Annotated in this window: 51 protein-coding genes (2 of these 51 cut by a window edge); 35 read left to right on the top strand and 16 right to left on the bottom strand. The window is 46.9% G+C overall.

The annotated features are described in order from the left end of the window. On the bottom strand, nucleotides 1–647 hold the start of the coding sequence (locus MKX34_RS31020) for an MATE family efflux transporter (protein WP_038573751.1). Its footprint begins 745 nt before the window's first position; only the first 647 of its 1392 coding nucleotides appear in the window; it begins with the start codon at nucleotides 645–647; its stop codon lies off the left edge, out of view. Between the two features lie 263 nt (nucleotides 648–910). On the opposite strand from MKX34_RS31020, the gene hxlA reads away from it, so the two are divergent. The 3 genes from hxlA (at nucleotide 911) to MKX34_RS31005 (ending at nucleotide 2570) form a co-directional block, all read left to right on the top strand. Beyond that, on the top strand, nucleotides 911–1543 hold the full coding sequence (gene hxlA / locus MKX34_RS31015; RefSeq protein ID WP_036682127.1) for a 3-hexulose-6-phosphate synthase: 633 nt from the start codon (nucleotides 911–913) through the stop codon (nucleotides 1541–1543). A gap of 7 nt (nucleotides 1544–1550) precedes the next feature. Then, a complete protein-coding gene (gene hxlB / locus MKX34_RS31010) occupies nucleotides 1551–2108 on the top strand; it encodes a 6-phospho-3-hexuloisomerase (RefSeq protein WP_038573747.1) in 558 nt (185 codons plus the stop codon). A gap of 84 nt (nucleotides 2109–2192) precedes the next feature. Further along, nucleotides 2193–2570: a helix-turn-helix domain-containing protein gene (locus tag MKX34_RS31005; protein ID WP_036682121.1), complete on the top strand. Its 378-nt coding sequence runs from the start codon at nucleotides 2193–2195 to the stop codon at nucleotides 2568–2570. Nucleotides 2571–2664: 94 nt separating this feature from the next. Here the strand turns inward: MKX34_RS31005 and pepT are convergent, their stop codons facing one another. From pepT to MKX34_RS30985, 4 genes are all read right to left on the bottom strand, one after another. Further along, a complete protein-coding gene (gene pepT / locus MKX34_RS31000) occupies nucleotides 2665–3897 on the bottom strand; it encodes a peptidase T (protein WP_076099720.1) in 1233 nt (410 codons plus the stop codon). A 95-nt stretch (nucleotides 3898–3992) separates the two neighbouring features. Beyond that, nucleotides 3993–4646 (bottom strand): sortase, encoded by a 654-nt coding sequence (locus tag MKX34_RS30995; protein WP_051491225.1) that lies wholly within the window; start codon nucleotides 4644–4646, stop codon nucleotides 3993–3995. A 36-nt stretch (nucleotides 4647–4682) separates the two neighbouring features. After that, nucleotides 4683–5714 carry a hypothetical protein gene (locus MKX34_RS30990; RefSeq protein ID WP_038573745.1) on the bottom strand — a complete coding sequence of 344 codons (1032 nt, stop codon included), beginning with the start codon at nucleotides 5712–5714 and terminating at the stop codon, nucleotides 4683–4685. Nucleotides 5715–6191: 477 nt separating this feature from the next. Next, complete coding sequence (locus MKX34_RS30985) at nucleotides 6192–7205, bottom strand: LLM class flavin-dependent oxidoreductase (RefSeq protein WP_080742657.1); 1014 nt, start codon at nucleotides 7203–7205, stop codon at nucleotides 6192–6194. Nucleotides 7206–7463: 258 nt separating this feature from the next. Here MKX34_RS30985 and MKX34_RS30980 point away from each other — a divergent pair, with 258 nt between their 5' ends. The 5 genes from MKX34_RS30980 (at nucleotide 7464) to pgmB (ending at nucleotide 15630) form a co-directional block, all read left to right on the top strand. Further along, nucleotides 7464–8468 (top strand): LacI family DNA-binding transcriptional regulator, encoded by a 1005-nt coding sequence (locus MKX34_RS30980; RefSeq protein WP_036682112.1) that lies wholly within the window; start codon nucleotides 7464–7466, stop codon nucleotides 8466–8468. 335 nt (nucleotides 8469–8803) lie between these two features. Further along, on the top strand, nucleotides 8804–10225 hold the full coding sequence (locus MKX34_RS30975; RefSeq protein ID WP_076297015.1) for an ABC transporter substrate-binding protein: 1422 nt from the start codon (nucleotides 8804–8806) through the stop codon (nucleotides 10223–10225). Between the two features lie 173 nt (nucleotides 10226–10398). Further along, nucleotides 10399–11487: a sugar ABC transporter permease gene (locus MKX34_RS30970; RefSeq protein WP_036682450.1), complete on the top strand. Its 1089-nt coding sequence runs from the start codon at nucleotides 10399–10401 to the stop codon at nucleotides 11485–11487. Further along, on the top strand, nucleotides 11487–12578 hold the full coding sequence (locus MKX34_RS30965; protein ID WP_038573741.1) for a carbohydrate ABC transporter permease: 1092 nt from the start codon (nucleotides 11487–11489) through the stop codon (nucleotides 12576–12578). The genes MKX34_RS30970 and MKX34_RS30965 overlap by 1 nt, the downstream gene beginning before the upstream one ends. A gap of 46 nt (nucleotides 12579–12624) precedes the next feature. Next, nucleotides 12625–15630 (top strand): beta-phosphoglucomutase, encoded by a 3006-nt coding sequence (gene pgmB / locus MKX34_RS30960; RefSeq protein ID WP_081383980.1) that lies wholly within the window; start codon nucleotides 12625–12627, stop codon nucleotides 15628–15630. Between the two features lie 51 nt (nucleotides 15631–15681). On the opposite strand, the gene MKX34_RS30955 is transcribed toward pgmB, so the two are convergent. The 3 genes from MKX34_RS30955 to MKX34_RS30945 are packed head-to-tail and all read right to left on the bottom strand — an operon-like array spanning nucleotide 15682 to nucleotide 18998. Next, entirely contained in the window at nucleotides 15682–17073 is a 1392-nt protein-coding gene (locus MKX34_RS30955; RefSeq protein WP_076105067.1) for an aldehyde dehydrogenase, read from the bottom strand. Nucleotides 17074–17115: 42 nt separating this feature from the next. Next, nucleotides 17116–18090, bottom strand: a complete 975-nt coding sequence (locus MKX34_RS30950) for an aldo/keto reductase (RefSeq protein WP_076297016.1) — start codon at nucleotides 18088–18090, stop codon at nucleotides 17116–17118. 35 nt (nucleotides 18091–18125) lie between these two features. Further along, the gene (locus MKX34_RS30945) at nucleotides 18126–18998 is read right to left on the bottom strand and encodes a LysR family transcriptional regulator (RefSeq protein ID WP_036682448.1); all 873 of its coding nucleotides are present in this window, start codon (nucleotides 18996–18998) and stop codon (nucleotides 18126–18128) included. A gap of 97 nt (nucleotides 18999–19095) precedes the next feature. On the opposite strand from MKX34_RS30945, the gene MKX34_RS30940 reads away from it, so the two are divergent. Further along, entirely contained in the window at nucleotides 19096–19986 is an 891-nt protein-coding gene (locus MKX34_RS30940) for a DMT family transporter (protein ID WP_036682097.1), read from the top strand. 86 nt (nucleotides 19987–20072) lie between these two features. Here the strand turns inward: MKX34_RS30940 and MKX34_RS30935 are convergent, their stop codons facing one another. Continuing rightward, on the bottom strand, nucleotides 20073–21173 hold the full coding sequence (locus MKX34_RS30935) for an FUSC family protein (protein ID WP_051491223.1): 1101 nt from the start codon (nucleotides 21171–21173) through the stop codon (nucleotides 20073–20075). A gap of 309 nt (nucleotides 21174–21482) precedes the next feature. On the opposite strand from MKX34_RS30935, the gene MKX34_RS30930 reads away from it, so the two are divergent. The 7 genes from MKX34_RS30930 to MKX34_RS30900 all read left to right on the top strand — a co-directional run bounded on the left by MKX34_RS30930 (nucleotide 21483) and on the right by MKX34_RS30900 (nucleotide 28708). After that, complete coding sequence (locus MKX34_RS30930; protein ID WP_036682445.1) at nucleotides 21483–22592, top strand: ABC transporter ATP-binding protein; 1110 nt, start codon at nucleotides 21483–21485, stop codon at nucleotides 22590–22592. Next, nucleotides 22582–23394 (top strand): ABC transporter permease, encoded by an 813-nt coding sequence (locus MKX34_RS30925; protein WP_036682096.1) that lies wholly within the window; start codon nucleotides 22582–22584, stop codon nucleotides 23392–23394. The genes MKX34_RS30930 and MKX34_RS30925 overlap by 11 nt, the downstream gene beginning before the upstream one ends. Next, entirely contained in the window at nucleotides 23384–24217 is an 834-nt protein-coding gene (locus MKX34_RS30920; RefSeq protein ID WP_036682094.1) for an ABC transporter permease, read from the top strand. The genes MKX34_RS30925 and MKX34_RS30920 overlap by 11 nt, the downstream gene beginning before the upstream one ends. Next, nucleotides 24214–25287 (top strand): ABC transporter substrate-binding protein, encoded by a 1074-nt coding sequence (locus tag MKX34_RS30915; RefSeq protein ID WP_076272935.1) that lies wholly within the window; start codon nucleotides 24214–24216, stop codon nucleotides 25285–25287. The genes MKX34_RS30920 and MKX34_RS30915 overlap by 4 nt, the downstream gene beginning before the upstream one ends. A 175-nt stretch (nucleotides 25288–25462) precedes the next feature. Beyond that, the gene (locus tag MKX34_RS30910) at nucleotides 25463–26137 is read left to right on the top strand and encodes a response regulator transcription factor (protein WP_076272934.1); all 675 of its coding nucleotides are present in this window, start codon (nucleotides 25463–25465) and stop codon (nucleotides 26135–26137) included. Beyond that, nucleotides 26134–27501 (top strand): HAMP domain-containing sensor histidine kinase, encoded by a 1368-nt coding sequence (locus MKX34_RS30905; RefSeq protein WP_036682088.1) that lies wholly within the window; start codon nucleotides 26134–26136, stop codon nucleotides 27499–27501. Before MKX34_RS30910 ends, MKX34_RS30905 begins: the two co-directional genes overlap by 4 nt. Nucleotides 27502–27727: 226 nt before the next feature. Then, a complete protein-coding gene (locus tag MKX34_RS30900; protein WP_076297017.1) occupies nucleotides 27728–28708 on the top strand; it encodes an alpha/beta hydrolase in 981 nt (326 codons plus the stop codon). A 66-nt stretch (nucleotides 28709–28774) separates the two neighbouring features. Here the strand turns inward: MKX34_RS30900 and MKX34_RS30895 are convergent, their stop codons facing one another. From MKX34_RS30895 to MKX34_RS30885, 3 genes are all read right to left on the bottom strand, one after another. Beyond that, nucleotides 28775–29596 (bottom strand): class I SAM-dependent methyltransferase, encoded by an 822-nt coding sequence (locus tag MKX34_RS30895; protein ID WP_076297018.1) that lies wholly within the window; start codon nucleotides 29594–29596, stop codon nucleotides 28775–28777. A 157-nt stretch (nucleotides 29597–29753) separates the two neighbouring features. Beyond that, entirely contained in the window at nucleotides 29754–30605 is an 852-nt protein-coding gene (locus tag MKX34_RS30890) for a 1,4-dihydroxy-6-naphthoate synthase (RefSeq protein ID WP_076297019.1), read from the bottom strand. Beyond that, nucleotides 30605–31300 carry a futalosine hydrolase gene (locus tag MKX34_RS30885; protein ID WP_081383981.1) on the bottom strand — a complete coding sequence of 232 codons (696 nt, stop codon included), beginning with the start codon at nucleotides 31298–31300 and terminating at the stop codon, nucleotides 30605–30607. The genes MKX34_RS30890 and MKX34_RS30885 overlap by 1 nt, the downstream gene beginning before the upstream one ends. Nucleotides 31301–31580: 280 nt before the next feature. Between MKX34_RS30885 and MKX34_RS30880 the strand changes: the two genes are divergently transcribed. From MKX34_RS30880 to mprF, 8 genes are all read left to right on the top strand, one after another. Continuing rightward, nucleotides 31581–32051 (top strand): MarR family transcriptional regulator, encoded by a 471-nt coding sequence (locus MKX34_RS30880; RefSeq protein WP_036682080.1) that lies wholly within the window; start codon nucleotides 31581–31583, stop codon nucleotides 32049–32051. Between the two features lie 196 nt (nucleotides 32052–32247). Next, a complete protein-coding gene (locus tag MKX34_RS30875) occupies nucleotides 32248–33096 on the top strand; it encodes a neutral zinc metallopeptidase (protein ID WP_076297020.1) in 849 nt (282 codons plus the stop codon). A 115-nt stretch (nucleotides 33097–33211) separates the two neighbouring features. Next, on the top strand, nucleotides 33212–33613 hold the full coding sequence (locus MKX34_RS30870; RefSeq protein ID WP_036682076.1) for a DoxX family protein: 402 nt from the start codon (nucleotides 33212–33214) through the stop codon (nucleotides 33611–33613). 17 nt (nucleotides 33614–33630) lie between these two features. Beyond that, the gene (locus MKX34_RS30865) at nucleotides 33631–34581 is read left to right on the top strand and encodes a ring-cleaving dioxygenase (protein WP_076297021.1); all 951 of its coding nucleotides are present in this window, start codon (nucleotides 33631–33633) and stop codon (nucleotides 34579–34581) included. Continuing rightward, entirely contained in the window at nucleotides 34578–35198 is a 621-nt protein-coding gene (locus tag MKX34_RS30860) for an alpha/beta hydrolase (RefSeq protein WP_076297022.1), read from the top strand. The genes MKX34_RS30865 and MKX34_RS30860 overlap by 4 nt, the downstream gene beginning before the upstream one ends. Nucleotides 35199–35362: 164 nt before the next feature. Beyond that, entirely contained in the window at nucleotides 35363–36586 is a 1224-nt protein-coding gene (locus tag MKX34_RS30855; protein WP_036682442.1) for a multidrug effflux MFS transporter, read from the top strand. A gap of 115 nt (nucleotides 36587–36701) precedes the next feature. Then, nucleotides 36702–37052, top strand: a complete 351-nt coding sequence (locus MKX34_RS30850) for a FlxA-like family protein (RefSeq protein WP_076132668.1) — start codon at nucleotides 36702–36704, stop codon at nucleotides 37050–37052. Nucleotides 37053–37419: 367 nt separating this feature from the next. Further along, nucleotides 37420–40086: a bifunctional lysylphosphatidylglycerol flippase/synthetase MprF gene (gene mprF / locus MKX34_RS30845; protein WP_076297023.1), complete on the top strand. Its 2667-nt coding sequence runs from the start codon at nucleotides 37420–37422 to the stop codon at nucleotides 40084–40086. Between the two features lie 57 nt (nucleotides 40087–40143). On the opposite strand, the gene MKX34_RS30840 is transcribed toward mprF, so the two are convergent. Together MKX34_RS30840 and MKX34_RS30835 are read right to left on the bottom strand one after the other, a co-directional pair. Then, a complete protein-coding gene (locus MKX34_RS30840; protein ID WP_036682065.1) occupies nucleotides 40144–41616 on the bottom strand; it encodes an alpha-amylase in 1473 nt (490 codons plus the stop codon). Between the two features lie 141 nt (nucleotides 41617–41757). Continuing rightward, complete coding sequence (locus MKX34_RS30835) at nucleotides 41758–43350, bottom strand: histidine kinase N-terminal 7TM domain-containing protein (protein ID WP_076222363.1); 1593 nt, start codon at nucleotides 43348–43350, stop codon at nucleotides 41758–41760. A 281-nt stretch (nucleotides 43351–43631) separates the two neighbouring features. Between MKX34_RS30835 and MKX34_RS30830 the strand changes: the two genes are divergently transcribed. The 6 genes from MKX34_RS30830 (at nucleotide 43632) to MKX34_RS30805 (ending at nucleotide 50342) form a co-directional block, all read left to right on the top strand. Beyond that, nucleotides 43632–44414 carry an ABC transporter ATP-binding protein gene (locus MKX34_RS30830; RefSeq protein ID WP_076297024.1) on the top strand — a complete coding sequence of 261 codons (783 nt, stop codon included), beginning with the start codon at nucleotides 43632–43634 and terminating at the stop codon, nucleotides 44412–44414. A 2-nt stretch (nucleotides 44415–44416) separates the two neighbouring features. Continuing rightward, a complete protein-coding gene (locus MKX34_RS30825; protein ID WP_051491222.1) occupies nucleotides 44417–45229 on the top strand; it encodes an ABC transporter permease in 813 nt (270 codons plus the stop codon). Then, nucleotides 45229–46146: an ABC transporter permease gene (locus tag MKX34_RS30820; protein WP_081383982.1), complete on the top strand. Its 918-nt coding sequence runs from the start codon at nucleotides 45229–45231 to the stop codon at nucleotides 46144–46146. The genes MKX34_RS30825 and MKX34_RS30820 overlap by 1 nt, the downstream gene beginning before the upstream one ends. Nucleotides 46147–46282: 136 nt before the next feature. Further along, nucleotides 46283–47383 (top strand): ABC transporter substrate-binding protein, encoded by a 1101-nt coding sequence (locus MKX34_RS30815; RefSeq protein ID WP_076297025.1) that lies wholly within the window; start codon nucleotides 46283–46285, stop codon nucleotides 47381–47383. Between the two features lie 105 nt (nucleotides 47384–47488). Beyond that, nucleotides 47489–48952, top strand: a complete 1464-nt coding sequence (locus MKX34_RS30810) for a CoA-acylating methylmalonate-semialdehyde dehydrogenase (protein ID WP_076297026.1) — start codon at nucleotides 47489–47491, stop codon at nucleotides 48950–48952. 31 nt (nucleotides 48953–48983) lie between these two features. Next, entirely contained in the window at nucleotides 48984–50342 is a 1359-nt protein-coding gene (locus MKX34_RS30805) for an aspartate aminotransferase family protein (protein WP_076297027.1), read from the top strand. Here MKX34_RS30805 and MKX34_RS30800 read toward each other — a convergent pair. Beyond that, nucleotides 50317–52005 (bottom strand): PucR family transcriptional regulator, encoded by a 1689-nt coding sequence (locus MKX34_RS30800; protein ID WP_076140684.1) that lies wholly within the window; start codon nucleotides 52003–52005, stop codon nucleotides 50317–50319. The two genes, MKX34_RS30805 and MKX34_RS30800, sit on opposite strands and share 26 nt — an antisense overlap. A gap of 318 nt (nucleotides 52006–52323) precedes the next feature. Between MKX34_RS30800 and MKX34_RS30795 the strand changes: the two genes are divergently transcribed. From MKX34_RS30795 to MKX34_RS30780, 4 genes are read left to right on the top strand one after another with little or no spacing between them, the layout of a single operon-like run. Further along, nucleotides 52324–53715, top strand: a complete 1392-nt coding sequence (locus MKX34_RS30795) for an NAD(P)-dependent oxidoreductase (RefSeq protein WP_076297028.1) — start codon at nucleotides 52324–52326, stop codon at nucleotides 53713–53715. A 44-nt stretch (nucleotides 53716–53759) separates the two neighbouring features. Then, nucleotides 53760–55049 (top strand): NAD-dependent dihydropyrimidine dehydrogenase subunit PreA, encoded by a 1290-nt coding sequence (gene preA / locus MKX34_RS30790; RefSeq protein ID WP_076297029.1) that lies wholly within the window; start codon nucleotides 53760–53762, stop codon nucleotides 55047–55049. 2 nt (nucleotides 55050–55051) lie between these two features. Further along, complete coding sequence (hydA, locus tag MKX34_RS30785) at nucleotides 55052–56479, top strand: dihydropyrimidinase (protein WP_076297030.1); 1428 nt, start codon at nucleotides 55052–55054, stop codon at nucleotides 56477–56479. Then, a complete protein-coding gene (locus tag MKX34_RS30780; protein WP_051491218.1) occupies nucleotides 56479–56730 on the top strand; it encodes a hypothetical protein in 252 nt (83 codons plus the stop codon). The genes hydA and MKX34_RS30780 overlap by 1 nt, the downstream gene beginning before the upstream one ends. Before the next feature lie 411 nt (nucleotides 56731–57141). On the opposite strand, the gene MKX34_RS30775 is transcribed toward MKX34_RS30780, so the two are convergent. Then, nucleotides 57142–57321 (bottom strand): hypothetical protein, encoded by a 180-nt coding sequence (locus tag MKX34_RS30775; protein ID WP_339204070.1) that lies wholly within the window; start codon nucleotides 57319–57321, stop codon nucleotides 57142–57144. Between the two features lie 342 nt (nucleotides 57322–57663). On the opposite strand from MKX34_RS30775, the gene MKX34_RS30770 reads away from it, so the two are divergent. Further along, nucleotides 57664–57671 carry the beginning of a TVP38/TMEM64 family protein gene (locus MKX34_RS30770; protein ID WP_036682051.1) on the top strand. 610 nt of this gene lie beyond the right edge of the window, so 8 of the gene's 618 nt are visible here — the first part of the coding sequence; it begins with the start codon at nucleotides 57664–57666; the stop codon falls past the right edge of the window.

Genomic DNA, 57671 nt, shown 5'->3' with positions numbered 1-57671 from the left:
ATCACTCTGTAGAGCAGCAGGAAGAAAAGGATCAGGCAGATAAATCGACTCATCACTGTTGAGATAGCCGCACCCTCCACACCTAACGCCGGAAGTCCGAAATGACCATAAATGAGCAGGTAGTTGCCCACCACGTGAATAATGTTCATCAGCAAGGATACGACCATCGTCTGTTTGGTGAAACCGTGAGTACGGATAGTAGTCGCCAGAGCATTGATTAATGCTTGCAGAAAAATACCGCCACCAACAATATTCATATAGGCTTTGGCGTAAATGAGGATATCCCCTTTTACATTCAGCGCAGTCAGTAGCGTCCCTCCGAATATCAGCAAAAACGTACTTAGAAGAATGCCGACTAACAGGTTTAGGGTAATGGCATTGCCGGTCACTTGAGCGGCTTCCAGAGGTTTTTTGGAACCGAGATATTGGGAGACCACAATAGCTGCACCGTTACCAATTACACTGAGGACTAAAATTGCTATCGCAATGATCTGATTCGCTGCGCCGACACCAGACACGGCATCGTCGGACACTGAACTGATCATAAAAGTATCCACACTACCCATGAGCATAAAGAGGAATAGCTCGAGGAAAATCGGCCAGGTCAGTTTGACCAGGTTGAATTCCTGGTGATTATTTTGCTTCATTGTGCACCTTCTTATATTATGATGTACTTCCTAAAATTTCATAAACAAACTGTAATATTAGCACAGCTTTCATGGAAATGCAGTATTTTTACAGAAAAATGACAAAACGTTTTTAATTTAGGTCGAAAAGAGCCCTTTAACCGCGCATTAGTATCCTCCAGGTAACTACATCACAATAAAGTGCCTACTTCCCTAGAGGGATGTAAGGAACTACAATTTGTACATGACTTACTAAAATATATTAATGAGGAGTGCAAATAAATATGAAATTACAATTAGCGTTGGATTTAGTGGACATTGCGGGAGCGAAAGAGGTTGTCTCAAAAGTTGCCGAATTTATAGATATCGTTGAAATTGGAACACCTATCGTTATAAATGAAGGTTTGCATGCAGTGAAAGCAATTAAAGAGGCTTTTCCTGCTTTGACTGTGTTGGCAGATTTGAAAATCATGGACGCAGGTGGATATGAAGTGATGAAGGCCGTGGAAGCGGGCGCGGATATCGTTACTGTACTTGGTGTTTCTGATGATTCTACCATTAGAGGTGCAGTGGAGGAAGCGAAGAAAACCAATAAAGAGATTCTAGTTGATCTGATCAATGTGAAGGATATCCAAACAAGAGCGGCTGAAGTAGACGCACTTGGCGTAGACTATATCTGTGTGCACTCTGGATATGACCATCAAGCGGAAGGTAAAAATTCTTTTGCAGATTTAAATGCGATTAAGAGTGTGGTTAAGCAGGCAAAAACAGCTATCGCTGGAGGGATCAAGCTAAGCACACTTCCAGAAGTGATCGCCGCGAACCCTGATCTTGTCATCGTTGGCGGAGGCATCACAGGTGAAGCGGATCAAAAGGCTGCCGCAGCAGAAATGAAACGTCTAGTTAGTCAGGCTTAAGATTACAATGGATACAATGAAATACGCACAGCGCATTATAGAGGAGCTCCAGCGCTCCATATCTCAGCTTGATGAAGAAGAGACTGAGCGAATGGCTGAGCTGCTGCTTCAGTCCAACAAGATCTTCGTGGCTGGAGCGGGCAGATCTGGATTGATGGGACGGGCCTTTGCTATGCGGTTAATGCATGTTGGTAAAGAGGCTTATGTTGTAGGCGAAACGGTGACTCCGGGGATTGAACAGGGGGATGTGTTAGTCCTCGGTTCCGGTTCCGGTGAGACGAAAGGGTTGATCTCTATGGCTGAGAAAGCCAAAGGGGTGGGTGCAGAAGTTGTTGCCGTTACCATTGCGCCGGATTCGACGGTTGGACGTTTAGCGGGCTACACAGTGAAGCTGCCGGGATCTCCAAAAGATCCGGCCAGTGGAAGCTACAGCACGATCCAGCCGATGGCTTCTTTATTCGAACAGACGATGTTGGTCTTTTATGATGCTATTATTCTGCGAATGATGGAGAAGACGGGGCAGACGAATCAGCAAATGTTCGGCAAGCATGCTAATTTAGAGTGAACGTACAGAAACGAATGCCTTCCTATAAGGAGGTTATTCGTTTTTGTGTTAGTATGATAACAGGAGAGAGGAGGCACTTTAGGAATGGCAACCGAGATTAAAGATCGCATAAACTTGAAGGAAATTAACTGTGAGAAGGAATTAACGCTTGCGGTGATCGGAGGGAAATGGAAGCTGATTATCCTCTGGCATCTTGGGCTTGAAGGGACAAAGCGGTTCAGCGAGCTGAAAAAGCTAATTCCTCATATCACGCAAAAAATGTTGACCAATCAGCTTCGCGAGCTTGAAGAAGACCAGTTGGTTCTAAGAAAAGTGTACGCTGAGGTTCCACCAAAAGTAGAGTATTCCCTGACTTCATACGGCCAAAGTCTGCTTCCCGTCCTTCGATTGATGTACGATTGGGGTAAGAATTACGGAGAAAACGTGATCTGGAAGGACACGCCGCCGGAAGAAAGATGCTAATCGAATAGTCTAAGAACATTAATAATCCCTGAGAGGTCTGGATCGGCCTCTACAGGGATTTTTGGTGTTTTAAAGGAGTGATGCGGATAATGCTTTAGGCTTTCTGTTCGAATAGCTTAGCAATCTCCACGATAACATTTACCGCTTTTACCATATTGTCCGCAGACGCATATTCGAATTTGCCATGGAAATTCTCGCCTCCGGTGAAAATATTAGGTGTCGGCAAGCCCATGTAGGAAAGCTGCGAGCCATCTGTACCTCCGCGAATCGGGCGGATGATCGGTGTGATGTTAAGGTTCTCCATCGCCTCATGGGCAATATCGACGATATGACGCACAGGCTCGATTTTTTCGCGCATATTGTAATATTGGTCCTTCATTTCAAGCACGATGTTCTCTTCGCCATGGATGCTTTTGAATTCTTCTACGACAGCTGAGAGATAAGCTTTACGTGCCTCGAATTTCTCACGGTCGAAGTCGCGGATGATATATTGCAGCTTGCTGAATTCAGGTGTGCCTTCTATAGAGCTTAGGTGATAAAAGCCATCATACCCGTCTGTATATTCGGGCGCTTCTTCAGCAGGGAGTCTGAGATGAAGTGCCATGGCGATTTTGGCGGAATGAATCATCTTTCCTTTTGCAGTACCAGGGTGAACATTAACGCCGTAGACTGAGATTTTGGCAGACGCAGCATTAAAGCTTTCATACTCTAATTCTCCGAGTGGACCTCCGTCTACAGTGTAAGCATAGGAAGCATTAAAAGCGGCTACGTCAAATTTATGAGGCCCGCGGCCGATTTCTTCGTCTGGTGTGAAGGCAACTCTAATCTTGCCGTGTTTGATTTCTGGATGTTGAATGAGGTAATGCATGGCGGTCATAATCTCAGCAATACCGGCTTTATTATCTGCGCCAAGCAGGGTCGTGCCATCAGTTGTAATTAAGGTGTGGCCTTTGTATTCCGCCAGCTCCGGAAAGCTCGCTGTGGACAATACAACATTCAGCTCTTTATTCAAAAGAATATCTTGACCATCATAGTTCTCGATAATCTGTGGCTTCACATTCGTTCCGGTAAAATCAGTCGCCGTATCCAAATGGGCTAAAAAACCAATGGTCGGAACATCCTTGTCCGTATTCGCAGGGAGTGTCGCCATAACATAGCCATGCTCGTCCACCTGGACTTCCTCCATACCGATTTCCTTAAGCTCTTCAACCAGCTTGTGGGCCAGAACCATCTGTCCCGGAGTGGATGGGCAAGTCTCATTATCTTCATTCGATTGGGTATCCATTTGTGCATACGAAATAAACCGTTCTACAACCTCTTTCTTCACCTTGGGTCATCTCCTCTTTACTATTGTATATATATAGTATCACTTTCCATATAAGGTCTCATCCCTGAGGAAGAAGATTGAGGTAATATTTAGGTTTAATGCGGTAATATTTCTTGTTTCACTAACTTCGCTGAAAGTAAATAACGGTCCGGTGCAGATCCCACATATGAAAAGGGATAACAGGTAATCAACGTGAGGATGGCCTTATCACTTGGCTTTATAGCACCACGTTCGTCCCCGTCAACAATTGTGCTGCCTGTTACTTCATAGGTAAAAGTCCCGTCCGTACTTTCCAGCTCGATAAGATCTCCAGCCACGAGTTCTCCCAGATTACGGAACACTGTATCGCGGTGGCCTGCGAGCACACTATTGCCGGTGGCACCGATAGCTGCGCTGCCTTTATAATGTCCGGCTCCCTTTTTTAGCTCGGGGCTTTCCGTGCCTTCTAGCACTGCGATCTTTTTGTTTAATTTGGGGAAACGAATCTCTCCTATGATTTCACCTTCTGTATAGGAATGAGCGGGGGGCGGCTGTTCCTTGGCTGAACTGACCATTCCCAAGGGAAGAGGGGTTTCTTCGGCAGAACGGGAGTGGGCGACTGTTTCCTCCCTCTTTTTTGCCCAATCATTTAAAGCCTGTTTAGCTTCGATCGGTGCTTTGACCACCTGTACAACCGAGTAAATCAACACAACTAAAGAGAGTATGAAGATTAGCTTCACGGCTAGCAAGACACCATTACGCTCCTTCATACTCTCTCACCTCCAGACTTATGCTGCAAAATGTGGTTATTTCTTCGATTTCAATCTGCGCATGATAATCACGCTGAGTACCGCAATGGCTAAGCTGGCAAGAATCAAGTTATACCAAGGCTCAGCGGTATTCGGAAGCTTGTTGCCAACCTCTGGTGCCCCCAGTGGAAGCTCATCATCAGGCAAGGCGATTTCATTGCTTGGCTGCGGTGTTGCGCTGGTAGTTTGGCTGCCAGCACTTGGTGATGCTGTTGGCTCATTATCGCCTCCACCCAGTGGGATCGGTGCTTCAGTAACACTAATTTCATCTACTACTGTTGAAGCTGTAGGTGTTGGCGATGGTGTTGGTGTCGTTGATTGCCCTGGTGTGGCGACTGCCGTTGCAGTTGGTGAAGCGGTAGTTGTCGGTGAATCTGTCGGTGTCGTGGTTGGTGATGCTGTTGCTGTCGGCGAAGCTTCAGGTGTAGCTGTAGCCGTGGCAGTAGGTGTCGAAGTTGGCTCTATTGTAGGCGTAGTAGTCGCTGTCGGTGTTGGCTCAGGTGTAGGCTGAGCTGTGGCCGTTGCTGTCGGTGAAGGACTAGGTTCAGCGGATGGCTCCGGTCCTCCAGAAGCGGAGAACTCAAAGGCTACAGTTGTGGTTTTACCTTGATATTCGTTCCCTGCTTCCCACGGGAAAATTACATCCATTTGGATTACACTTTGTTCTCCCCCGGCAAGTGAACCGATGGTAACTCTTCCGGCAGCCTCGCTCATCACCCCTGAATAGATGATTACTCCCTCTTTTTCGAGTGTCATTTGGAGAATATCGTATAATTCTGCGTCTCCAGAGATGAATTTGAAGTCCACATAGTAATTAAAGCCCTCACTACCTGCATTAATAATTGTGTATTCTGAGTTCGTTTCATCACCAGGCTGCATATTGTTCATGGTGGTTGTGCTCGTCGTATGCGAATTCACCGTAAGCTTAATGGTATCTTGCGCACTAACTCCGCCAGCATGCCAGATGACTCCTGCTAGAATAGTCAGGATATAAGCAGCTATGAAAGCCGAGCGATATTTCTTCTTCACTTTACTCGCTCCTTTCTCCTGAACCCCATATTAAATTTTGTAGACATCATTTGCGGGTTTCCGGCAAATTCTTCTTTTCTAATCGTATTTTCCATCAAACATTGTCGAAATAAGTAGTATCTCACAGAACCACTTTTTTGTGCGCATGCAGGAATCTCCGTGAAAGCGGAAGGAGAGGATAGAGATCTACCGTCAATTCGTTCGTTATAGCGAATAACTAAAGTATAATCAAAATAATATCTAAACAAAAATGGGATATTAGAAGAAAATTCATCATATTTGATCAAATATCAGTTATATTAATGGATTTACAGCAGTTTTCTCTATTTAACTCTTTATTTTTATATAATTCATTGTTTTAATTGTGTTTTATTGAGAACGATTATGAATGCAAAATAAAAAGGCAAGACATACATCTGGAATAGGGCTCAAACCCCGATACCAGACCTATCGTCTTGCCTTAATTATGATGATAAATTAGATTTCCTTCATAGCTTCGGCTACAATCTCATAAGAGCGTAGACGAGCGTTATGATCATAAATTCCACCAGAAACAATCAATTCATCGGCCTGTGTCTCTTGCAGAATTTCTTGAAGCCGTTCTTTAATTGCTGCTTTATCACCAGCGAAAGAGTAACGCTGCTTCTCAAGCATGGCTGCTTTTTCTTGCATCGTCCATAGCCCCTCCATACTATCAACCGGTGGTTGTAACTTCCCCGTACGTCCGCGGATGATATTAAGGAATTGCTGCTGCTGCGAGGTAGCCAGTCGTCTTGCCTCATTCACAGTATCGGCCGCTGTAATGCCAACTCCGACCATCACATAAGGCTTGTCTAGTGCTGCTGAAGGACGGAAATTGCTATGATAGATGTGTAAGGCCTGTAGTAAATACTCTGGTGCGAAATGGCTGGCGAAAGCAAAAGGTAAACCTAGTTTTCCTGCCAGCTGAGCACTAAAACCGCTGGAGCCCAGCAGCCAGATGGGGATATTCAAGCCTTCACCGGGAACCGCACGAACTCCGGCCGGTCGTGATCCTGCACCTGCAGGATCGAAGTAGGCTCTGAGCTCACTTAACTGCTCGGGGAAGTCACTGCCGTCGCTTCCGAGACCACGGCGTAGCGCACGGGAAGCCGGTTGATCCGATCCCGGGGCTCTGCCCAGTCCTAAATCAATCCGTCCTGGATATAGGGATTCGAGGGTCCCGAATTGTTCAGCAATGACAAGTGGTGCGTGGTTGGACAACATGATGCCTCCAGAGCCTACGCGTATGCTTTTTGTGCCGCCAGCAATGTGGCCAATTAAGAGTGAGGTAGCAGAACTGGCAACACCAATCATGTTGTGATGCTCAGCAAACCAATACCGGTGATAGCCCCATTCCTCAGCATGTTGAGCTAAAGCTAAAGAGTTATGAAAAGAGTCTGCCGCTGTGCCACCCTCCACAATAGAGGCTAAGTCCAGTACGGAGAATCGAATATCGCGCTGTTGCTTCAATGTAATCCCTCCTATAATAAACGCTCAGATAGTCTAGAGCAGTATTTGTAGCTGCGAATAATGCTACTCGCCTAGTATACCATGTAATAAAACTATATACACACTTTAAGTAAGTTATACGCACTTTGTAATGATTAGATAAGGAATAAGTATGTCTTTTAAATAAAATGTAAGCGCTTTAAAAAATCTGTTGTTATTTCTTAACGGGCTTGCTATAATCACATCGAAAAGTTACCTGAAAAAAAGGAAGTTATCGTTATGAAGCCAACCATAAGAGATGTTGCCAGAATGGCGGAGGTGTCGATCAGCACCGTATCGCGTGTTATGAATGCACCGAATACGGTCGTAGAGAGCAAACGGAATCGAGTGATGGAGGCTGTAGAACGTTTGCAATATCAACCAAATGCGTTTGCACGGGGCCTGATCTACAAGAAGTCTTTTACACTGGGCCTGCTGATTCCGGATATTGAGAACCTGTATTTCGCAGGGGTTATTCGGGGAATGCAGGATGCATGCATCAAGCTTGGATACAGTTTAATGATCTGCAATACGGACCGCGACAAAGAACGGATGTTGTCTTACATTGATAACTTCCATGAGAAGCAGGTGGATGGGATCGTGTTCGCCAGTGATGTCCTTTATCCTGAGACACATGACAAATTAGTCGGTTGTAGAATTCCTTTTGTGTTGGTATCCTCGCATTCTGATGAGTACGACATTCCATCTGTGGAGGTAGATGATGAACAGGCGGCTTACGATGCGGTAAAGTTTCTGATTGATTTAGGGCATAAGGACATTGGCATGATTGGTTTTAACCATGATAACTCCGTATCCGGCCCGCCTCGTTATGAGGGTTTTGTAAGAGCGTTAACAGAGTTTGGACTACAACAGAATATTGTGAAGAGCAAGTATGCCAATCACCGGTTCGAACACGCTTATCAAGCGGCGCATGAGTTGTTTACTGATTATCCCGAGCTGACTGCCGTTTTCTGTGTTGCTGACGAATTTGCAATGGGGACGATTTCTTATCTGAAGGATCGTAATATTCTAGTTCCGGGGCAGGTATCTGTGATTGGATTTGATAATTTGCGAATGTCGAGTATGTTCATTCCAAAGCTGACCACAATTGCACAGCCGATTTATGAGTTAGGTTATCGGGCGGCGGAGATGCTGCATGAATTGCTCACAACAGGTGGTGTCCAGGTATTGAATGAAAAGATGGAGCATAAGCTGATTGTGCGGGAATCCACGCGGGAAAAATAAAGGCCCTTTATTTTTGTGACCTTCTTCTGAAAAGCTTTTCAGAGCTATGTATCGGTCTTAATTAAAATTTAAATGTTAGGATAGAAAATAGTATGAATTCTTATGAAAAACATCTCATTTTCCGATTGGAAACGGTTACTAATTATGATAATATAAAAAATGTAAGCGCTATTATTAAATTACATTTGTGATGGAGTTTGATTTTAGGATATTTACCTGTCTTCTGAAAAGCTTTGCAAGGAGGTGATCTGCTACAAGCTGCTAATACATGCCAGGGTGCCCGGATGATTGAATAAGATGTTATCTCTATAACCATTAAAGGGGATGTACAAAAGATGAAGAAGATCTCAGGACGTAAAAAGTCGTTGGCTTTAGTACTGTGTTTATCCTTCACAATGACGCTGAGCGCATGCGGCGGAGGCAACAATAATGCGGCGCCTACAGATCCACCGGCGGCAACAGTCAGCCTAACAGCAGATAACACCGAGAAAGCGACAAACACACCTAGTGCAGAACCTTCGGGTTCCCCGTTAGATTTAGCGATGAAAGGTGAATATAAAGGGACTAAAGTAACAATGTTTGGCCCCTTCGTAGATGCTGACCAAGTGAAATTTGAGAGCAGCATTAAAGAATTTGAAGAGAAGACAGGGATCGATATTCAATACGAGGGCTCCAAGGAGTTCGAAGCTACAATAAATATTCGTGTGGACGGCGGTAATGCTCCTGATATCGCTGACTTCCCGCAGCCGGGACTGCTGGCGTCGATTGCTAAGACGGGCAAGGTTATCGATTTGACCAGCGTGCTGGATCAAGATAAATTGACGGCTAATTACAACAAGAGCTGGCTCGATATGTCTACGATGGACGGAAAAGACGGGAAGATCATGGCGGGGATTTGGAACCGCAGTAATGTAAAAAGCTTGGTATGGTATCCAAAGAAACAATTTGATGATGCAGGCTACAAGGTTCCTGAAACTTGGGATGAGCTGATGGCGCTGACGGAACAAATTGCTAAGGATGGCGATCCTGCCTGGGCTATTGGCATTGAGAGCGGTGCTGCAACGGGTTGGCCAGCAACAGACTGGGTCGAAAATATAATGCTTCGTACGACTACGCCTGAGAACTACGATAAATGGGTAAAAGGTGAACTGCCATTTACTTCACCAGAAGTAAAAAATGCTGTTGAAATCATGTCTAAAATTTGGCTCAACAAGGATTATGTCTACGGTGGCGCTAAGTCCATCGTGACGACATCCTTCGGGGATGCCCCAGCGCCAATGTTCACTGATCCGCCTAAAGCCTGGTTTAATATGCTTGGTAACTTTATTACAAGCTTCTTCCCTGAAACGGCAAAGGTTGATCAGGATTATGATTGGTTCTACTTGCCACCAATTGATGCGCAATATGGTAAACCAGTGCTGGTTGCAGGTGATATTTACGCTATGTTCAACGATCGTCCAGAGGTTCGTGCAGTCATGGAATTCTTCACCACTGGAGAGTCGATTAAGAGCTGGGTACAATCTGGCGGCGTAATTGCTCCTATGAATGACGCTTCCCTTGATTGGTATACCTCTGAATCCGATCGCCGGATGGCGAAGTTGGTTCAGGATGCTTCCACACTGCGTTTTGATGGCTCTGACTTGATGCCAGGTAAAGTGGGTGCAGGCACCTTCTGGAAAGGGATGACCGACTATGTGAGCGGTACAGCGACACTGGATCAAGCCTTGGAACAAATCCAGTCCGGCTGGAACAACTAACCTAATATTTAAAGCGCACAGTAAAAAGAGGGGCAGTAGGAAAAGAGGATTGTCTGCCCCTCTTTTTGTTTTCTAACTAGTGAGTTCGATGCTTATGATAAGAGTTTTGCTCCGCAAAACTTATAGGAGGAGCTGGAGCTATTATGGGTGCACAATCACAGCCACAGCCACAAATGCCAACACAACCACAAGCTAGGCCAACCGTCAGCCTGAAGGCGGTAATGTTGTCCCTAGTAGTGTTGTTAGCGAATATTGTTGTTAACGGCGCAATCTTTTTATTCTTCCGGGATTCCACATTAAATCCGCTGCTAACAGCGGTTCTGGCTGTCCTCTGGGGAGTTCTAGGTGTTTATCTGATTTACTATACGCTGACTTGGGCGGTTGAGCAGTACCCTGATCATATCCGGCGAAAGGTGCTGCCTTATATCTTTATTGGTCCGGCAGTGATTATTCTGGGCTGGTTACTGGTCCTGCCTGCACTACGAACATTATATTTGAGCTTTTTTAATGCTTCTTCAGAAAAATTTGTGGGCCTGAGCAATTATGCAGCGATCTTTAGCGATCATCTGATGGCAACGGCATTGCGTAACAATTTACTTTGGGTATTCGTCGGTACGCTGGCCTGTGTAGCATTCGGGCTCTTAATTGCTATTCTTGCCGATCGCAGCAGCTATGAGAAAATTGCCAAATCGATCATCTTTATGCCGATGGCTATTTCCTTTGTAGCGGCAGGGGTCATTTGGAAATTCGTATATTACTATCAACCGGGTGACGAACAAATCGGGCTGTTGAACGCAATCGTTACTTATTTTGGGGGAGAACCCCAAGCCTGGACGAGTATGCTTCAGCCGTGGAATAACTTTTTCCTCATTATCATTTTGATCTGGATGCAGACTGGATTTGCAATGGTGATTTTCTCGGCGGCAATCAAAGGGGTTCCTGACGACATTTTGGAAGCTGCACGAGTGGATGGAGCAAATGAGGTGAAGATTTTCTTTGGAATCATGATTCCATATATTTCATCAACCATTCTGACAGTGACAACGACCATTATCGTCTTTACGTTGAAAATATTTGACGTCGTCATGGTGATGACAGGAGGTCAATACGATACAGAGGTTGTTGCTACACAGTTCTACCGGCAATTCTTTATGTACCGTAATTTCGGCTACGGCTCCACGCTGGCTATTGTTCTACTGATTGCGGTGCTGCCTGTAATCATAATCAATCTACGTCAGTTCCGTAAGCAGGGGGGATTCTAATGGCTGGAAAAAAGAAGAGAAAAGGCAGCAAAACGATTGTAAATATCGTGCTGGGTGTGATCTGTTTTATTTGGCTGCTTCCGACTCTTGGGCTATTTATTTCCTCCTTCCGTCCGGCTGCTGACATTCTGCAGACTGGATGGTGGAAAGCTTTTCCCCATCAGGAGTGGAAGGCTGGAGAGACGATTCAGCTATCCAAGGACGTGGATCTTCGGGAGCCAATTGAGGTGAACGGTAAAACTTATACAGATGATGAGCTGAAGGCTGGCGTGAAGGCTGATGGCAGCCGGCTTATGTGGGAGAATCGTAGAGCACGTACCGTAAATGAACAGATACAAGGTTGGAAGATGACACCGGATCTCACGCTGGATAACTATAATAATGTGCTTTCCGGTAAGGAATACAAGCTGAAACAGGCTGATGGCAGTGAAACGGTGCAAAAAGGCTCCGGATTGTCACAGGCCTTCTGGAATACGCTAACGATTGCAGTTCCAGCAACAGTTATTCCGGTATTGATCGCTTCTTTTGCTGCATATGCTTTTGCCTGGCTGCGGTTTCCTGGGCGCAAAATCCTTTTTGTCATCATTATTGCAATGCTCGTCATTCCGATACAGGTTGCGCTTATTCCAGTGCTTAAGGATTATACCGCACTTGGGCTAAACGGAAGTTATCTGGGAATTTGGCTGGCGCATACGGCTTTTGGATTACCGCTGGTTACGTACTTTATGTACAACTTTATCAGTCAATTGCCGAAGGATTTGTTCGAATCGGCTTTCATGGATGGGGCAAGTCATTTCACTATATTCAGCAGGCTAATTCTGCCTCTATCAGTGCCTGCACTGGCTTCTATCGGGATCTTCCAATTCCTATGGGTGTGGAATGACTATTTAGTCTCATTGATTTTTATCGGCAATCAACCGTCTGTGCAAGTCATGTCGATGAAAATTGCCGATTTAGTAGGCTCACGAGGCAACGATTGGCATTTACTTACTTCGGCTGCATTTATCTCCATGCTGATGCCGCTCGCTATTTTTTTCCTGCTGCAAAAGTATTTCGTCAGAGGGCTTATGGGTGGGTCGGTGAAAGGTTAATGATTTAGAACCCGAATGAAACTGTGATCAGGGGGAGCTTAGAGAGATGAAGATGAAACCATACGTACATCCGGCGGCGGTATATCCTTACCGGGAGTGGAGTCTTGATGAGGAAGCTTATAGCGAAGAGAACAATCAAAGAAGCGAGAGTATTTTTGCGCTTGGCAATGGATATATTGGCATGCGCGGTAATTTCGAAGAAGGTTACCACGGCAGCTCAGGCTCGTCTGTAACAGGCAATTATTTGAATGGTTTTTTTGATTCGGAGCCCATTGTATATCCAGAGGGAGCCTACGGATATCCATCCCGCAATCAAGCGATGCTGAACGTAACAGATGCCAAGATTATTGAACTGAGTATTGAAGGGCAGACCTTTCAGTTAAACAGTGGGCAAGTGCACCATTATGAACGAAAGCTGGATATGCGAAGCGGGGTTCTGCACCGGCAGGTAGATTGGGAATCTCCAGCTGGTCACCGGGTACAGCTTCATATCCGGCGGATGGTGACTTTGCAGCACAAACATCTGGCGGCGATAGATTATGAGGTTAAAGCGCTGAATTTCAGCGGAGTGCTTACCTTCACTTCATCCATCGACGGCAAGATCCAAAAACCTAAGGTAACGGATGATCCCAGATTGGGCTCGGGAGGCAAGGAGCCCAGTCTGCTCCTGGAGGATACCGGTCATGAACCGGGACAGTCCTTCTTATGGATGAAGCAGCGGACGCGGCATACCCAGTTTGCCTTACTAACAGGGGTAAGTCATAAGCTCGATTCAAGATATGAGGATAAAAGGACCGTGCAGCATGAGGGGCAGAAATTATCCATGCAGTTTGTCGTCCCGGTGGAGCGTGGGGAAAGCGTCTCACTAACCAAATATATCTCTTACCATACCTCTAAAGATTATCCGGAAGACGAACTACTCAGTAGAAGTAATGAAATATTACACTTAGCAGACCATAGCGGGTTTGAAGCACTTGCCCAGGAACAGCAGGCTTATCTGGATCGATACTGGGCACATACGGATGTGGAAATTCATGGTGATCTTGCCCTTCAGCAGGGCATTCGCTTTAATGCTTTTCAACTGCTTCAATCCGTAGGGCGTGATGGGGTTACGAATATTGGAGCCAAGGGATTAACGGGTGAAGGATACGAAGGGCACTATTTCTGGGATACCGAGATGTATATGCTGCCCTTCTTTACATTCACACAGCCGGAGATTAGCCGAAAGCTGCTCGAATTTCGTTATGCCACGTTAGACAAAGCACGGGAGCGTGCAGCGGTAATGTCGCAGAAGGGAGCCTTGTTCCCTTGGCGGACTATAGACGGGGCAGAGAACTCTGCGTATTTCCCGGCAGGCACGGCGCAAATGCATATTAATGCGGATATTGCGTATGCCATTAAGCAGTATGTACTGGCTACCGGAGATTATGATTTTTTGGTTACGAAGGGAGCGGAAATTTTATTCGAAACTTCCCGCTTTTGGTTGGACTTGGGGTACTTTAATCCGGCTAGGGGCGGTGCCTTTTGTATTGATGCAGTAACCGGTCCTGATGAATATACAGCTATCGTCAACAATAATGCATACACCAACTTTATGGTCCAGGATCAGCTTTATTATGCACACGAGATGGCAGGGATATTGTCTAAACAGTATCCGGAGCATTTTGAACGCCTGAAGCAAAAAATCGGTCTGACTGGGCATGAGACATTAGTGTGGCTGGAAGCGGCGGATAAAATGTTTATCCCCTTTGATGAGGGACTTGGCATTTATGCTCAAGACGACACGTTTCTCTCCAAGAAAAAATGGGATTTCGAGCATACACCAGCCGATAAATATCCGCTGCTGCTCAACTACCATCCGCTGGTAATTTACCGGCATCAGGTGTTGAAACAGGCGGATCTGGTAATGGTGATGTTTCTGCTGGGTGACCAATTCAGCTTGGCGGATAAGATCCGGAATTATAATTATTATGAGCCGCTGACGACGCATGATTCTTCATTGTCACCGTGCATCCACAGTATAATATCTGCTGAGATTGGTGATTTGACGGGAGCCTATTCCTATTTTGACCGCACGGTACGGATGGACTTGGATGACATCAACCGCAACGTGAAGGATGGGCTGCACACTGCTGCTATGGCAGGCTCCTGGCTGTCGATTGTGAATGGTTTTGGTGGCATGCGCTTATGCGGCGGGATGTTATCATTTAATCCTAGTGTGCCAGCGCAGTGGGAGAGCTATCGGTTTAAAATAACATGCGCTGGACAGCTATTGGATATTTTTGTGAGTGATACAGAAGTGATCTATACGCTGCTGGAGGGCGAAGAGCTTGAGATTATGCATAAGGGAAACCTTATACAGTTGTCTGCGCAGAAGCCGCTGAGGCTTTCGAATGTGAAGCAGCTTGAAGCTGTTATTTTCGAGCTGGACGGGATAATTACTGACACTGGAGAGTATCATTATGAGGCTTGGAAGGATCTGGCGGATGAGCTTGCGCTTTCTTTTGATCGAGAGAAGCATAAGAGTCTCAAGGGCCTAAGTCGAATGGAATCTTTAGAAGTCATTCTGGAGAGTAGTGGACTGAATTTGCCGCAACCGGTAAAGGGAATGCTCTGCAACAAAAAGAACGAGAAGTATAGACAGCTGGTTCAGCAAATGACGCCTGCTGAGCTGTACCCGGGTATCCACAGCGTGTTGTCCGATTTGCAGCAAAGAGGAATCGCTATCGGACTGGCTTCAGTGAATGAGAATGCGCTGCTGATTCTCGAACGCTTGCAGATCGGGCATTGGTTTCAGGCGGTGGCTGACCCTGGCAACTTGCGTAGAAGCAAGCCAGATCCAGAGATTCACTTGCAGGTTGCGGAGATGCTGGGCATATCCCCGGACTGCTGCGTGGCGATTGAGGATACTGAGGAGGGAATAGCCGCAATTAATGCTGCTGGTATGAAGTCAGTGGGAGCTGGAGTGGCGCTCGTGACCGAGACAGCGGATCTATGTCTGGCTTCCACCGCTGAGATAAGTGTTGAGAAATTGTTAGAGCTGTTTGCGTAGTTACTCTGATAAGCAGCAAACCTCCCGATCATGGGAGGTTTGCTGCTTTGTTTATTTCATTACTTTTCGAACCAGCTTCACTTTATTGCCATAAGGAGGATACACGATTCCGAGGTCGATCCGTGTGCCTCGCTTGACGATGCTTTTACGATGGGAGAAGACCTCAAAGCTATACTTCCCGTGATAACCCCCGATTCCAGAGTTTCCTACTCCACCAAACGGAAGATAAGTGCTCACCACATGTGAGATCGTATCATTGATACACCCTCCCCCGAATGAGACCCGGGACAGCACCTCTTTTTCTACACTCTTATCCTCCGTAAATAGGTATAGTGCCAGTGGCTTTGGATGTTCATTAATGCTCTGAATGGCCTCATCCAATTGATGATATTCCAATATTGGGAGGATCGGACCGAAGATCTCATCTTCCATAGCAGCATCCGTCCAAGTGGCAGGATAGATTAAAGTAGGCTCAATATAACGTTCTTCTGGCACGATGGTGCCGCCCATAATCACCTTGCTCTGATCACGCGCAATGAGGTCGGCAAGTCTTTGCAGCTGGCGATCATTCACGATCCGGCCGTAATCTGTATTAGGCTGTGCATCCTGACCGTAGAACTCAGTGATGTGATGTTTGATTTTGGTGATCAATTCTTTGGCAATATCCTTGTGGACCCATAGATAATCCGGTGCGATACAGGTTTGGCCCGCGTTCAGCAGCTTGCCCCAGACAATCCGTTTCGCTGCAACATCAAGATTAGCGGTCTTATCAACAATAACCGGACTTTTCCCGCCAAGCTCCAAGGTTACAGGCACTAGATTTTTCGCCGCCGCCTCCATTACGATTTTGCCGACAGGCACACTGCCCGTAAAGAAAATATAATCAAACTTGGCGTGGATCAGCAAATTAGTGGTCTCTTTTTCCCCCTGCATTACGCGGATATACTGCGGCTCGAAGGTCTCCTGAATAAGCTGCTCAACCACGGACGAGATGGCAGGTGTGCTCTCAGATGGCTTGAGGACAGCGCAGTTACCAGCGGCAATGGCACCGATCAGGGGCTCAATTAGCAACTGAAATGGATAATTAAACGGGCCAATAATGAGCGTTGTGCCGTAAGGCTCACTTAAAATATAACTTTTTGCAGGAAATAAGTGCAGCGGGGATCGAACCTTTTTAGGCTTCGCCCAACGCTTAAGATGTTTCATCATGTAGCCGATACTGTCCAGCGTAAAGCCGATTTCTGTGGCATAGGCTTCGAACTCACCTTTTCCTAAATCCTGTTGTAGTGCGGTGATGATACGTCCTTCGTATTGTTTAATAATATTTTTAAGTTTTCGCAGCTGCTGGAGACGAAAAGAAACCTCTTTAGTTACGCCGCTATTAAAAAAATCCTTATGCTCTTCAAGCATTCCTTGAATGCTGTCAGTTGTATAGGTTGTCATTAATCTTTCCTCCATCCTTGTAAGAAGTTAAAGCATACTACTCTATGGGAGTCGGTAAAAAGCGAACGGCTCGCCATAACGGAAGGAATCACTGGCTTCATCCAGCTTGGCCGAAGTTTCTTCATTAAGTATAAGCGAGGTACTAAGCAAATTTTGTTCCAGCTGTTCCACACGTGTAGCCCCGACAATAACCGTCGAGACGGCAGGCCGATTCATAAGCCAAGCTAAGGAGAGCGCAGTAGCTGAGGTTTCCATTTCCTCAGCAATTTGGCTCACTTGGCTTCCGAGCTTGATCCGGTCATCATCAAGGAATCTTTTGAAATTAGGATCGGTATCTGCTCTGGACCCTGATGGGGCTGAATCGCTTGTATTATATTTGCCTGTGAGAATTCCGCCAGCTAGTGGAAAGTAAGGAATGATCCCTAAACCTTGATCCAGGCAGAGCGAAAGAAGCTCATTCTCCGGTGTCCGGTCTGCTAAGGAGTAGCTGCACTGAATTGAAATGTACTTGGTGAAGTTGCGTGCTTCACTAATCCCAATCGCCTTCATTAATTGCCATGCTGTATAGTTGGAGGCCCCGATATAACGGATTTTGCCCGAGGATACCATATCGTCCAAGGTTCGTAAGGTTTCTTCAAGCGGCGTATAGGGATCAAAGGTATGAATCTGGTACAGATCGATATAGTCCGTCTTTAGGCGGCGAAGGCTATCTTCAAGCTCCTGCAGCAAATGGCGACGGGAGGAGCCGCTGCCGTTGGGACCCTCATTTTTAACTAAACCTGCTTTAGTTGCGAGAACAGCCTCCTGTCTCCTACCTTCCAAGGCCAGACCAATGATTCGCTCGGATTCTGAGCCAGCGTAAATATTAGCAGTGTCTATGAAATTAATTCCATGATCAAGCGCAGCATGTACAATCTGAATGGAGGTCTCTTGATCCGCACGTTTGCCGAAAGCGTTCGTTCCCAGTCCTAATGCGGATACCTGTAATCCGCTATTTCCTAGTCTTTTAAAGTTCATCCTCAGCACTCCTTATCATCTATTCATTAATCCATTTATTTTTGAGTGAAAAGATCCAGCGCTGTCTCAATGAAGAGCTTTACAGCAATTGAAGTGTCGGCAAGCGAGCTGACCGCAATTTGGATATCTCTATAAGCATCCGGCTGCAGCTCACGGGTAACCACATTTGGAGGCAGAGATAACAAGGACAGTTCAGACATCACGCCGATTGCCAGCCCCTCCTGAACCATATTAAGAGCTGTTGCAAAGTTATTAACCACATATTTTACATTCAGATGGCTATTACTTCTGCGGAATAGCTCTACAACAGGCGGTTCATATCCTGCTTTGCAAATCAACATGGGCTCGTTCGCTAATTCTTGCACACATACAATGGATCGCTTTTGCAGGGGATGGTCATCTCTAAAAACGGCAAACAATTTCTCTCTATATAATGGAATGGTTTCGAATTCTGCACTGGGAGCGAGCAATAAGCCAACATCAATTTCTTTTGAATCCAGCCATTCTCTGACTTCAGCGATAGAACCCTCCTGTAGGCTAATCGTAATGTTTGGATATCTTCTAGTGATAGAGCTAATAATCTTCGGTAGAAAATGAGCAGATGCCACAGGAAAAGCCCCAATGCGGATACTCCCTTTTTCAAGACCTCTCTCTGCATAAATCTCCTGATTGACCTTATCAAAGCCCATTAGAATTTCACGGAAAATAACAAGAATACGTTTGCCGATATCCGTAAGCATCAGGCCATTACGCCGGTCTCGAAGCAAGAGCTTCACGTCTAATTCGGCTTCGAGGGACGAGATCGCCCGGCTGACCGCAGGCTGTGTCATATTCAGTTCTACACCAGCTTTAGTAAAGCTGCCGCTTTCGGCGATTTTGACGAATAAACGAATTTGAGTATTGTTCATAACAAATATGATATGCCCCTTATGATTATTATTCATTTCATTTATGCTCTTGTTTATTGTATCATTTGTGATGAATCTACACCAAGGAAGTGAACAAATGAATCAGCAGAAGAAAAGTATGATCCTTCTTATTTTTTTGGTGATTGTATGGGGCATTAATTGGCCTATATCCAAAATCGCCTTAGACTACGCTCCACCTCTATTATTTGCAGGTATTCGAACCGTCGTAGGCGGTATTATTCTGATTCTAATTGCACTGCCCAAGGTGAAGGAGCTTCGCTTCAAGCAGCTCTGGCCGATCTATCTGATCTCGGCGGTCCTTAGTATTGTGTTTTATTATGGATTTCAGACGATTGGCTTGCAGTATGTTCCGGCGGGATTGTTCTCATCGATTGTATTTTTGCAGCCTGTATTGTTAGGTATTTTTTCTTGGCTGTGGTTAGGTGAGAGCATGTACGGGCTTAAAATGGCTGGTTTGCTGCTTGGTTTTCTCGGGGTAGCCTCTCTTAGTATCGGTGGAATTAATGGGAGTATCTCCATATGGGGAATTGTGCTGGCTTTAGCCAGTGCCTTAAGCTGGGCATTAGGAACAATATATATGAAACGGAATGCTGTACGTGTGGATATGCTGTGGATGACGGCTATGCAAATCACGATTGGTGGCATCATTCTGCTACTTTCGGGGTCAGCTACGGAGAAATGGTCGGATATCACCTGGAGTGGAACCTTTATTGTGGATACCTTGTTTATCGCAATTTTTGTTATTGCTCTGGGCTGGCTAATCTATTTCAAGCTGATTAACGAAGGAGAAGCAGGAAAAGTAGGTTCATTCACCTTCTTAATCCCCCTGATCTCGATAGCTACCAGCGTAGTTTTTTTGAAAGAACAGATTACCATAAACCTTGTGATTGGATTATTACTGATTGTTAGCAGTATTGTTCTGGTAAATGTGAAGATAGGGCGTGCCGCCAAACAATCAGTCAGTTAAATTTGTTGGATGATTGTAGTAACCAATCGTGCTAAAGGACATTATGTCTAATAGGGATTGAACATAAAAAAAGGACACTCCCAAGCTTAGAGCTTCTGGGAGAGTCCTTTTTTAATTAAGCGTATAGCGCGTGTGATTTCAGCTGTTGAAGGCCGAGCTGCAACTACGTAAGTAGCAGAACTAGCACGTTCCACTTCTTCGAGTACCCGGTTTAAGTGACTGAAGAGCGCTCCTAGATCACGAACAGATGACAGCGAGCACCGTCCTTGCAGTTCAGAGAAGCTGGCCGCCTGCAAGTCGCGGGCACGATGCAGACAATCTGTAAGTGAACGTTGGCATTCAACCTTGGATAAGGTCTTCGTACCATAAACAGCTATACAATCGGCTGTTGCCTCCAGCACTTCCAGCATCCAGTCAGAATTGGCATGATGTGCTGGCAGCAAGCAAATATCGTCGGAAATTTCTTTAACATAGGAATGAATGGTCTTTAGATGTGCTGTGGCTTGTATAAGCCCCTTTAGATCACCACGACACTGATAATGAGCAATGGTGTAGAACATTTCCTTCTGTTGTTGATTGCTGGCAGACAGCAGTTTACCTGCTTGCTCCAGCATATTATTATCCTTTGAAGAGTCTCGTCTTATGCCTACGAGGCCTTTTAATGCTTCCGAAAGTAGAAGGCTTCCATCGAGTGCCAATGCTTTTACCTTGACGAACCTGTTTGGTGGAACGATAATCATATTGATGATCAAGGCAATGAGCACACCAATAAAGGTTTCGGCGACTCTCCAAAGCACGTAATCATTGTGATAAAAGGTAAGGGCCAGAACCGAGGTCACCCCGACCTGCGAAACCGCTTGGATATTCATCCGACAGGCTGTGGCAATTCCGATCCCGATGAGCAGAATTAGCAGAATGGAAAATGCACCTACATCGAAGAATTGGCCTACAATCAGGCTGACGATTCCGCCGATAATAATGCCGATCAGGCGGTAGATTCCTTTTTCAAGTGAAGCCTTCACACTGGCTTGAGTAATAAGAATGGCTGCAAGCGGTGCAAAGTATAGATATTGGTCACCATATAAACTGTGTACGGCTACCCAGGATAGTGATGCGGCAAGCGTAATTCGTATCATGTAAAGTGAGAATCCATATTTTTCAAGGCGGTCTAGTAACCCCTCGTTCATTATCATTCATCTTCTTTCGCAAAAATAAGAAAACCACACTGGCTTTTCAGTTCGTTTTCATTATAGCACCTCAAAAAGGGCATGGAAGACTGGACTTTTTACAAACTTGTTAAGTTTATGCTTAGCATTTAACAATGTAAGCTATCGCATATAATGGTACAATCTAATATGCTATATCTATTGGAGCGTCGAAGGAGAGGGGAAATTGTCGCTTATTAGCGCTGAGCATACCCATTTCGATTGTTCTCCGCAAGATGCGGGTAAAATAGTATTGTATTACTAAGGTAAGGGAGGTTGTTAGCTATAGCTATTCAGGAAGGTACCATCATTTCATTTGAAGAAGTTACTAAGCAATATGACGACGAAGATCCGGTGTTAAAAGGAGTCAGCTTTGAGATAGAGCGCGGCAAATTCTATACACTACTTGGTCCATCTGGCTGTGGTAAAACAACTATTCTTCGATTGATCGCCGGGTTCGCTGAGCCAACGAGCGGTTCTATCTATTTAAATGGAAAAGTAATTAACCACATTCCCGCCAATGAGCGGCAGGTCAATACGGTATTTCAGGATTACGCATTGTTTCCGCACCTGAACGTATTCGAGAATGTGGCTTTCGGACTGCGTATTAAGAAGCTTAAGAAGGACGTAATCACGAAGAAGGTACAGGAAGCGCTAAGCTTCGTTAACCTTGTGGGTTATGAGCAGCGTGCGATTAACGAAATGTCCGGCGGTCAGCGCCAGCGGGTCGCCATTGCCCGGGCGATTGTGAATGAGCCACAGGTTCTATTGCTGGACGAGCCTCTATCGGCGCTAGACCTCAAGCTGCGCACGGAGATGCAGTACATACTGCGGGAAATGCAGCAGCGGCTAGGGATTACCTTTATTTTTGTAACCCATGACCAGGAAGAGGCACTCGCGATGTCCGACTGGATTTTTGTCATGAATAAAGGAAAAATCGAGCAAAGCGGCACTCCTAATGATATTTACGATGAGCCGATTAACCGTTTTGTGGCGGATTTTATTGGCGAATCGAACATTGTGCCGGGAGTTATGATCGAGGATTATCTGGTGGAGTTTAACGGCCGCCGCTTCGAATGTTTCGATGCCGGGCTGAAACCGAATGAATCCGTAGAGATTGTTATTCGTCCTGAGGATTTGGAAATTTCTACGCTGGAACAGGGTAAACTACGTGTGCGGGTTGATTCCCAGCTGTTCCGGGGCGTGCATTATGAAATCAGCTGTTATGATGAATCCGGGCATGAATGGCTTGTGCATTCTACACGCAAGGCGACTGTAGGCAGTGAAATTGGCCTTTATTTTGATCCGGAAGCGATCCATGTTATGCGTTTCGGTGAAACGGAGGAAGAATTCGACAGACGTCTGGAAGCTTATGGCGAGGTGGAGAGTCATGAAGAATAAGGGCAAATCGTACTATCTCATCCCTTATTACCTCTGGATCGCATTGTTTGTAATTGCACCGGTAGTGCTTGTCATCTACTATTCGTTATTTGATTTGGATGGCCATATTACTCTGGATAATTACGTCAGTTTCTTCACCCCTGTATATTTGAAAATGACGCTGACCTCGTTCTGGTACGCGTTTCTGATTACAGCATTCTCTTTGCTGGTTGCTTATCCGGCGGCTTATCTACTGACGAGAACCAAACATAAGCAGCTGTGGTTATTGCTGATTATTTTGCCGACATGGATTAATTTGCTGCTAAAAACCTACGCTTTTATAGGGATATTCGGTACATTTGGTCCGATCAATAATTTCTTTGATCTGCTTGGAATCGGAGAACAGCAAATTTTGTTTACGGGCTTCAGCTTTGTATTTGTATCTGTCTATATTTTTATCCCGTTTATGATCCTGCCGATATACAGCGCTTTGGAGGATTTGAATTTATCCTTGCTGGATGCGGCACGTGATTTGGGGGCTTCGGGCTGGACCACGTTCAGACGTGTTATTTTTCCGCTGACCATTTCGGGAGTACGCTCAGGCTGTATGGCAGTATTCATACCGGCGCTGTCCCTATTTATGATTACCCGTCTGATTGCAGGCAACAGGGTCATTACGCTGGGCACCGCAATTGAGCAGCATTTCCTGGTCACTCAGGACTGGGGCATGGGTTCTACAGTTGCAGTGTTTCTGATTGCCATCATGGCGCTGTTTATGATTATCACAGGCGGATCGCGGAAAGGGGCGCGGAATGAGAAATAAAAATGGATTCTCTAACCTCTACCTAGTTCTGGTGTTCATTGTTCTGTATGCACCTATCTTCTATTTAATGTACTATTCGTTCAACAGTGGGGGGACGATGCATAAGTTCGAGGGCTTTACGCTGGATTACTACCGTGAGGTAGTCCAAGATAAGCGCCTGATCATCATCGTAATCAATACGCTTGTGATCGCGCTGCTATCCTCGGCTATTGCGACCCTTATCGCTATTATTGGTGCGCTGGCCATTAAAAGTGTGCAGAATCGCCGCGCTAAGAACACCTTGCTGTCTCTGAATAACGTGCTGATCGTCAGTCCGGATGTCATTATTGGTGCTTCGTTCCTTATCCTGTTCACCATTGCTGGCATCAAGCTGGGCTTCGCGTCTGTTCTGCTCTCACACGTTGCATTCAGCGTACCGATTGCCGTATTGATGATTTTGCCGCATCTACAGGAAATGAGCCCTACATTGACGGATGCAGCCCGTGATCTTGGGGCAAGCCGTAAGGATGTGCTGACTAAAGTTATTTTGCCGATTATTAAACCAGGGATATTCAGCGGATTTTTTATGGCGCTTACGTATTCACTGGATGACTTTGCAGTTACATTCTTCGTAACAGGCAACGGTTATTCGACGTTATCGGTTGAGATATACTCTAGAGCTCGACAAGGGGTATCGCTATCGATTAATGCGCTGTCGACACTGATCTTCCTGTTCACCATTCTGCTTGTGGTTGGTTATTACTTCCTGACCCTTAAGAAAAATCGTCATAACACAGCAGAAGCTGTGGCGGAGCCTGTTGCAGAAGCGGGGGTGCCTAGATGAAACAGCTGATAAATGCTTTTCTGGCGATCCTTATCACAGCATTTGCGCTTATGTACTTGGGCTCTTGGATGAATTCGAGAGAGGGATATTCGGGTGGAAACACACTGACTATCTATAACTGGGGCGACTATGTTGATCCGGATCTATTGAAGGAATTTGAAAAAGAGACCGGCTTAACAGTCATTTATCAAACCTTCGATTCCAATGAAGCTATGTTGACCAAGGTTGAGCAGGGTGGAACTACCTTTGATGTTGTAATCCCTTCGGATTATGCCATTGCTAAGATGAAAGAAGAAGATCTGCTCATCCCGCTGGATCATAGCAAGATTTCAAATCTAAAGAATATTGATTCACGGTTTATGGACCTTTCGTTTGATCCAGACAACAAATATTCCGTGCCTTATTTCTGGGGGACCGTCGGGATTATTTTCAATCCGGAAATGACCAAGGGCATGGACTTCACCAGCTGGGATTCTCTCTGGGACAGCAGACTGCATAATAGCATCTTCCTGGTGGACGGAGCCCGTGAAGTGATGGGCATGGCTTTGAACAGCCTGCATTATTCTGTTAATGACAAGGATGAGGCGCATCTGCAAGAAGCACTGACCAAGCTCAACAAGTTGTCTCCTAACGTGAAGGCGATTGTCGGTGATGAGATCAAGATGCTGCTGGCAAATGAAGAAGCTGCGGTTGGGATTGTCTGGTCCGGCGATGCTTCCGAGATCATGGACGAGAATGATAAGCTGGATTATGTAGTACCGGAAGAAGGTTCGAATAAGTGGTTTGATAACATGGTTATCCCTCGGACAGCGAAAAACGTGGATGGAGCGCATCAGTTCATCAACTTCATGCTCCGCCCAGACGTTGCTGCTAAGAATGCAGAATATGTAGGTTATTCCACGCCTAACATTCCTGCGCTGGAGCTGCTTCCTGAGGAAACTTCTGAGGATACCCGTTTCTATCCACCTGCTGAAATTACGGACCGGCTTGAAGTATACGACAACCTTGGCAAACGGATGCTTGCTCATTATAATGAGCTGTTCCTAATGTTTAAGATGAATAAGAAGTAAGCTGACTAAAGCTAGAGCTAAAGCGAAACGACATTAAGAGCGTCTACATACGGGTAACCGTGTTAGACGCTCTTTTTCGGTTTGATCATCGTGTAGTCTCAAGACAACAGACAGTTTAGCCGAAAGTATAATATAGTATAATAGTAAGAATGGACAACAGGAAAAGAGGAAACGAATGCCTACTATACTGGTTGCTGACGACGATGCGAACATTCGCGAACTTGTCTGTTTATTTCTCCGCAACGACGGATTCGAAACAGTTGAAGCTGTGGATGGCAAGGAAGCGCTCGCCGTATATGCTGGAACACATGTCGATCTTGTCGTGCTGGATATTATGATGCCAAATATGGATGGTTGGATGCTTTGTAAGGAGCTCCGCAGAGCTAATCCTGATCTTCCATTACTTATATTGACTGCCAGAGGCGAAACCTGGGAGAAAGTGAAGGGTTTCGAATTAGGCACGGATGATTATTTAACTAAACCCTTCGATCCTTTGGAGCTGACGGTTCGTGTTAGGTCATTGCTGAAACGATATCGGATTGGCTCCACGCAGATGATCCAAATTGGCAATGTAATCCTTGATCGGCAGACCTATAAGGTGATGAGAGGCACGGAGTCATTTGCCTTACCCCTCAAGGAGTTCGAATTGCTGTACAAGCTTGCTGGGACACCCGGACAAGTCTATACGCGCGAGCAGTTGATCGATCAAATTTGGGGAATTGATTATGCTGGAGATGATCGGACGATTGACGTGCATATTAAACGCCTGCGTGAACGGTTTGCGACTACCCCTGATTTTCGTATTGAGACGGTGCGTGGACTTGGCTACAGGCTTGAGGTGTACGAATGATTAGATCGATATATACACGCGTTGTACTGACCTTCCTAGCCTCCGTAATCGGGGGCACAATCATTGCTTTGTTTGTGGCAACTTGGGTATTCGAAGATAAACTGAACGAGAACACGCGAATTCCCTTATTGCATTTTGGACAGGATATTGTCAGGGTTTACGAGACCTTCCCATTTCGTGGAGCCAACTCTTTCGTAAGTGGAATGAAGCAGCTTGATTCCTACCACATCCGAATTTTCGATGAAGCGGGTAAATTCCAATCTTACGGAACGCTTAATGGGCACAAGCCGGTCCCTGTAACTATGGAAGAAATAAAAAAAGTTCTCGCAGGAGAAGTATATCAACCTCATAACAGGAATATTTCTGCGCTTCTCCTAGGCTTACAGTTGAGAACGGAAGACGGCACCAAAGCGATGTTTGTGGAGACGCTTAATCCCCCTTCCGTCACTGCCAGAAGGAACTTGGTATTAAATTTCTTGCTCTATTCATTGATAGCTGGAAGCCTCTTGATTCTGGTAGCTGCAATGTTCTTAGTCAGACCGATCAAGAAGCTAACCAAAGCGACCAGACGAATAGCAGCTGGTGATTTTAACGTCGAGCTGAATATTAAACAAACCGGTGAGCTAGGTACCTTGGCTCGCAGCTTTGAAGAAATGATGCACGATCTGCAGCAGCTTGAGCAGATGCGTAAGGAGTTTGTATCCAATGTGTCGCATGAGGTCCAGTCTCCGCTCACCTCAATATCTGGGTATGCGATTGCGCTCAAGCGAGTAGATCTTGCAGAACAAGAGCGAAATCGTTATCTGGATATTATTATCGCTGAAGCAGAACGGATGTCTAAAATGAGTGACAGCCTGCTGAAGCTGAGTTTATTAGAATCGCAGTCCCAGCAGCTACGGCTAACTACATTCAATCTGGACGAACAGATAAGAAGAGTAATCGTAGCAATTCAGCCGCAATGGTCAGCTCGTAACATCAGCTTCGACCTTGATCTGAAGCCTATTATCCTACTGGCTGATTATGACCTGTTAAGTCAGGTATGGACCAATCTCCTTGGCAACAGCATCAAGTTTTCTAAGGATAACAGTGTAATTAACGTCAGCCTCAAACAAGATATCAACAACGTGACCGTTCGGATAACAGACACTGGCATCGGGATTTCACTTGAGGATCAGCAACGTATATTTGAACGGTTCTTTAAGGCTGATCGATCCCACAGTCGTAAATATGGTGGCAGCGGGATGGGACTTGCCATTGTTAAACAGATCGTAACGCTTCATAAAGGGGATATCCGCGTGGAAAGCGAACCCGGTCAAGGAACGACCATCGTTGTCACCCTGCCAATTATAGCGCCGACAGAGTAATTAGCTTCCAGGCGGTGCCTTGCGAGGGCTTGGATGCATCCCGTATTTTTCATTGCTACAGCAGTACTGGCAAGTTTTCTTGTCTTGTGCTGCCGTAGCATTTTTTTTACCTGTTCATTTTCAGTTCATATTGCCGTCATGAGGGGTACATCTTTGTTAGTTATGATCTCATTAGCGAAACATTAAGAGAGCTTAATAAACAGATTAAAGACAGGAGAAGATGAGGGTGACACAACAAGCGGACAAAAAAACGGGGAATGGACAGAAAAAACATAAACCGCGTAACCTGTTGCTCAAAATACTAGGAGCAATAGTGATCGTGGTCGTACTTTTTCTAGCCGTTGTCTATACAGTTAATGTGATCAGCAACAAAACAGACCAGAAAAAAATACAGCACTATGGTCAGTTAGTCCCTGTTGACGGGAAAAATATGAATGTTTTGATTCAAGGAGAAGGTAAACAGACGATCGTGCTCATACCAGGCTTTGGAACAGGAGCACCAGCGCTTGATTTCAAGCCGTTGATTGATGAGTTATCACCATTCTACAAAGTGGTGGCGGTTGAACCGTTTGGATATGGACTCAGTGATGAAACGAAAAAAGAACGAACTACAGAGAATATCGTTAGTGAAATTCATGAAGCCGTTCAGAATCTTAACATTGACCAATACATTCTAATGGGCCACTCGATTGGGGGTATTTACGGATTGGAATATGCGAAGAAATATCCAAACGAAGTGAGTGCTTTTGTGGGTATTGATAGTAGTGTTCCGGAGCAAGGCGGTATGGATGTTAAATTCCCAATTAAAAAATTAAAGCTGCTTAAAGATTCAGGGATCATAAGATTGGGCTTGCAATTAAGCGGTGACCCTTATGATGGACTGCCATTTGATGATGAAACCAAAAAACAAATGAAATTGATTTCGCTTAAAAATATGAACAATTCCACTACCTTAAATGAAATGGAACATATTTATCCTAACTTTGTTGCCTCCAGAGGCTTAACATTCGACAAGAATCTTCCCATTATCTTCTTTATACAAGCGAATAATACTACCGTGAAAGACTGGATTCCTCTGCATGAAGGGCAAGTCAAGGATTCTGTGCATGGAAAAGTAATGACATTTGAAGGCGGACATTACTTACATCATTCAAAATCGAAAGAAATCGTAGAGAACCTAAGGGTATTCATGGAAGAAGTTAAATAAAAAGAAGAAAACGCTCCGAACTCCTCATATGAGGGGGCGGGGCGTTTTTTTGGTTGTGATCGAAGATTATTTGATGCCGATTCTCATTCGGTAGCTGATCAGAACCTCTAATGTTCTGCCTTGAAAATGCTGTTCAACCGCGGCGGTGTAAGCGGCGATATCTTGCTCAAGCAAGGTAGCGTCTAGTTTCATTACGGTTTGCACTCCCCCTTGACTTAGGGTTAAACCGATATATCGCTGGGCGTCGCAGGACTCAAGGTTGTGGAATACGATTTCTCTGGCAAAAGAGAAGGCCCCACTAGCTTTGATCCGTGACAAATGGCCTTCTTTGTCCCATTTATGTGCTCTCTCCTCATTAGGCAAAAGCGAAGCCAGCCATTCTTCTGTTTTGGAGATCAGCTGGTTGTATTGTTCTTCTACATTTTGCTGAAGAGATAAAGGCCAATCGCAATCGTAGGCGGCAAATACTCCGCCTTTTTTTAAGACCCGGGAGATTTCTTGCAGTGTAGTTTCAGGATCCATCCAGTGGAATGATTGCGAGCAGGTAACTATGTCTACACTATCTGATGCAAGCGGAAGCTGGTTGGAGTAGCCTTGCACAAAAGTAATTGATTGGGGTGCTTCTAATCTGCTAAGTTTATCGATTGCTTTTCCCAACATATCTGGATTAGGCTCGACACCGATTACGCGTTCTGCGGCATCGTTCCAGAGAAAAGTAGACAAACCCGTACCGCAGCCTATATCTGCGACGAGTGAAGGGGTGGTACCCAAGTAATCTGTTAGCAATTTGATAATCATCTCAGGGGCTTCGGGACGGTAGCGGTCATATTCATTTTGAAAGCCCAGAAAGCGGTCGATGTTTTGTTTGCTGTTTTTTTCAGGTATCATGTGATCCTCCCTCATAGATCATGTTTATAGGTCTATTGTATAATCACTGGTTCGATAAGCCAAATAATGGCTGGCTGGAAGGTTGCGCAGAATAAATAAAATCCCCGGAGAACACCTTATAGGTGTAGCCGGGGATTTTTAAACTATCTGGTAAATGCTAACGAAGCAGTGCTGGATCAATTGCAGGCACAAGTCCTTCTGCCGCAGCACGATTAAGCAGGGCAGAGATTGCGGCATAGCCGTCATCACCCAGATTCATCGAGAAGTCATTCACGTAGAGATCGATGTGGGATTTAGCCACTTCAGGAGCCAACTCTTGAGCATGGCTAAGCACATAGTCTCTGGAGTCCGTTGGATGATCCCACGCATACTGAAGAGAGCTGCGAATCCAGCCGGTGATAGCATCGGCATCTAAATCACGGCGGGCAATGATAGCGCCGAGAGGAATGGGCAGTCCGGTATCGCTTTCCCACCAGCTGCCTAGATCAGTCAGCATATTAAGACCATAAGAGGCGTAAGTGAAGCGGGCTTCGTGAATTACCAGCCCTGCATCGATATGGCCATCCCGTACGGCAGGCATAATCTCATCGAAAGGCATTACGACTATTTCGCCGATGCCTCCAGTTACATTTTGTGCTGCCCATAATCGGAAAAGCAAATAAGCCGTAGAGCGTTCGCTAGGTACAGCAATCCGGCGTCCGGCTAGCTTTTCTGGGCGTTTGACCGCATGGGGTCCACTTGCTGTAAGCAGCAGCGGGCCGCAGCCGCGTCCTAAAGCGCCGCCGCATGGCAGCAGTTTGTACCGCTCCAGAACCCAAGGCAGAGCAGCGTAGGAGATTTTGAGGACTTCTGGTCCTTCTCCGTCAGCAGCCAGCGTATTGGTAATATCAATGTCGGCATAGGTTACATTCAGCTTAGGTGCATTCGGGACAAGCCCGTGCGCCCAGGCATGAAATACAAAGGTATCGTTAGGGCAAGGGGAAAAAGCGATATTAAGCTCAGTTGTCATTACAGCACCTCCAGTAATATAGCGGCTGCCGCCGTTAATGCTTCCATTGCATCACCGATCTTCCAAGCGGCCCGGTCGCGGGGACCGACCGGGTTCGAGATGGCGCGGAGCTCCAGTACCGGGAGCCCCAGCGCCTGGGCGGCCACGGCGACTCCGTGGCCTTCCATCGCTTCCGCGACGGCATGGGGATGCCGCGCGAGATGGGCGGCGGCCGTCTCCGCGGTGCCGGTCGCCGTCGAGACCGTAAGCACGGTGCCCGTGCTTACGGGTAACCCGGCCGCTGCCAGCGCGGCCGAAACCGCTTGCACCGTGCCGCGGTCAGCCGGCACGGACACACTGCCGAAGCCGAGCTCGGCAGCGCTGCGGAAGCCCTCCGGCGTCTCGGCCCCGAGGTCGGCGGCAATCATCTCGCTGGCTACAACCAGGGAGCCTAAAGGTGCCAGCCCCGGGAATCCGCCGCCGATCCCGACGCTCAATACGCAGCCGTAAGAACCGGCTGCGAGTGCCGCGGCGGTTCCCGCCGCCGCCGCTGCCGGCCCTGCGCCGGCAGCGATAACATGGAACCTGTCGCTGCCTTGCAGGCCGCGCAGGACCGCGTCACGCTCCGCGTCTACGGCTGTCACGATCAGCACGCGTCGTGCTCCAGCCTGCCCTTCCATAGCTTCTTCGGTAGGGGTTGGATTGAACGAACTCATCAGGTCACCTCCTTTAGGGTATTGAAATCGCTTACTAAAGAGTCATTCGTAAAGACAAGAATACGCCCTTTTATAGGTCAGGTCAAACTTGGGGTGATTTTTATCACTCCCTGTAAAGTGTCAAAGGAAACTTACCGGTCTCTAGACGGAAGTGACTTTTTTAGCGATGAGGTTGACAAGGAGGATGGGAAGTCGTATAGTTATCTTAACTTAAAGATATTTAATGTAAAGACAAATAAATGGATTGAATACAAGTTTGATTGAAGTGGAGGTGGAATTGATGAGTGATAAACAAGTAAATCTGCGTAATACAGAGAGTGCACCTGACGAAGAACAAGCCGCCTCACTGAAATTGTTCGTAGTCTTATCTAAGGCTTATAAGAGCCTAATGGATCATGCGGTGAAGGATATGAAGAGTTATGGCTTGGCTTCGGCTGAATTCATGGTGCTTGAAGTACTTTACCATAGAACGCGGATTCCGCTGCAACAGATCGGGGAGAAAATTCTCGTTACGAGCGGAAGCATTACCTATAATATCGACAAGTTGGAGAAAAAGGGACTGCTGAAACGTGTACCCTGTAGCGAGGATCGCCGCGTTACTTATGCGGAGATTACGGATGCAGGCCGTGAACTGTTTGATGAGATTTTCCCTCGTCATGTAGCCTCAATTCATGATTTGATGGGTGGATTAGATAAGGAAGAGAAAGTCCAGGCTATCGAATTAATGAAAAAGCTTGGCAAAGGTGTGTAGGCGCTGCGAACATGACGAATAACTAGGCGCCTCTATAAGGTTGGAAGTAGTTCGGCTCCATCCTCATTCTCCCAACTCCAGTAAGTATAAGTGAAACCCTGCTTTTTTGGGTATATCACTAATAAGATATTTAACTTAACGAAGCCAGGTAGCCATTTACTTAAGATTACCTGATATTTCGACTGGGGGCTTGGCCATGAAATGGCAGGGAAGAAGAGGGAGTTCGAACGTGGAGGACCACAGAGGCATGAGCGGCGGCGGCAAGATGATTGGTGGCGGGATCGGAGGAATTATCCTTGTCCTGGTCATCACGTTACTCAGTGGAGGCAATGCCGGGGATATCCTGGGAAGTTTGACTTCCACAGGCTCCAGTTCAACGGCCCCTTATGAACAGACCGCAGAGGAGCAAGAGCTTGCGGAGTTTGTATCGGTAGTTCTTGCCGACACAGAGGAGGTTTGGGGTGAGATTTTTCAGCAGCAGGGAATGACCTATACGGACCCCACCTTAGTGCTATACAGTGGGAGTGTAGACTCTGCTTGCGGAACAGCGACCTCGGCAGTCGGTCCGTTCTACTGTCCGGGTGACGCCAAACTATATATTGATCTGAGCTTTTATGATGAGTTGCAGCAACGCTTCCATGCGCCGGGCGACTTCGCCATGGCTTATGTTATTGCCCATGAGGTTGGACATCATGTACAGACATTACTAGGCACCTCGAAACAGCTCGATTCCCTTCGTCAGACGTTGAGTGAGAAGGAGTACAACAAATATCAGGTTCGTTTTGAGCTGCAGGCTGATTATTTCGCCGGTGTCTGGGCCAATCATGCTCAGGGTATGAATCTGCTGGAGGAAGGCGACTTAGAGGAAGCTCTGGCAGCTGCAAGCGCCGTCGGCGATGATACGATTCAGAAGCAGGCTCAGGGCTATGCAGTGCCGGATAGTTTCACTCACGGTACCTCAGAGCAGAGAAAGCGCTGGTTCTACAAAGGTTTTAACTCGGGTACGATTAAGGGCGGCGATACGTTTAACGCCTCCGAGTTGTAGATAGAAGAGGGAAGAGGAGAGCAGCCCATAGGTTATTCCGGTTCGCCGGGCGCTCTTTTTTATCCAATATCTTAATGTTAAGATAATTAAATCAAAGGAATAGGGGAATGTAAAAATGATAAGTGTAGGACTGTTATTAATGAGATTGGTGATTGGACTTGCGTTTATAGGACATGGTGCACAAAAGCTATTTGGATGGTTCGGAGGTTACGGTCCGAAGGGTACGGGAGGCTGGATGGAGTCCATCGGAATCAAACCGGGTGTGACTATGGCGATTTTAGCAGGGATTATGGAGCTGGTGGGCGGATTTATGTTCGCGGCAGGACTGTTAACGCCTGTTGCAGCGGTGTTGATCGCTGCCACGATGCTGGGGGCAATCGTTAAGGTTCATGCTCCAAATGGTTTCTGGTCCACTTCGAACGGGATTGAGTTTCCGCTCACGGTTCTGGTATTTGCGGTAGGTGTGGCGCTTACGGGACCAGGTTCGATTTCTTTAGATGCATTGTTTTTTAACTAAGAAGGGAGTTTATAATAATGACACTTCAAACTGCAGGAATACACCATATTACAGCTTTTGTCGGAGACGCTCAGCGCAATGTTGATTTCTACGCCGGGATTCTGGGCCTACGGCTCGTGAAAAAAACGATTAATTTTGATGCTCCAGAGGTCTATCATTTATACTTTGGGAATGAGCAGGGTGCTCCGGGAACGATTATTACATTTTTCCCTTCACCTGTAGGGCGTAGAGGCAGAATCGGCAGTGGTCAAGTTGGCGTAACGATCTACGCAGTGCCGGTTGGTGCTCTGCAATTCTGGGAACAACGCCTTGCTGAATACGGAATTTCGGTTACAAAAGGAAGTCGGATCTCGGAACCCTATTTAGCTTTTGCCGATTACGACGGTCTGCGGATTGAACTGGTGGAACGTGAGGAAGGCCCGCTCAGTAAGTGGTCCTTTGGTGGGATTCCTACTAAATACGCGATCAAAGGTTTTGGCGGGGCTGTGCTGTATAGCAGCAATCCGTTGCAAACAGCTGAGACACTTGTTCATACGCTGGGCATGGAACAAATTGCTGACGGAGATGGATATACTCGGTATAGAACCAACGGGGAGCTAGGTAATATTATTGATTTGAAGACATCACCCGTTCCGCTCGGAGCGGGAGGTGCAGGGACAGTTCATCACATCGCGTGGCGGGCAAAGGATGATGCAGAGCAACTGGAATGGTCGCGCCATGTACAGAGTCATGGGCATAGACCTACACCCGTTCAAGACCGTCAGTATTTTAATGCGATCTATTTCCGTGAAAGAGGAGGAATCCTGTTCGAGATCGCTACAGATCCTCCAGGTTTTGCCCGTGATGAAGCCCCAGATGCGTTGGGTGAAAAGTTGATGCTGCCGTCCTGGTTTGAGCCGCATCGCGCGGCCATCGAAGAAAACTTAACGCCTATTCAAGTAAGAGAAATTGAGGTGAAGCAGGGATGATTCATGTATTCCGTAAAGGTAACGATATAACTAAACCTACGTTAGTGTTGTTTCATGGTACAGGTGGTAATGAGCAGGATTTGCTGCCGCTGGCTGAGATGTTATCCCCAGATTCATCGGTGCTAGGTATACGGGGCAATGTGCTGGAGAATGGCATGCCACGATTCTTCCGTCGGCTGGCAGAAGGAGTGTTCGATGAAGCGGACTTAGTTTTCCGTACCCATGAGATTAAGCAATTTCTGGATGAAGTGGCAGAAAAATACGGGTTTGATGCCAACAATCTGGTAGCGGTTGGTTACTCTAACGGTGCAAACATTGCTGGTAGCCTTCTGTTTCATTATAAGGACATTTTCCGCGCGGCAGTGCTGTTGCATCCGATGGTGCCATTACGCAATGTGGAGCTTCCTTCTCTTGAAGGGGTGTCTATCTTTATTGGGGCAGGTACGAATGATCCGCTAATAACATCTACGGAAACTCAGGAGCTAGAGGGGATTCTGCAGAAAGCAGGCGCTGAGGTTACAACCCATTGGGGCAACCAAGGTCACCGCTTGAGTATGGCGGAAGCCGAAGCCGCCAAAGATTGGCTGCAGGGATTTAGCACATCTCAAAATGCATAAAACAATTAGGATAACCGCCTTTTGGCGGTTATTTTTAAGTTATTAGCCCCGAATGAGGCCTTATAAAAGGATTGATCATTTGAGTTCCTTTACGTTAGTATGAAGAATACAAAAAAAGGCCCCCGGGTTGCTTTAGAAAGGTTGACGTAAGGATCATGATTGGAATGCAAAATGCTAATAAACTTGCTGTAGATGGACCCTCTAGGAAGCAGAGATTGCAACTTGCTGTTATTCTGGGCTCCATTACAACCATTGGGCCGTTGTCGATTGACATGTATTTGCCGGCGCTGCCTACACTTGTCGACGATTTCGGTACGACGGCTGCTTTGGTGCAGCTAAGTCTCACCTTCTTTTTATTGGGACTGGCCTCAGGTCAGTTAGTAGCTGGACCACTGAGTGATGTATATGGACGTCGCCGTCCACTGCTTATAGGGATGTTCATCTATGCCGTTTCCTCAGTGCTATGTGCTTTTAGTCCTTCGATTGGACTTTTAATTGTTTTGCGGTTTATTCAAGGTCTTGCTGGTTCAGTGGGTGTAGTTGTCTCTAGGGCGGCTGTGCGTGATCTGTATAGTGGCTCTGAACTAACGAAATTTTTCTCTTTATTGATGATTGTTAATGGTCTGGGTCCGATTTTGGCTCCAGTCATTGGAGGACAGCTTTTAAGAGTGACTACATGGCAGGGGATATTCCTCGTATTATTTGCTGCCGGAATTATCTTCTGCTTGACGATTCTCCTGCGCTTGCCTGAGACATTGCCGAAGGAGCGGCGCTCCAAGAGCGGGTTGAAGGGTACTCTGCTTACCTTTAAGGTGTTACTTGGCAACCGCAAGTTTATGGGTTATGCCTTGTCCCAAGGTTTTGTTACAGCGTCTATGTTCGCTTATATCTCAGGGTCATCTTTTGTTTTGCAAAATATTTTTGCGGTTACTCCGCAGGTATACAGTTTGATCTTTGCTGTGAACGGGATTGGGATTATTATTACAGGTCAAATCGCCGGCAGACTAGCTGGTAAGGTGAGTGAGACGAAGCTGCTGCTTAGCGGGTTGCTGCTCTGTACAACGGGGGGCGTCTTGCTGCTGCTTACGATCCTGGTAGGGGGAGGGCTGATCCCTATTCTAATCTGTCTGTTCGCTGTTGTCTCCAGTGTGGGGATTGTCGGAGCAACCAGCTTCTCACTTGCAATGCAGGACCAAGGAGAAGCCGCAGGCAGTGCTTCGGCTTTAATCGGACTGTTACCGTTGCTGCTTGGTAGCTGTGTAGCACCGCTTGTGGGCCTTGGGGGCGTAGACTCAGCACTTCCGATGGCGATTGTGATTGCCTGTACGGGTGTTCTCTCTATTCTGTCTTATTTTCTGTTGGTCAGACGGGGAAACACCAATTCCTAACAGCTTATCCTTATAACCTTGAAAGCGAGCAATACTTTCAGCAAACTTTCAGCGGGTTTTAACGTTCCTTATCTGCAAAAGGATTATATTGGAGGTAAGGAAGGGAGGGATGATTATGAGTATATCCGCAGTCTCAGGTTCTACATCGTATACCACCTCGACGTCTAGTACTACAGATACCAGCGCGCTCGAGAAACAAAAAGCGAAGCTGGAAGCCGAATTGGACAAGATTGATGCCAGCTCGGATGACGCGAAGACCAAAGAAACGAAAACGAAACAGATTGAGCAGCAGATCAAGCAGATCGAGGCACAGATTTCCCAGAAGTCGCAGAGCAGTGCTTCCGCAGCAAGCAGTAGTGCAGAAGCACCTGCCAAACCTGCAAACAATGCACTTGCTGCGGCAAGCCCGCAAGAGATCGCTAACGCAACAACGGATAGCCAAGGCAGATTTGATATCCGTGTATAAATCATACTAAATCATGTTACATAACAAAAAGGGCATCCTTTGCCGTGAGGGATGTCCTTTTTGTTATGTATTTTTAAGTTTAGACTACAATTTAAATGTTCTTTTATCACATTGTTGGCTAATACTAGAAAGATACCGCTAAAATAAAGTTCCGTCATATTGATCAGTCCAGCTTCGTAATATATTAACTATGCTTATCCTCATTTTCTATAAAATCTTTAACTGTTGCAGGGGTTAGGGATTTGCTGGCAGTCTAATAGAGTAGGTGTTGATTATCACGGGTCTTCTATTCCAAGAATTGCTATAATGGACTAGTTGTAAAAATTGTCTAGCACAACGTGTGTCAGCGGTAAAGGCAGGTGGGCTCATGTATTCAAAGCAACAGACACTAGAAAGATTCAAAATTGTAAGACTGATCTTATCTATCTATCGGATCCGGGCGGTCAGAGCTCTTTTTCCAGTGGCTATCATAGCGTTCGTATACTGGGAGGGGCAACATGAGCTGAAGCAGGTTCATTTAGGACTTATAATGCGTGAACTGAGGCGAGTACCTACGTCTGCTATTTTACAAATGATTGGTTTTGCACTTCTTTCCGTAGCTGTGATGAGTGCTTATGATTATTTGATTCGGGCACATTTTCGTTTAAAAGTAGGGCTGTGGAGTACCTTTCGGTATGCATGGATTGCTAATACATTTAATAACTTGATTGGGTTTGCGGGTCTGGCTGGAGTTGGTTTAAGGACGCTGCTGTATAAAAAAAGCGGGGTGCCGACCTCCGTGCTAACACCCGCCATTGTATTTCTGTCGCCGCTTATGATTACCGGGTTATCGCTACTTTCGTGGGCGAATATCTTTGGTTTACTCCCGGCAACGGCTTTGATGGAAGAACATCGCTGGCTGGTGTTTGCAGTATGGGGAATGGCGCTTTATTTGCCGGTTTTTGTGTTTGTACAGCGCTCATCGCTTTATGCGAAATGGATTAACCGGGGAAAAGGTAGAACACCATGGCTTACAGTCGTTAATTCCGTCGGTGCTTCCTTTCTAGAATGGAGCTTTGCTGGCGTGACGTTTTGGACCATCAGCAGCCATCTCTTGGATGAGGTCCATTTTATAGCTATCTTTGGTATATTTACGATTGCTGCCATTGCCGGCATCTTGAGTATGGCACCCGGCGGTATCGGTGCATTTGACCTTATTGCCTTGCTCGGGCTGACACAGCTTGGCTACCAGACCGATAAGGCGATGGCGGTGCTTGTCATCTTTCGATTGTTTTATTATGTCATTCCTTGGTTGATCGGATTGGTGCTGGCTGCACTGGAAATTGGTCTGCAAGGAAAAAAGGATCAAGATCGTTCAGTTCCAGGGTTCGAACCCTCTCTTAACAAATGGCAGAAGATCTGGGGCTGGCCGGGTCAGTATACCTTTCTGAGCGATCTTGGAATGTGGGCTCTTGGCAAGCTGGTACTAGCTAGCGGGCTTATTCTCTTACTATCTGCAGCAGTACCCGGATTGCTGTATAGGTTGAAGATTACGGAGGAAATATTGCCGTTTCCGGTAATGCAGCTATCTCATCATCTGTCTGTACTTATTGGTTTTATGCTGATTTTATTGTCGCGGGGCATTACATTGCGGGTTCATAGTGCATATGTATGGACTAGCATACTTCTGTTTATTGGATCGTTGTTTGCAGTCACTAAGGGTTTTGATTATGAAGAGGCACTGTTGCTACTTATAGTAGCGCTTATTCTTTGGATATCCAGATCGCGGTTTTATCGGATTAGTGCGCCAATCAGCAGGCAGAGCGCGATCCGGTGGTTTGTCCTCACTTCAGTGATTGCACTAAGCTACTATCTGATGGGCTGTTATGTACATCGTGGATTTCTGAAGCATCTGCCTCCGGGTGTGCAGCCTGAATGGTTGCAGCGGTATAGTCATGTTGCATTTACGGCAGTGGGGGGATTGGTCTTGTCTTGGGTACTGCTCATAATGTGGGTAAACCTCAGGCCCCATCATAAGGAGAACGAGCTGTTCGGGACCTTGGATGTAGCTAAGCTGAAACATTTTCTAGATGGAGTTCAAGGCAATACCTTAACGCATACGTTATTTTTGGGTGATAAGGGCTTCTTCTGGGCTCAGAACGATAAAGTGCTGCTCGCTTTCGCCAGAGTTAGGGATAAGCTCGTTGTGCTGGGTGATCCGCTGGGAGAGAGAAGCTTAATAAATGAAGCCATCAGTGAATTTAGACAAGCTGCAGATCAGTATGGTCTGGTTGTAGTTTTCTATCAAGCTTCATCTGCTTTTTTATCGGTCTATCAGGAGCAGGGCTATCGCTTTTTTAAGCTGGGTGAAGAGGCAGCGGTAAGCCTTGATAACATTGCACTCAGTGGTCTGAAGAAAGGTGATCTGCAAAGTGTAAGCGATCGTTTTGAACGGGAAGGCATGTTTGTTGAAATTACAGAAGCGCCGCTTGCTGATAGTTTGCTGAGAGAACTGCGAGCGATTTCGGACGAGTGGTTGAATGGCCGAGCGGAAAAGGGTTATTCGTTAGGCTGGTTTAAGGTCGACTATCTGCAACTGGCTCCCATTGCGGTGCTGCGGAACGCCAAAGGTACAATACTGGCATTTGCTTCTATTGCCCCGGGGTATGATCAAGGATTGACCCTGTCCGTAGATTTGTTGCGCCAGCGGAAGAATGTCCCAAACGGGACGGTAGATTATTTATTGGTTTGTATGTTGGAATGGGCGAAGTCCAAGGGGTATCGGCGATTTAATCTAGGCAACACTCCTCTATCATCCAGTGGGGGGCAGGACCCCGGAGCTCTGAAGGAGGAGAAGCTGGCTCATCAAGTGTTTAATAGAGGTGGGCATGGGCATGGTTACGGTTTTGCCAGATTGCGTCGTTACAAGGAAAAGTTCAATCCAGAGTGGGAGCCGCGTTACTTGGCTTATCCAGCGTCCCTAACATTACCCGTCTTAACGCTGGATCTGGTGAGGCTTGTATCCCGACATCCGGAGCATAAAGCGAATAACTAAAAAAAGGTGCCCAACGCCAAACGGCGTTGGGCACCTTTTTAATCAGGTACAAGTGATTTACTTCTTGTCAGCTTCTGCATCCGGCAGAGCCCAGACGGAGACGCTGCCGCCATTGACCGGGAAGGTCGCCCAACCATCTTTTTCAATGGTTATGGTGGCTTTATGGTTATGGGTGAAATCCACCCATGCTTCACCGGCGCGATGTTCTCCTACGAACATTCTCTTCTGGCCATTCTCACCATTACTGATCACCACCGCACAACCGGAGTGTTCAATATCCTCCACGCCGAGCCGTGTCCAGCCAATCGTGTTAGGATGATCGAAATAATCCTTCTGTTCACCATAAGCTTTGTGATAGCGGGTATACAGCAGAGGGTCAATCGCATCTTTTTTACCTGCTACAGGTGTTGGTCCTTCGATCCCATAATAATCCCCGTAAAAGACCACAGGATATCCATCCCGTCGCAGCAGGATAAGCGCGTAAGCACTTTGCTTGAACCAATCATCAACCCAGGATTCCAGGGCTTCGTGAGGCTGAGAATCATGATTGTCAACGAAGGTTACAGCATTGGTGGGATGGGTCTGCACCAGTGTGTCATCAAGAATTTTGGTCAGATCATAGTTTCTGCCCTCCAAGGAAGCTGAATGCAGCTTGTAGTGAAGGGATACATCGAAGAGGTCAATTTTATAATCGACGGTATTCAGAAATTGTCGGCAGGACTCTAAGTCGGAATTCCAGAATTCACCGACGATATAGAAGTCCTTCTCACATTTATTAAACATCTCTACCGCGAATTCTTTAACAAACTCATGGTTGATATGTTTGATGGCATCCAAGCGGAAGCCGCTGCAGTGGAGGGTGTCCACCAGCCATTTTCCCCATTGGATCATTTCTTTTTTGACTTCCGGATGGCTGTAATCAATATTAGCGAACATTAGATAATCATAGTTTCCGAACTCGTCGTCAACATTCTGATTCCATGCTTTATTCTCGCCTACTATGCGGAATACGCCGGTTCGCTCTTCTTTGGCGTCAAAGTCAGTGCCGTTAAAATGATTGTGATTCCACTTAAAGGCAGAGTGTTCATTCCCGCGGCCAGGGAAGGTGAATTTTGTCCAGCCCTCAATCTCGAAAGGTTTCGAAATTTCTTTCATCCGATCATTGGGGTCGACCTCGATGACTTGGAATACTTCTTTTTCATCCGCGCCTGCCTTATGATTCATGACCAAATCAACGTAAACGGCGATGCCATTCTTTTGACATTCCGAAATTGCGTTGATCAGTGCTTGTTTGGTGCCATATTTGGTGCGTACCGTACCTTTTTGGTCATATTCGCCCAGATCGTATAGATCATACACGCCATAGCCTGTATCTTCTGCGGAGACGGCCTTTGTCACAGGAGGTACCCAAACAGAATCAATGCCTACGGCTTTTAGCGCGGGTGCAGTTTCTTTTAAGCGATCCCAGTGTTTCCCGTCCGCAGCAACATGCCATTCAAAAAACTGCATCATTGTATGGTTCCTCATTATTTCTTACGCCTCCATATCCCATCAAGCAAATTTTACTCTCAACACTCTGATTAGTTTTTCAGATAACTCTTATTAAACTTAAAAACAGACTATGAAAAATAAGGCCAGTTGTTGAATGCGCAGGAAGGGACATGATTGTCATTAAACAGGTTTGAAAAGAATGATTTCTGACCTTTGGGAGAGATGCACAGCGTTGCGTCCATTCCGTTTAGAGCTATACAGAGCATGGTCGGCCTCAGATAGCAGTTCTTCTAGAGTAGCCTCTGGACTTAGGGCCTCCACAACTCCAAAGCTGGCGGTCACATTAATGGGCCCGATGACGGTATATAAGGTGCTTTGTTCAATATCCGCGCGGATAGTTTCGCAGAGCAATGCAGCTTGCTTAAGCGACGTCTCTGGCAGACAGATCACAAATTCCTCGCCACCATAACGGCCAAAGAGATCTCCCTCCCGCAGATGTCTGCTGCACACTTGGACAATATGCTGGAGAGCTTGATCTCCGTATTGATGTCCATAGCGGTCATTAATGCTCTTGAAGAAGTCCACATCCAGCAAAATCATAGATAATGAACTTCGCAGGTTGGCGGACCGGGCAAGCAGAGCTCGACTCAGCTCCAAAAAATAGGAGCGGTTATAGATACCGGTTAGGCTGTCCATCGTAGCCAATAGGCGCAGCTTCTCCTGAAGCAGTATTCGTTCAGTCACGTCAATCAGCATGATCATCTGTCCTGCTATGTGCCCCTCTTGTTTTTGTACCGGAGAGGAGCGGATTTGATAATAGCAGACCTCCTCTGCTTTGTTCCAAGCCACTTCCCGTTCTTCGCGCAACAGCGGCTCGGCGTCCATCACATAGGACAAGGCGTCTTTGCCTGCGTTAAGAAACAATTGCGCTAGCGGTTTGCCAATCGATGAGGAGTTGAGCCCCTCTATCATATCCGCGGCTGCACGATTGTAATCGACGAGCATGTCCGAGCGGTCGGTGACAAGCACTCCCTCCCGCATGCTCTCGAAGAGATTCTCACGAGCAATAGGCGCAGCCGTTAACATGCCCCGGGATAAAATAGCCCAAATATATAGGGAGGAGGTCAGGCTCATAATGATCGGGACGGGATCCATTCCGTAAGGAGTCAAGCCCATCAGATACAAAAAAGAGCCAAGTGTTGGAAGGCTTAACCCGATTATTATTGTGATGATCTGCCTGCGGTATACCCGCTTCATCCGGTTCCACTGCCATATCATGAGGCAAATGGCTGCCAGCAGACAGCCAAAAGTAAAGCTGCCGTGAACGATATACCAAGGTCCCATCACAACATCAACGAGTGGGGTGGGCGTATTTTCCCGTAAATAAATGGATTTATAGAAGAGATGATGGTAATCATTGGTCCAAACCAGCAGCGTTGTAATGAACGGAATGATAAATAACGCCGCCCGTATGCCTTTTTTAAACAGCGTCTCCAGCCCAACGAAATGGATCACCATGATTAGACTAGCTGGCGCAATGAAGGGCATCCCCAGATATTCTAACTTAATCCAGAAGCTGATTTCCTCCAGGGTTTTCCCCGATAACTCTAATGCGAAGCCGAAGGTGTAAATAGCAGAGGTAAAGGAGCTTATAACAAAAGCCCTGATTCCTAAGAAATCAGTTTTTTTATAGTAGGCGAAAAGGGCTAGTAAGACACTCAGCACACCTGATATAGCAACAATTACAATATAATTCGAGATTATAGATCCCATGGGTCTATTGTCACCTGCCGAGGAAAGATATGGATAAATATTACCACATATCTACGGATATAAAAAAAATACTTCGGGTTTGTAGTCAAAAAAATGTCTCCTAGACAAAATGACGCAATTTAACAGGAGCTATTTTACTAATTGTCTAGTGAGAGTCCAGTGAGCAGCGTGTAACATGTTAGTTAATACTACATGCGATAGAAGTTTTCTTGATCTTATCTATATTACGTCAGTTTATATAACATTATAAACATGACTTATTTTGAAAAGGGGGGCTGAGGATGTCATCACTAGCGACAAATATTCCTGAGATTCAGCTGGAGAATGTTGAAATGCGTTATCGGACAGAAGCTGCGGAAGTGCTTGCCCTGCATCAGGTGAGTCTTGATATTGCAAAAGGGGAGTTCGTCTCCTTACTCGGACCTTCCGGATGTGGCAAAACGACGCTGCTTAGACTGATGGCTGATCTCATAGCGCCAACAGGCGGGAACATTGTGGTAGCGGGGAAAAGTGCCAGAGAAGCCAGGCTGGCGCAAAAATATGGCATTGTTTTTCAAAGTCCAGTGTTATACGACTGGCGGAAAGTGAAGCATAACATCACTTTGCCACTGGAGCTGATGGGGGTGAAGAAGTCGATCCGTGAGGAAAAGGCGATGGAGCTTCTTGATCTGGTGGGGCTGCAGAGCTTTGCGGATAAATATCCGTGGCAGCTCAGTGGCGGGATGCAGCAGCGTGTAGCGATTGCCAGAGCGCTATCGATGGAGCCGGAAATTCTGCTCATGGATGAGCCGTTCTCTGCGCTGGATGAATTTACGCGTGAGCGATTGAATGAAGAGTTATTGTCTGTCTGGAGTAAAGTGCAGAACACAATTGTTTTTGTAACTCATAGTATTCCTGAATCTATATTCCTCTCTGACCGGGTGTTTGTTCTTTCCCCGCATCCAGGTCGCTTGTCCGCTGTGGTTGAAATTCCTCTGCCACGTCCGCGAACGGAGGAAATGAGAAATAGCCCAGAGTTTTTCGAACTGATCGCACGTATTCGCGACAGCTTCGAAGGGGTGTAGTGATGAAAGGGGGCAGTATCTTTGTACGAGGTCGTCTGCTGCCGTTGTTCGTCTGGATTTTTGGTCTGCTGCTAGTCTGGGAAGGGACTTCCTGGATGCTGCTCCATGTGGTGGAGACACCGTTAGCACAGTCCAAGCTGCCATATGTTCATGAGGTGTTAGCTACCTTGTGGCAGTATGGAGGCACGCTCTTGAAGGAGGGGGCCGCGACCTTCGGTAATGCTGGCGTTGGCTTCCTGATTGGAGCGGTAGCTGGTGCCTCATTGGCGGTGCTGATGAGCTTGTCGAAGACAATAGAGCAATTAACTTTTCCTTATGCCATTGCCTCGCAGATGATTCCGATTCTGGGGTTGGCACCCATCATCTACGGGATTGTGCGCGATGAGCAGACCTCGCGGATTATTATTTCGGGATATATCACCTTTTTCCCGGTGGCTCTGAACATGCTGCGCGGCTTGCGGAGTGTAGATCCATCAGCGCTTGAATTGATGCATTCTTACGCGGCCAAACCTTGGGCGGTCTATTGGAAACTCAGATTCCCAGCGGCTTTGCCGGGTTTGTTCGGTGGACTTAAGATAGCTGCCCCGCTTGCTGTGACTGGAGCTATTCTGGTGGAGCTTATGGGTGCCCAGCATGGCATTGGTGTAATTATGCTGCGCAATCTCTATTATGGAAGCTCTCACACCTATATGTTCTGGTCTACGGTGATTGTGGGTGCCTTGCTGGGGATCGTAAGCTACTGGTTAATCAGTCTAATAGAACGTCTGGTAACGCCTTGGCAGCCTGAATATCGTCCGAAAGGAGGCAGCCGCTAATGGAAACTAATTCCGTTCGGGAGAACTCGTTTATAGGTTCTAGTGGTAAAGAAATGGCTCAGCCGGCGCTAACGGCTACACAAAAGAATGCTGTAGCCGTTCCGAAACCTGCGGAAGGTACGGCGAGTCGAGGCGGCTCACGAATGCTGAAGAGGATATTTAGCGCAGGGGTGCTGCTGCCTGTACTGGCAGGTCTGTTATTTCTTGCACTATGGGAATTTCAATTTTTTCATAAGATCTTTGATCTGAAAAAATATCAACTCCCGCTGCCTACAGCTATCGCCGAAACCATGGGAGATAATTTCAGCTTGTTGTTGTCCTATACCGGGTACACTCTTGCTGAAGCTGTGCTGGGAATGTTGGTTGGTTCTGCTATCGGCTTCCTGATCGCTTTAGTCGCTACGGCTTGGCCGCGCTGGGGGAGTGGAAGCTTGACGCTGGTTGCCGCCCTAAATGCTGTGCCCATCGTCGCCCTCGCGCCCATCATGAATCTGTGGTTTGGAGATGGGATAGGCTCACGAATTGCCATAGTAACAGCAACTACAATGGCAGCGATGGCGATCAACGCCTATAAGGGCATGGCGGCGATTGATCCATTGGCGCTGGATCTGATGCATTCTTATGCGGCAGGTAAACCGGCAGTGTTCCGTTATCTGCGGATTCAGAGCAGTCTGCCCTATGTATTTACAGCACTGAAGATTAATGCTACTGCCAGTATGATTGGCGCCATTGTTGGGGAATTCTTTTTCTCCTCAAAGGGGCTTGGATATCTGCTCTCCAATTCCATTAAAGTTGCCAAAATGCCACTGGGCTGGTCCTGTATTGTGCTGGCTGCAATTGCAGGCGTGCTCTTCTATTTAGTGGTTGAGCGGCTGGAGAAAGTATTCATTAAGTGGCATCCTTCGCAGCGTACTTAATCTCACCCTCATTACATCCGGCCATAGTGGGAATGGAAAAGAGAAACCGCCCGCGGCTGTATGCATAAACGCACCACGATGCTTGTCCATACTGTGCTTGTTACAAACTTAAATTACGATAGGGGGAGTTCGGTTGATGAACGGGAAAAAACGCAAATTTCGTAGTGGTTTGTTGGCAATCGTGATGATGTTGAGTGTTTCTTTAATGGCGGGTTGCGGTGGCAACAATAATAACTCGGCAGCTGAAGCTACGACTGCCCCTGAAGCATCAGCAGCTCCTGACGCAAGTGCTGCTACTGAACCGGCTGCTGATCCGGTTACAGTGAAGCTACAGCTGAAATGGGTGCCGCAGGCACAATTCGCTGGGTATTTTGTGGCGCAGGATAAAGGATATTACAAGGAAGAAGGCTTGGATGTAGAAATTCTGCCGGGTGGGCCTGATATCGTTCCGGAACAGCAAGTGGCAGGCGGCTCTGCAGATATCGGTGTGGGTTGGGTAGCCAGCTTGCTGCCGAGTCTTGAAGAGGGAATGCCGCTGGTGCAGATCGCGCAAATCTATCAAAAGAGCGGATTGGTCCTGGTTTCCAAAAAATCGGCGGGCATCAACTCAGCCGCTGATCTTAAGGGTAAAAAAGTAGGCAACTGGATGGGCGGCAACGAGTTTGAACTATTAGCGTTATTCGATAAATATAAGTTCGATCCGAATAAGGATCTGAGCTTTACGAAGCAAGGGTTCACGATGGATCAGTTCTTGGGCGATCAGATCGATGCGGCCTCAGCGATGACCTATAACGAGTACCAAGTAGTGTTGGAGTCAGGCATTAAGGCTGAGGATCTGAATGTCATCGACATGAATACGGAAGGCGTTGCGATGCTTGAGGATAACTTGTTCGCCAATAAGGAATGGCTTGCGGAGAACAAAGAGACTGCGGCAAAGTTTGTACGTGCCTCCCTGAAAGGCTGGAAAGATGCAATTGCTGATCCTGCAGCCGCAGTGGACAGTGTGATGAAACAAGCGGAAGACGGCAGTACAACGAAGGAACATCAGCTGACAATGATGACTGAGGTTGCCAAGCTGATTCTGCCTGAAGGCTTTGACAGTGCCAAGATGGGATATACCGATGCGGCGGCGTTCCAGCAAACTGCTGATATTTCGCTTAAATTTGGTGTCATTAAAGAACCGGTTAAGGTAGATGAGGCTTATACGAACGAAATCGTAGAAATGGCGGCAAAATAACCAGTTGAGCTCAAATGTTACAGTGGATGGCCGCCTGATCTGGCGGTCATCTATTATAATCAGCAGTCCATCAGTGCATCTGAAACAGAGAAAGAGGTGCGAGCTATGTCTCTCCTAGTAACGCAGGCTGAAAGAGTTAAGAATTATGTGAATGGAGCTTGGGTAGAATCGTCGTCCGGGCGAGATGAAGAGGTTTATAATCCGGCGACGGGTGAAGTGATTGCCTATGTGCCTATTTCCAGTAGGGAAGAGCTGGGTGCGGCGGTAGATGCGGCTGCAGTGGCATTTCAAGTGTGGAAAAGGGTCGCTGTGCCGCGTCGTGCCCGCTACTTTTTCCAATATCAACAGCTGCTGGTGAAGCATTGGCATGAGCTGGCCGAGCTGATCACGCTGGAGAATGGCAAAAGTCTGGAAGAGGCGCAAGGTGAGGTGCAGCGTGGAATTGAGTGTGTGGAATTTGCCGCAGGCATCCCCACGTTGATGATGGGCAGCCAGCTCCCGGACATTGCTACCGGAATTGAATCCGGGATGTACCGCTATCCATTGGGTGTTATCGGGGGAATTGCCCCGTTTAACTTTCCGATGATGGTTCCTTGCTGGATGTTTCCGCTTGCCATTGCTTGTGGAAATACCTTTGTGCTAAAGCCTTCCGAGCGTACGCCGTTACTGGTTAATCGGTTAGCCGAGCTATTTGCCGAAGCGGGTTTCCCGCCTGGCGTGCTGAATGTGGTACATGGGGCACACGAGGTTGTGAATGGGCTGCTGGAGCATGATGAAGTGAAGGCGATTTCGTTCGTGGGTTCGCAGCCGGTTGCGGAATATGTATATAAGGCAGGGACGGCGCAAGGGAAGCGGGTTCAGGCATTGGCAGGCGCTAAGAATCACTCGATTGTGCTGCCTGATGCGGAGCTGGACAATGCGGTCAAAAATATCATTGCGGCCTCCTTTGGCTCGGCAGGTGAGCGGTGTATGGCTTGCTCGGTCGTAGTGGTTCATGAGGATATCGCTGACGAGCTAGTGAGTCGTCTGGCTGCGGCTGCGGATGAGCTTAAGATTGGTAATGGCGCCGATGACGGGGTGTTTTTGGGTCCGGTAATTCGCCAGTCGAATAAGGAGCGGACGCTTTATTACATTGAGACTGGTGAAGCTGAGGCAGCCAAGCTTGTGAGAGACGGGCGGAAGGATGCTGCTACGGGTGGAGCGGGTTATTTTATCGGGCCGACGATATTTGATCATGTACAGCCGGGAATGACCATCTGGAAGGATGAGATTTTTGCACCGGTATTGTCAGTGATTCGTGTGAAAAGTCTGAGTGAAGCGATTGGGGTAACGAATCAGTCCCCATTCGCGAATGGGGCTTGTATTTATACAGACAGCGCAAAGGCGGTTCGTGAATTTCGGGAAGAAATTGATGCAGGGATGTTGGGTGTGAATCTGGGAGTGCCTGCGCCCATGGCATTTTTCCCCTTCTCGGGTTATAAGAAATCGTTCTATGGAGACCTGCATGCCAATGGGCGTGATGGGGTGGAGTTCTATACGCGTAAAAAGATGATCACTGCCCGTTATTAGAGAAAATGAGCTGCTGAGAGGAGAAAATGTTATGCAGAGTCTGGGGAACGATAGCGAGCTTGCGGTGAAGAAGGATCAGGAATATTTATGGCACAACATTACGCCTTATAGTGAAAAGAATCCGCCTATGATTGCCGCCTCGGCGAGTGGGTCGTGGATTACGGATATACAGGGCAATCGATTTTTGGATGGGATGTCTGGCTTATGGTGTGTAAATGTGGGATACGGGCGCAAGGAGCTGGCGGAAGCTGCTTACAATCAGTTGCTGACCCTGCCTTATTTTCCTCTGACACAAAGTCATCTCCCGGCGATTGCGCTGGCGGAGAAGCTGAATGAATGGCTCGGAGACGACTACGTGATCTTCTTTTCCAATAGTGGATCGGAAGCCAATGAGGCTGCTTTCAAAATGGCACGCCAGTACCAGCAGCAAATCGGCCAGCATTATCGCCATAAATTCATTGCCCGTTATCGTGGATATCACGGCAGTTCGCTTGGTGCATTATCTGCAACAGGCCAGGCCCAGCGCAAATATAAATATGAACCGCTGGCGGGTGGGTTTCTGCATGTAGCTCCCCCGGACAGCTATCGCCGCCCGGCCGGGATGACTGTGGAAGAATTCAACCTCCAGTGTGCACAGTCCATAGAGGATATGATCATCTGGGAAGGCGTGGAGACGGTAGCTGCGGTGATTATGGAGCCTATAATTACGGGTGGTGGCGTCATTGTACCGCATCAGGTTTATTTGGATCGGGTGCAGGAAATCTGCCGTAAGCACGGTGTGTTGCTCATTATGGATGAGGTGATTTGTGGATTCGGACGTTCTGGACGTAAGTTTGGTCATCACAACTTTAATGTGAAGCCTGACATCGTAACGATGGCTAAGGGACTGACTAGCGCTTATCTTCCTTTATCCGCGACTGCTGTTCGTAAGGATATCTATGAGGTATTTAAGGACAATAGCGATGACTATGGCCATTTTCGCCATGTGAATACTTTTGGTGGCAACCCTGCCTCCTGTGCGCTGGCGCTGCGTAATCTGGAGATTATCGAGCAGGAGAAGCTGGTGGAACGTGCGGATCTTTTAGGTAAAAGAATAAATACAGAATTTACCGAGCTGCTTGATCACAAGCTTGTAGGTGATGTCCGCAGCTTTGGTTTGGTGACAGGGATTGAGCTGGTTGAAGACAAGGTCAGTAAGAAGCCGGTTGATCTGAATATTGTGAAAGGAATTATTGCCGAATGTAAGTCCAAGGGGCTTATCATCGGCAAAAATGGCGATACCGTAGCTGGGTTCAACAATGTGCTTACCTTCGCCCCGCCGTTATCCTCCACGGATGAAGATATAGAATTTATTATCGATACCTTTAAATCTGTGCTGAACGGGGGCTAGGTAAAGTGATTTTGTCTGGATATAGAAATTGGTAAGCGCGCAGGGCGACTTGAATGGAGATGCGATTCTCTGGCTGCATGAAGTCTTCACCCAGTAGCTCTGTTATTTTGTCCAGGCGATAATAAAGTGACTGTCTGACAATGAATAAGTTTCGAGCGGCAATTTGTTTGGAACCATCATGATCCAGATAAACGCGAAGGGTAAGCAGCAGCTCGCTGCCTTTGGTTTGGTCGTGGTCGATTAGCGGGCCGAGATAACTGCGAATGAAGTTCTGCAACGTTTTTCCGTCATTTAAGCTCAACAGCAACTGGAATACACCCAGCTCTTCATAGAAGAGCAGTGACTTCTGGTAACAGGAGTATAACGACAATGCCTGTAGGGCTTCCTGATAACCGGAATAGGCTCGTTTTAGGCGCTTATGTGATTTACTGACTCCAATGACGAGCTGCAAATCCTTGAGTTTCTCATCGGAGCGGATGTTCTGCAGGGCCTCAAGTGCTTGTTGAAGTCGCATTTTGCCAGGCATTTTTGATTGGATGTCGAGGGCGATGACGGTGAGGCGATTGTTCTTAAGGGTGATCAGCGGACGTAAAGAATATTTCTCAAAGATGGAACGCAGGATGAGCGAAAGGTGGAAGGTGATGGACTCCCATTCGTTCTCCGAGCTGTTCCATTTTACATCTCTGGGGTTCTTGATCTCTATAAGGCATACACGGTAAGGGAGCTCGTTGACCACATTGAAATTAGAGCCTATCAGGCCCTTTAAGCGGTTATCATCTTCGATGCGGCCATTGATCAGCTCGTCGACCCATAGATTTTCTGAAAAAAGCTTGCGCTCCTCCATATACCGGGTTCGCAGCAGCTCCTGAGCAATGGACAAAGAGGCGGAATCCAGCAGCAGACAGTCGAATTCCTGTGGTTTGTGATTGCATACCATCAGAATGTAAGCCCAGGTCTGATCCAGCGCACCTACAGGCTTGAGCGCGATGGTCTTCTGTCCATATTCCCGGATATAGGGGGCAGCGTCAGGTTGAATTCCTTCCAGCTCGTCGCCGAAGGCGGTGAAAAAATTCAGCAATGGAGCCTGCTCTTCCGGCGAAAGGGCCGGGAAAAATAAGGGTTTGCCTTGCAGCTGCATATAGACAATTTGTGTGCGGGTGCTTTTGCACAATAATTGCAGCACTTTCAGCGTTCCTTGTGAAGTTAAGGTCAGACGGTGGAATTCACGTGAGATTTTTTCAAGTTCTTGGAGCATCCGGTGATGCCGGTTGATGATAATCGAATGAAGATCCAACGTGATATCTACGAAACGAACCGTGCGGGTGAAGATGATTAGCGGAAAGTCATGCCTATCGGCTAATTCGATCATCTCTTGCGGGATGGTGCTGAAATACGTACCTAACTCAATACATAGGCAAGCTGCATTTTTGTCGATCAGGTTCTGCATAAACTCCAAGGAGGAAGGGAGATCGACACTTGCACCAATCCCCGTAGTCAAAATCATTTCTTCGCCATGAATCAGAGTCTCGAAGTTGGCACTTTCCAGCACATGCACCCAGCGAATGGCACGGCTTAGGCCGCTTTTCCCGCCGATCACCTCGGCTTCTGTGAATAGTGGTCTTTTTAAAGCGTCACGAATGGTTAATACAAGCTCCCAGTCCATAGTTACTCCCCCTCGATCTTCTGCGCTCCGGCCTTCGGTTAATGCCCTGTTATTCTCAGCCTATTCTCACACGTAAAAAATACAGTTTTGAAATTAGACAAAGTGTCTAATGCAACGAAAATTCGAAATGACTATAGTTTGATTAACGGATGTCAGTATATATAACCTAATCAGGGAGAACGTTGAGAGATAATTTCTGTTAAAGCTTATATTACTACAATAATTAAAAGATGTAAGCAAAATATTCAGACAAAACTTGAAATAATGTTATATTATATAACACAAATATGAAAAATTACCCATAAGGAGGGACTAGTGATGGAGCATTCTTCTCCGTTAACAGCATTTACACCTGATATGTTCATGCGTAATTTCGCCGAGGCTGAGCCGCCTCTGACCCATAAAGGTGCCATGGATGAGTCCAATCGCTGTCTATATTGCTACGATGCCCCATGTATAAAAGCATGTCCGACCAGCATTAATATTCCCTCCTTTATCAAACGGATCGCCACTGACAATCTGAAAGGCTCGGCACAGACGATTATGGATTCCAATCCTGTGGGTGCCAGCTGTGCTCGTGTTTGTCCTACAGATGAGCTGTGTGAAGGCGCCTGTGTGTTAAATGATGCCTCGGCGCCGATCCAAATCGGACTGCTGCAGCGTTATGCGACAGATTGGGCGATGAACAGCGGAGTTCAATTATTTAAGGCTGGCATTCCTAATGGGAAAAAGGTAGCCGTTATCGGCGGTGGTCCTGCGGGATTGTCAGCGGCTAGGGAACTCGCCCGTGAAGGTTTTGCTGTTGTGATCTACGAAGCGAAGGCGTTAGCGGGTGGGCTGGATACACATGGGATTGTATCGTTTCGGCTCCCGCAGTCTGTATCTCTTTGGGAAGTAGAGCAGGTAGAGAAGCTGGGTGTGGAAATACGTACAGCTGTGAAAGTCGGAGTAGATGTTTCTGTAGATGAGCTGAAGTCGAATTATGATGCCATCGTTTTGGCAGCGGGTATGGGTTATGTGCCTCCAATAGGGATTGAGGGTGAAAAAATGGCTGGAGTTTATGATGCTATTGCGCTCGTAGAATTCACTAAGACGGGCATTCCTCTACTAGAGCTGATGGGTCAGCGGGTCGCTGTCATTGGTGCAGGGAATACGGCTATTGATGCAGCGACTTGCTCAGTGCGGCTGGGAGCCACCAATGTGAAAATGGTCTACCGCCGGACCCGCGAAGAGATGACGGCTTATGACTTTGAATATGAATTTGCGAAGCAGGAAGGTGTGGAGTTCAACTGGCTTACCTTACCGAAACGTATCGTGGGTGATGGGCTTGGGAATGTAACTGCACTGGAATGTGTGCAGATGAAGCTGACGGAGGAGCTGGGCAAAGATGGGCGTCCAATACCTATGCCGATCGAGGGTTCTGAGTTCTTGATTCCTGTAGATGCAGTTGTAATAGCTATTGGTCAAAAGCGTCGTCTAGATCTAATAGATTCCTTAGGTCTTATGCATGACCGTGGGGTTGTGAGGGTGAATGAGGTCACCTGCCAAACCTCCGATCCGCAGATTTATGCCGCTGGGGACATCATATTTGGTTCAGGTAAAGGCGAGGCCATGGTTGTATCAGCGGCACAGCAGGGAAAAGATGCAGCCCATGCGATTGTTAAACAATTCTCAGGCCAGCAGGAGGTCGTTGTTAGATCTGCGGGCTGAGCGTAGAAATCATATTGGATTTTACATGACAGGAGGGAACATCAATGGCAGATTTAAGTATTAATCTCGCAGGAATCAAATCACCGAATCCGTTCTGGCTGGCCTCCGCGCCGCCTACGAATACAGGTTATCAAGTGCAGCGGGCCTTTGAAGCAGGTTGGGGCGGGGCGGTGTGGAAGACGCTCGGCGATCCGATCATTAATACCTCATCGCGTTTTGCGGCAGTAAATTTCAATGGGCAACGGGTTGCGGGCTTTAACAATATTGAACTGATCACCGACCGTCCGCTTGAAGTTAATCTGAAGGAAATCTATGAAACGAAAAAAAAATTCCCGAATCATGCGATTATAGCCTCCCTGATGGTAGAACCAACGCAGCATAAATGGCATGAGATTGTTAAGCGGGTAGAGGATGTGGGTGTAGACGGTCTGGAGCTTAACTTTGGCTGTCCGCACGGGATGGCTGAGCGTGGAATGGGCGCTGCTTCGGGGCAGCAGCCTGATCTGGTGCAGGCACAGACCACCTGGGTAAAAGAAGTTGCGACGACTCCGGTGATTGTGAAGCTGACGCCTAATATTACGGATATCACCGTCGTTGCCCGCCATGCGGTTAAGGGTGGAGCGGACGCGATTAGTATGATCAACACGATCAACAGTCTTGCTGGTGTAGATATTCATAGCTGGAACACAATTCCGAATGTTGGAGGTCAGGGTGCGCATGGCGGTTACTGCGGGCCGGCTGTGAAACCAATTGCGCTTAGTATGGTGGCCGAGTGTGCCCGTGACCGGGGAGTCGGCATTCCTATCTCCGGTATTGGAGGGATTTCGACCTGGCAGGATGTTGTTGAATTCATGCTGATGGGTGCTACGGGCATTCAAGTATGTACAGCGGTCATGCATCATGGCTTCCGGATTGTGGAGGAAATGATCGATGGCCTGAACAACTATTTGGATGACAAAGGTTTGGCTTCCGTAACAGAGTTAATCGGTAAATCGGTATCCCGTTACTCCAACTGGGGTGATCTGGATCTCAACTATAAGGTCGTTGCCCGTATTAATGAGAACAACTGTATCAACTGTAATAAATGCCATATTGCCTGCGAAGATGCTTCACATCAATGTATTGATATGTTAACTAATGCAGATGGGAAAGCTATTCTACAGGTCCGCGAGGAAGATTGTGTAGGTTGTAATCTTTGTTCTATTGTCTGTCCAGCAGACGGCGCGATCGATATGGTTCCAGTCGATACCGGGGCAGCCCCACTGACCTGGAACCAGCGGCAGAAAGTGATCGGGAGTTTGAATGGCACCTATTCGGAAGTGGAGGTGGTGTAAGGATGAAAAAGATTATTAAAAATGGCATCATCGTTACCGCAGCAGATACTTATACAGGCGATGTGATGATTGAAAACGGGGTTATTACGGAGATTGGCCTTCATTTGGATGTCCCTGGTGCGGAAATTATAGATGCCTCGGGGTGTTATGTTTTTCCTGGAGGCATTGATCCTCATACGCATCTGGATATGCCTTTTGGCGGCACGGTTACAGCTGATGATTTTGAGACGGGAACCATTGCGGCTGCATATGGCGGAACGACCACAGTCATTGATTTTTGCTTAACCACCAAAGGACAACCGCTACAGCAAGCCGTAGATACATGGCATCATAAGTCGCAGGATAAAGCGGTGATTGATTACAGCTTCCACCTGATGGTCTCAGAATTAAACGATAAAGTACTGGGTGAGCTTCCGGAGATAATTGAGAAAGAAGGCATTACCTCGCTCAAAGTATTTATGGCTTATAAGAATACTTTTCAGGCGGATGACGGCACACTTTTTAAGACCCTTCAAGCCGCGAAAAAAGAAGGTGCGCTCGTTATGGTGCATGCGGAGAATGGAGATGTCATTGAATATCTTGTTGAGCAGGCCTTGGCCGCAGGCAACACTGATCCGATCTTTCATGCGCTGACCCGCCCGCCGGAGCTGGAGGGTGAAGCTACGGGACGCGCAGCTTATCTAACCGAACTGACAGATTCTCAGCTGTATGTTGTACACGTGACCTGTGCGGAAGCCGCTTGGAAGATTGCTGAAGCGCGTAAAAAGGGACTGCGCGTATACGGTGAGACTTGTCCACAGTATTTAGTGCTGGATCAGACGGCGCTGGAAAAGCCTAATTTCGAAGGTGCCAAATACGTGTGGTCTCCGCCCCTGCGTGAGCAGTGGAATCAGGATGTTCTGTGGGATGCGCTATGGAGCGGCAGCTTGCAGACGATTGGCTCTGACCAGTGCTCGTTTGATTTCAAAGGACAAAAGGATCTGGGGCTTGGCGATTTCTCCAAAATCCCGAACGGTGGGCCGACCATCGAGGACCGGTTTACGATTCTATATTCGGAAGGTGTGCAGAAAGGCCGGATCTCATTGAACAAATTCGTAGACATTATTGCTACCTCTAGCGCCAAGCTGTTTGGCTTGTATCCGCAAAAAGGCACGGTCGCAGTAGGTAGTGACGCTGATCTGGTCATTTTTGATCCTTCTGTAGAAAGAACCCTTTCTGCGGACACGCACCATATGAACGTAGATTATAATGCGTTTGAGGGCTTTGAAGTGAAGGGAGAGCCTGTTTCTGTTCTCAGTCGAGGTGAATTTGTTATTCGTGACAAAAAATTTGTCGGCAAAGCAGGTTCGGGAAAATATTTGAAACGCAAACGTTTTGCAGCGGAGGCTCCTCTTCCTTCTAAGGCAGAAATCAGCGGAGGTGTAGTCTAATGTCTGCTTTTGCGGAATATGCCAAAGAACAGCAGGAGATTGATGGGCTGCTTTTTAAAGGGTATACGATTGCCGGCATCCAAGAGGATTTGGACGGTGCCCGAATAAAGTTTGTCAGAGGGGAGCCGGCTAAAAGCTCGGTAGAGCTGTTACTGCTCACAGCGGATGCCCGTAAGTACGTGACAACCCTTGTGGTTGCGGGGTTGAGGGCGGAAGGTGAGCAGGCGGGTTGTTACAGTGGAGAGGTTTGAAGGGAATGGAATTGAAAGCTGAGTAGTGAGCCCACGTAGGATAGGGAACTTGCCGCTCGGCTTTTTATTGTGCCCATGAAAGGGTGCGAGGAGATAACCTACCTGAAAATAGCCGATTATCGTCTCGGAATATACTTTTTGGGGAAATCCTCCCTAAAAAGTAGCTGATTAGGGTCCCAAAATAGACGTTTTAGGGAAAATATCCCTAAAAATCAGTGAAATATGCCGATTTTGCGCAAATTCGCTGAATATTAGGGAAGTTTTCCCTGATTTGCAGTTATAGGCACCTGACAGACCAAAAATCAGGGAGGATTTCCCTAATCTATTTCTTCTGCTGTTGCTGCTCACGCTCTATATACCCATGCCGTAATATGGACATGATATGCAGAGATTCAAAATGTCCCTCAACCTTTATACAATCAAGTAGAGTGCCTTCCAGTGTAAAGCCGCAGCTTTCGTAGACATGGCGAGCCCTGTGGTTGTGATCTCTAACATCCAACCATAGCCGATGCGTCTCGTGTGCTGGAAGATCCAGTCGCTCACGAGATGAAGCGACAGTTTGCTATAACCAAAGCCCTTGGAATGGATCACGATTCTTTCGATACGAACGGTAAGATGAGTATCTTGAAGTCCTGTTACGATGATATAGCCGACTCTTTTCCCGGAGCTCTCCCAAATTGTAAGGTGCAGGATATCTGAATCATGGATAGCCGTAGAGTGCTCCGCTTTACTCCATTGTCCGATATAGGCACGATTAAGCTCACTTTGTTCAATGGCTAGAACGAACGCTAAGTCCTGCTCGGTGGTAGTTTATAGATCCAACGTTTCTGAATGAATGATCATAACCTTATGCACTGTAGGAATGAACGCAACTTCGTGTATAATTGAGACCAAGTGTTAAGAATTCCAATCGGATGAGGAGATCAGCTGGTTATGTATTT

The sequence above is a fragment of the Paenibacillus sp. FSL R5-0636 genome (assembly GCF_037974255.1).
In the GTDB taxonomy this organism is placed as follows: Bacteria; Bacillota; Bacilli; order Paenibacillales; family Paenibacillaceae; genus Paenibacillus_AQ; species Paenibacillus_AQ odorifer.
This window is presented reverse-complemented; position numbering and strand designations above follow the sequence as displayed.

Bases quoted from the DNA above. Each gene is read 5' to 3' on its own strand.
- MKX34_RS30970 (WP_036682450.1), top strand. From the start codon at position 10,399: ATGCCAACACAACCACAAGCTAGGCCAACCGTCAGCCTGAAGGCGGTA.
- MKX34_RS30820 (WP_081383982.1), top strand. From the start codon at position 45,229: ATGGAAACTAATTCCGTTCGGGAGAACTCGTTTATAGGTTCTAGTGGT.
- MKX34_RS30875 (WP_076297020.1), top strand. From the start codon at position 32,248: ATGAAATGGCAGGGAAGAAGAGGGAGTTCGAACGTGGAGGACCACAGA.
- MKX34_RS30780 (WP_051491218.1), top strand. From the start codon at position 56,479: ATGTCTGCTTTTGCGGAATATGCCAAAGAACAGCAGGAGATTGATGGG.
- MKX34_RS30795 (WP_076297028.1), top strand. From the start codon at position 52,324: ATGGAGCATTCTTCTCCGTTAACAGCATTTACACCTGATATGTTCATG.
- MKX34_RS30980 (WP_036682112.1), top strand. From the start codon at position 7,464: ATGAAGCCAACCATAAGAGATGTTGCCAGAATGGCGGAGGTGTCGATC.
- MKX34_RS30895 (WP_076297018.1), bottom strand. From the start codon at position 29,596: ATGATACCTGAAAAAAACAGCAAACAAAACATCGACCGCTTTCTGGGC.
- MKX34_RS30815 (WP_076297025.1), top strand. From the start codon at position 46,283: ATGAACGGGAAAAAACGCAAATTTCGTAGTGGTTTGTTGGCAATCGTG.
- MKX34_RS30860 (WP_076297022.1), top strand. From the start codon at position 34,578: ATGATTCATGTATTCCGTAAAGGTAACGATATAACTAAACCTACGTTA.
- MKX34_RS30910 (WP_076272934.1), top strand. From the start codon at position 25,463: ATGCCTACTATACTGGTTGCTGACGACGATGCGAACATTCGCGAACTT.
- preA (WP_076297029.1), top strand. From the start codon at position 53,760: ATGGCAGATTTAAGTATTAATCTCGCAGGAATCAAATCACCGAATCCG.
- MKX34_RS30850 (WP_076132668.1), top strand. From the start codon at position 36,702: ATGAGTATATCCGCAGTCTCAGGTTCTACATCGTATACCACCTCGACG.
- MKX34_RS30935 (WP_051491223.1), bottom strand. From the start codon at position 21,173: ATGAACGAGGGGTTACTAGACCGCCTTGAAAAATATGGATTCTCACTT.
- hxlA (WP_036682127.1), top strand. From the start codon at position 911: ATGAAATTACAATTAGCGTTGGATTTAGTGGACATTGCGGGAGCGAAA.
- MKX34_RS30965 (WP_038573741.1), top strand. From the start codon at position 11,487: ATGGCTGGAAAAAAGAAGAGAAAAGGCAGCAAAACGATTGTAAATATC.
- MKX34_RS30945 (WP_036682448.1), bottom strand. From the start codon at position 18,998: ATGAACAATACTCAAATTCGTTTATTCGTCAAAATCGCCGAAAGCGGC.
- MKX34_RS31005 (WP_036682121.1), top strand. From the start codon at position 2,193: ATGGCAACCGAGATTAAAGATCGCATAAACTTGAAGGAAATTAACTGT.
- MKX34_RS30855 (WP_036682442.1), top strand. From the start codon at position 35,363: ATGCAAAATGCTAATAAACTTGCTGTAGATGGACCCTCTAGGAAGCAG.
- MKX34_RS30950 (WP_076297016.1), bottom strand. From the start codon at position 18,090: ATGAACTTTAAAAGACTAGGAAATAGCGGATTACAGGTATCCGCATTA.
- MKX34_RS30975 (WP_076297015.1), top strand. From the start codon at position 8,804: ATGAAGAAGATCTCAGGACGTAAAAAGTCGTTGGCTTTAGTACTGTGT.
- MKX34_RS30955 (WP_076105067.1), bottom strand. From the start codon at position 17,073: ATGACAACCTATACAACTGACAGCATTCAAGGAATGCTTGAAGAGCAT.
- mprF (WP_076297023.1), top strand. From the start codon at position 37,420: ATGTATTCAAAGCAACAGACACTAGAAAGATTCAAAATTGTAAGACTG.
- MKX34_RS30805 (WP_076297027.1), top strand. From the start codon at position 48,984: ATGCAGAGTCTGGGGAACGATAGCGAGCTTGCGGTGAAGAAGGATCAG.
- hydA (WP_076297030.1), top strand. From the start codon at position 55,052: ATGAAAAAGATTATTAAAAATGGCATCATCGTTACCGCAGCAGATACT.
- MKX34_RS30800 (WP_076140684.1), bottom strand. From the start codon at position 52,005: ATGGACTGGGAGCTTGTATTAACCATTCGTGACGCTTTAAAAAGACCA.
- MKX34_RS30835 (WP_076222363.1), bottom strand. From the start codon at position 43,350: ATGGGATCTATAATCTCGAATTATATTGTAATTGTTGCTATATCAGGT.
- MKX34_RS30940 (WP_036682097.1), top strand. From the start codon at position 19,096: ATGAATCAGCAGAAGAAAAGTATGATCCTTCTTATTTTTTTGGTGATT.
- hxlB (WP_038573747.1), top strand. From the start codon at position 1,551: ATGGATACAATGAAATACGCACAGCGCATTATAGAGGAGCTCCAGCGC.
- MKX34_RS30890 (WP_076297019.1), bottom strand. From the start codon at position 30,605: ATGACAACTGAGCTTAATATCGCTTTTTCCCCTTGCCCTAACGATACC.
- MKX34_RS30920 (WP_036682094.1), top strand. From the start codon at position 23,384: ATGAGAAATAAAAATGGATTCTCTAACCTCTACCTAGTTCTGGTGTTC.
- MKX34_RS30905 (WP_036682088.1), top strand. From the start codon at position 26,134: ATGATTAGATCGATATATACACGCGTTGTACTGACCTTCCTAGCCTCC.
- MKX34_RS30885 (WP_081383981.1), bottom strand. From the start codon at position 31,300: ATGAGTTCGTTCAATCCAACCCCTACCGAAGAAGCTATGGAAGGGCAG.
- MKX34_RS30830 (WP_076297024.1), top strand. From the start codon at position 43,632: ATGTCATCACTAGCGACAAATATTCCTGAGATTCAGCTGGAGAATGTT.
- MKX34_RS30865 (WP_076297021.1), top strand. From the start codon at position 33,631: ATGACACTTCAAACTGCAGGAATACACCATATTACAGCTTTTGTCGGA.
- MKX34_RS30825 (WP_051491222.1), top strand. From the start codon at position 44,417: ATGAAAGGGGGCAGTATCTTTGTACGAGGTCGTCTGCTGCCGTTGTTC.
- MKX34_RS30880 (WP_036682080.1), top strand. From the start codon at position 31,581: ATGAGTGATAAACAAGTAAATCTGCGTAATACAGAGAGTGCACCTGAC.
- MKX34_RS30915 (WP_076272935.1), top strand. From the start codon at position 24,214: ATGAAACAGCTGATAAATGCTTTTCTGGCGATCCTTATCACAGCATTT.
- MKX34_RS30870 (WP_036682076.1), top strand. From the start codon at position 33,212: ATGATAAGTGTAGGACTGTTATTAATGAGATTGGTGATTGGACTTGCG.
- MKX34_RS30995 (WP_051491225.1), bottom strand. From the start codon at position 4,646: ATGAAGGAGCGTAATGGTGTCTTGCTAGCCGTGAAGCTAATCTTCATA.
- MKX34_RS30810 (WP_076297026.1), top strand. From the start codon at position 47,489: ATGTCTCTCCTAGTAACGCAGGCTGAAAGAGTTAAGAATTATGTGAAT.
- pgmB (WP_081383980.1), top strand. From the start codon at position 12,625: ATGAAGATGAAACCATACGTACATCCGGCGGCGGTATATCCTTACCGG.
- MKX34_RS30925 (WP_036682096.1), top strand. From the start codon at position 22,582: ATGAAGAATAAGGGCAAATCGTACTATCTCATCCCTTATTACCTCTGG.